Genomic DNA, 57,671 nt, shown 5'->3' with positions numbered 1-57,671 from the left:
GTGATGTACCTCGCTTAGCTGCAAATATACCTGTAAGTGGTTCCGCTGCTTCTCGTGGAGTATTGCACTCTCTTGCTGAAATACAGCGAGTGGTGAACGCGCCTGTGGCCAATGCTCAGCTCGTTTCTCATGAGTTGTCACATACTGCATCAAAAATTCAGGAAGCTAAAACTGCCATTGTGCAGGAACAAGATAATCGCTTCGCACTGATGGTAGATAAACCACGAAATGAGACTCCGCAAGAGCCTGCTCTATTACCCGGTAACACCTCTGAGAGTGCAAAGCCTCTGGTGCCGCAAACTGTAGCTGGGGAGCCAAACGCTCTCGTAAACAACAATCCGGCGACTGTAACGGAACATACGCCGTTTTTTGCTTCGACGAATCCTGATGCAACGTTGGTTAAGCCCGCAGTAGTACCTGCTGCAGTTGTGAGCTTACCGCAGCCAACGGGTACAACCGAATGGCAGCAATCTCTGGGGCAACAGCTTGCTTGTTTTACTCGTGATGGTATCCATCATGCTGAACTACGCTTGCATCCAGAAGAGTTGGGAGCGGTACAGATAAGCTTACGCATGAGCAATGAGCGTATGCAAATTCACTTCGTGGCTGATAACCCACAGGCGCGTAATGCATTAGAGAACGCTTTGCCGTATCTGCGTAACTCGTTGGCGGAGTCAGGTATCAATCTCGGACAGAGCAGCGTCAGTGCTGATAGCAATTCATCATCTAATTCTTTCTTCGAAAAAGATCGAGCGGGTTCCGGAAGACTGGATCTAGAGAACGGGGAAGAAGCATCTGATGACCCTATTGAGCAGCATATTATCTCGCATCCGATGCAATATAGTAGCGGAATCAACACATTCGTCTGATATTTTTCTCAGGCTCTAAATTGTCAGCACTAATTTTCGTTTTTCAGAGAATTGTTCTGTTGGTAAGTTGTAATAATATACGCACTCATCCGGAGCGTTATTTTTATCGGTTAAATTAATGAAACAGGATTTATTCTTAGTATGTCCAAGAAAAATAAATGGGTTTTACTGCTTGTTACAATTCTTGCAATATCCACTATAGCACTAGGTGGCTATATCTGGTTAGAACAGCAAAAAATGAAAAAACACTTATTAGAAGTGAATGCAGGTGCAAGCAGTGAGCTGGCTGTAGAAATCCCTGCGCCTATTTATTATCAGATGGAAACATTCACTCTTAGCTTAAAACCATCAGAAAAAGAAAGTAGACGCGTATTATATATTGGCCTGACTTTAAAGTTAAAAGATGAAAAATCAAAAGAGAATATTGAAAAGTTCTTACCGGATATTCGTAGTGGTTTGCTAGTTCTTTTTTCTCAGCAAAGTGCGAACGAGCTTTCGACTGACGAAGCCAAACCTCAGTTAGCAGAAAAAATTAAAGAACAGATCAATCAGCCGAAGACAAATCATGAGCATATTCAGGTCACTGATGTCTTATTTAACGCGTTTATACTACGGTAATACTTATGTCTGACAGTATTTTATCTCAGGCCGAAATTGATCTACTACTGAATGGTGGTAATCAGGCAGAGAGTAACAGTTCCACAGACAAATTGAGTCTTGATAGCAATATTACACCCTATGATCCTAATACTCAGCGGCGTGTTATCCGTGAGCGTTTACACTCTCTTGAAATTATCAATGAGCGTTTCGCTCGGCAATTTCGTATCGGATTATTTAATTTATTGCGTCGGAGTCCTGATGTCACCGTTGGCGGTATTAAAATTCAGCCATACCATGAATTTGCCCGAAATTTACCTGTTCCGACTAATTTAAATTTAGTGCATTTGAATCCACTGCGTGGCACCGCACTGTTTGTCTGCTCTCCAAATCTGGTATTTATGGCAGTAGATAATCTTTTTGGTGGTGATGGCAGTTTTCCCACTAAAGTTGATGGACGTGAATTTACGCCAACTGAGCAACGCATAATTAAGCGTATGTTATCTATGGCATTACAAGCTTACGATGAGGCATGGAGCTCGATTTTCCCTCTCAAGGCTGAATATGTTCGTGCAGAAGTACAGGTCAAATTTACCAATATCACTTCCTCACCAAATGATATTGTTGTGACGACACCATTTTATGTAGAGATCGGTTCGCACAGTGGAGAGTTTGATATTTGTATTCCATTTAGCATGATTGAGCCTCTTCGTGAGTTGTTGACTAATCCGCCACTTGAAAACTCAAAACAGGAAAATATGCACTGGCGAAATACGCTGGCGCATGAAGTAAAAAATACCGAGCTTGAATTAGTGGCGAAACTTGCAGAAATACCATCCCGACTTTCTACGGTCTTACAATTGAAAAAAGGGGATGTTATTAATTTTGATAAGCCGGATTCAATTAAAACGCTAGTAGATAATGTGCCAGTTTTGTCAGCTAAATATGGCTGTGTTGACAATCAGTATGCGTTACAAGTTGAAAAACTCATAAATTCAGCTTTGCTATCATTTAAAAAGGAGTACTTAATCAATGAATGAAAATGAAAAATCATCGATAAACAACAGCGACTCAACAGATAGTTTGTGGGGAGATGCTATGAATGAACAAGCTGCGAGTGAGAATATCGCTCCAGCCTCTACTTCAACCTCAAACTCTGAAGATATCACTCCGAATTTTTCTGATGATCTCAATCTCATCCTTGATATTCCAGTTAATATGACAGTTGAGCTTGGTCGAACTAAAATGACAATTAAAGAACTTCTGAATCTTAGTCAGGGTTCAATTGTCTCACTTGAAGGTTTGGCGGGAGAGCCTCTGGATATTTTAATTAACGGCTATCTTATTGCTCAGGGAGAAGTCGTAGTTATTTCAGATAAGTTTGGTGTTCGTATTACGGATATTATTACTCCTTCAGAGCGCATACATCGTCTGAGCCGCTAATGAATACTCAATTACAACTCACTTCTGAAGCTACCGCTCCAGGAGGAGCAGCCCTTTCGTCTACTTCTCTTCTGACTGAAGTTGGAGGAGGTTTGTTGCTGGTATTACTGATTTTTATCGTTGTCATTTTTCTATGTAAGCGGTTTCAACTTTTCTCTGGAAAATTGCAGGGCGACAATATTCTTTCAATTAAACGCAGTTTGTCGCTAGGCCCGCGGGGACGACTCGTCGTGGTTGAATTTAATCAGCAATGGCTACTCTTAGGTGTCAGCTCTGAGAATATCACTTGCCTATCGAATATAGATAAGCCTGCCGATGAAGCATCTTCTCCGATGACCTTTCAGAAGATACTCACTGAAGTAGCAACCAAAAAGATGAAAGGCAGCGATTGAAAGTGAAACTTAAAAATTATTCTCTTTTATTGGTCGTGCTCATTGCCACTCTTATGCCTATGCCTATGGCGTGGGCAGAAAATGGTGATTTGCTACTTGCGCGTGGCAGTCAGACTGAAGGGTGGTCATTGCCTGTCCAGACTCTGGTCTTACTGACTTCCATAACTTTTCTGCCTGCTTGCTTACTGCTGATGACAGGCTTTACGCGCATTATCATTGTATTAGGACTACTTCGAAGCGCTCTTGGTACGCAGTCTACACCACCGAATCAGGTGCTCTTGGGACTGGCGCTTTTTCTGACCTTTTTCGTGATGTCCCCGGTCTTTAATACCGTATATGAGGACGCCTGGCTGCCACTTTCGGAGGATAAAATCACGATGGAGGCGGCATTACCAAAGGCAGCACAGCCGTTTCGGGAGTTCATGTTAGAGCATACCCGTGAAAGTGATTTGGCGCTTTTTACCCGGATAGCGAAGCATAAAGATTATGACACGCCGGAGGATGTGCCATTGCGTATTCTGATGCCTGCGTTTGTCACTAGCGAACTGAAAACTGGGTTTCAAATTGGTTTTACCGTCTTTATTCCTTTCCTGATTATTGACTTAGTGATCGCCAGTGTATTGATGGCGCTGGGTATGATGATGCTGCCTCCAGCCACTATTTCATTGCCGTTCAAGCTGATGCTTTTTGTTCTGGTAGACGGATGGCAATTGGTTATGGGCTCACTTGCACAGAGTTTTTACAGCTGATAAAGGAGAAGCATCATGACACCAGAAAGCATTATGTCGATGGGTTATGAATCAATTAAGATTGGTTTAACGATTGCACTTCCTCTGTTGTTGGCTGCTTTGGTCACTGGGCTTATTGTTAGCATTCTACAGGCAGCGACACAGATAAATGAAATGACACTTTCTTTTATCCCCAAAATTTTGATGATCACACTCGTTGGTATAGTGTTGGGGCCAAGAATGCTGGTGGTATTTCTCGACTATATGCGCACGTTATATATTAATATCCCGAATGTGGTGGGATGACGATGTTCACCCTTACTATTGCCAGCCTCTATCCGTATATTAATCATTACTTTTGGCCTTTTTTACGTATCCTCGCTATTTTAAGTACAGCGCCTATCTACAATGAGAAAGAGATAAGCAGCAAACTTAAAGTTAGTTTTGCGATGATGTTGACATTCTTAATTGCGCCAAATCTCCCGGCTTCAAATGTGATGATATTATCGATTGCTGGACTTTGGGTAGGGATTCAACAAGTTATCATCGGCATAGCCATGGGCTTTATGGTGCAGTTTATTTTTGTTGCTGTTCGCCATGGTGGAGAAATCGTGGGACTACAGATGGGGCTATCTTTCGCCACTTTTTATGACCACTCGGGCGGCCAAAACATGCCCGTAATTGCTCGTATTTTAAATTTACTTGTAACGTTACTTTTCTTATATTTCAATGGACATTTACTGCTGATAGAGGCCCTATCAGCGAGTTTTGATGTTCTACCTATTAAAGAGCGGCCACTAGAGGCCGGCGGCTTTATGGTGCTAGTACAAGCATCAGGTATTATCTTCAAAAGTGGTCTAATGCTAGCGTTACCTGTTGTTGCTCTGCTGCTATGCCTAAATTTGATTATGGGAGTTTTGAATCGTTTGACACCACAACTTTCAATTTTTGTCGTGGGTTTCCCTTTATCCTTAAGTATAGGGATGCTTGCCCTATCGCTTATTATGTATTCACTTGCTCCCTTCTTCGAAACATTAATAAATTCTATTTTTGAAAGTCTTTCGGCTGTACTTATTGGCTTTACTTGAGCTTATTCTTGAACCTCTAATCTTCAAAAGGGAAGGGAGCAAGCACTCTTTAGTTTTTATTCACACACATGACTGTCGGTGAAAAAGATGTACCAAATAACCATGCATTGTTTATCTGGGTTATTTTAATCTTTCGAGATGTCAACGATAAATCCCAAACATTTTTATTAAAAAACTCATCTGAAATTTTATCTGAGGCGCTTCGGGCTGTTTTACTATTATTAATAGTAATGAAACCATCTCCTTCAACAGTATAGTCAAATGTTATTTCACGTAAAATCAAGTCCTTAGTTGATTCTTGATGTTGTCCATTCTGGCTAATTTTACCAGATATATTAAATGAGCCTTTATTATTTTTGCCCAGCCTAATTACTAGTGTTCCATTTATTGAGATATTTTCAGGTAGTGATGGTGCTGAATACGAGGATACACAATATATATTTATTGTGTTGCGTAGTAAATATGATGGAATACCAAAGCATGCTGATATGATTAATATCATACTAATTATGACTATATAAATAGCAAATGCATAGTTAATTATTTTAATATTCATGGGTATATACATCCTGACAGCCAGAAAATGAAGGGTTATGTGATTTTAATAACATGCAGCGGCTAAGAAAAACTCGACCGGAATGACTATGAATATAATTATCGTCAGATTGAAATATATATATATAGTTGTCGATACAGGGAAGGTTTTTATTCGCAAACTCAGTTGCTAACTGTAAATTAGCTGCAGTTAATTCATCTGAATTTTTTTCTAATGTAAATGCAGGGCATTGTCCAATGTTACCAATTGGATATAGTTCTGCTTTAGCTATAATTGTCGTATTTTCTTTCTCAATAAATTGTATAAGTAAGGTAGTGAGCAGGGCAGAAGCCACTAGTAATATTACTAATAGGACATAACTTATAACATGTACCTTACTTTTTTGTATCGGCATAATTTCATTGTCGTGAGAATCCTCCTCAAGGTTATCCTCCTCCTGAGAGGTGGTACTCTCAGCTTCGATAACGATATTTTCACTTATTTTAAACCCTACTTTAGGGACTGTTACAATAATATCTTCAGTGTAACCCAGCTCTTGCAGAGCTTTGCGTAATAAGGAAATATGTTGCGACAGTGAATTGTTAGAGGCCTGAAGACCATACTCGTCCCAGACTTTTTCCAAAATCTCATCACGATTGATTACTCGATATTTATTTTCAAGCAAATAGCTCAATATTCTGGCTGGCGTTATCGACAGCCTAATTGTATTTTCTGGTTCAGTTATGCTAAACAACCTACCATTTTCTTCATGGTAGATTATCTTATTATCTATCTTATAATTCATGTTTTTTCCTCGAGGTATATTTTAAAGGTTGATGTAAATAACAGATTAAAAAGTTTCTAACTAATTTTTTTTGTAACTTTATTTTATCATTTCATAACTTTACTATTTCTTGACACTATTACGACAAATTATCTCCCTATTAAACTATGGGAGATATCTATAAGCCCTTTTGTAGTTCTTTGCGATATTTCGGTTGCTGGTTCGACTTGTCTGGCATTAGATAGTACTCTGAAGATCTTGAATCATATGGAACAAAATAAGCCACCTGTAAAGCTACCAGGCATTACTTGATTGCAGTCACTCCATCAAGCTGAGTATGACTAATTTGTTCATCAAGCCGTATCATATTCCCCTATAAGAGCTGTGGATAATCACTTATATGGCCCAGTATTTTACAACCTCGTTGTCAATACGGCTGGTATTATCTGAATATCCTCAAACTGTGGAGAAAATAATTTCGGTGTGAGCTATCAGTTAGTTAGGTTCAATAACGGTATTCAATATAATCGGCATGATAAGCATTTCCATTATTAATCTATTTTTATTGAAAATATAAATGTTAACAACTTTGCAAAAATAAAACTGAATTCATTAATAAGGGCTATTAACAGATAACAACTAACTCTAAATGGTTATTTTGGCTTACGCTATCTCACTTGAAAACCACTCTTTTGCTTATTGATGGAATTGCAATATTTACAGTGATAGTCGCTGTTAAAATCATTACAGCAGTTAGAAGAATATAGGGTTACAGTATCGATTTTACAACCATAATGAGGCAGATATTTTTGCAGAAGAACTGTAAGCGTCACATCATGAAATACTTCGATACACCTGTTTCTTGAGTAACGCTTTGCTAACTATCAAGAAAATTGAAGTAATGATGATGGCATTGGCCATGAAAAGCACAGTATCTTGAATTCTGCCCTTATAACGACAACTTAGCGTTAGCGCCAGTATTTTAGCCAATGGTGGTGAGCCAGCGAATACGTACCGTCGCGTTCGTACTTTCACATTAGTGAGTGCCATGTACGGTCTCCTGAACTGATGTTGCGAGTATATAGTCATCGAACTGGCTATGATCACATTTGGACTCACGAGAGGAAACTCATGTAGGAAGATTGAGTTCAGTTGATATGTGCTGTGGAATGGTAGCTGTAATAGCAGGATTTTTAACGCAAAAACGGACGTCTTTTGACGTCCATTGATATTAAAGTGGTGCCCGGACTCGGAATCGAACCAAGGACACGGGGATTTTCAATCCCCTGCTCTACCGACTGAGCTATCCGGGCAACGGGGCGCATTAAACCGTATTGGCCGCTGATCGTCAACGAATTTATCGCGTAAAATCCCTAAAACCGTATCGATCGCTCTCTTTTCAGGCAAAAAGGGAAAAAAATGCATAAATTGTTCTGAAATTTGACCTGACGTAGTTTTAACTTAGTGCCCCATTTTTACGACATAGCGCGACTTCCAATACATCTTCTGCCAGGCGCTTGGCCACTTCAACATCCTGTAATTGGCGCTTAACTAATAACTTACTCAGGCAACCTTCCAAAATCAGCTCCATTTGTTGGGCAACCATACCCGCATCGTCAATATCCATCTCGCACAACAGTTCTTGCGTATATTCGAGCGAGGCTTTTTTTTGCTGTTCTGCCAATTGGTGGATAGGGTGTTCGTCATCAGGATAGAAGCTGCACGCTGCAATAAACAGGCAACCGGGATAGCGCATTTTTTGTACTTGTTCACTGAGTGTTTGGTAGCGCGCTAGCAGCTTTTGTTTCAGCAATAAAGTTTCGTCCAGCTGCAACTGACGCCGCCAGGTATCGATCTGCTGACCGTGGTAGCGCAGGCAATCATACAGTAACGCCTCGCGATCAGGCCAAAATCGGGTCAGATCACTGACCTCGGCAGAGACCTCTTCTGCCAGCATCTCCAGCGTAGTATTTGCCAGCCCTTTCTGTTCTAACAGATTGAGCGCGTTGCTTAAAACTTGTTCGCGTTGCACATTGCTCTCCTCTAACTGATTACTGGCAAGCATGGTCTTCCACTGCTTATCGCACAAATAAATGTATTGGCACTTTCTGCCAGTGACCCCTGTACCTTATCACTACTCTTGTTCGACTTTTCTAACTCTTTATTACTTAGTTGCCTACCAAGCTATAACGGCAAGTTGACAGCATAGTTTTTGCTATCCGGCTGTCTGTGAAGCAGGGCGCATTTTCTAGTGCATCAGCTTGCCACCGGGTTACAGGGCTATACTAATAAACATCCCGCTGTCTTGAGTGGTATGGATAGCTTATGAGATTGAATCATTTATGAAAATAGTCATTGCTCCAGACTCTTATAAAGAAAGTTTATCCGCGCTGGAAGTTGCCGTACAAATTGAAGCGGGCTTTCGTACTCAGTTTCCTGATGCTGAATATATCAAGTTGCCGGTTGCCGATGGGGGCGAGGGCACGGTAGAGGCTATGATTGCAGCCACGGCTGGCAGGCTGATTAAGGCTAATGTGACCGGCCCGTTGGGGGACGAGGTTGACGCCTTTTACGGGGTATCCGGTGATGAAATGTGCGCTTTTATTGAAATAGCTGCTGCCAGTGGACTCGAACTTGTTCCACCCCCCTTGCGTAATCCCTTGAAAACCACCTCTTACGGTACTGGCGAATTGATTTGTATGGCGCTTAATCAGGGCGTGAAACATATCATTATTGGCATCGGAGGTAGCGCGACCAATGATGGTGGCGCGGGAATGGTGCAGGCGCTGGGAGTCAAACTGCTGGATAAGCATGGGAAGCAGATTGGTTTTGGCGGCGGGAAGCTAGCTGAGCTGGATATGATTGATATTTCAGAGCTTGATCCACGTATCAAGTCGTGCCGAATCGAGGTGGCTTGTGATGTCACCAACCCTCTCACCGGCAGTGCAGGGGCTTCTGCTGTTTTTGGGCGGCAGAAAGGTGCGACTCCTGCGATGGTTGCCCAACTGGATGAGGGGTTGCGGCATTACGCCGATGTGATTAAGCGCCATCAGGGGATCGATGTTGATCAGGTTGAGGGCGCTGGGGCTGCCGGGGGGTTAGGTGCGGCGTTGTTGGCTTTTTGTGGGGCGACCCTAAGCCCAGGCATTGATATTGTGACGAATGCTCTAGGTTTGGATGCTTTAGTCCGAGATGCGACTTTTGTGATTACGGGTGAAGGGCGGATGGATAGCCAAACCATTCACGGTAAAGTACCTGTTGGTGTAGCCAGAGTGGCCAAGCGTTATAACAAACCGGTGATTGGGATTGCCGGTAGCCTAACCGACGATGTCGATGTGGTGTATGCACACGGGCTGGATGCCGTTTTCAGTGTCATTGACACTATTTGTACTCTGGAGCAGGCGTTGGATAATGCCGCAGACAATGTGTTTAGGGCGGCGCGCAACATTGCTGCCACATTGGCAATAGGTCTGGCGGTGGGGAAAGCTGAAAATACGAGTGGATGAGCCGGACTATATGCTCATCCACCGTCGGAATATCAATCAGTTAACGATTAGCGCGGGAGGTTCTGTAGATGCAGCAGGAATCCACTCGCATTCATAAAACCGGTCACTCTGGCTGCGGGAATTTCATTCCCTTGCGCATCGAAAAACAGGATGGTCGGTAAACCCAGCACATTCAACTCTTTCAATAGCGCGGCATGTTCTGCACTGTTCGCTGTCACATCGGCTTGAAGTAACACAGTATCTGCCAGCTGGCGCTGAACCTGTTCATCACTGAAGGTGTATTTCTCAAACTCTTTACAAGCGACACACCAGTCAGCGTACAAATCCAACATCACCGGCTTACCCTTAGCTTGCGCTAACGCCGCTTGTAACTGGGGTAAATCGGCCACTTGTTTAAATGCTAAATGTTTAATTTCACTCTGTTGTGTGGGGCTGCCGAACGCCCAGTCTTGTAGCGGACGGGCGGCAATTAGTAAAGCTGTCAGTAATAGCAACTGGAAGGCTCGCGCCCAGCCAGAGTGAGCTTTTAGGCTTAATATAAACGCCCAGCCGAAGAAGGCGATGGCCAGCACACTCCATAAGCGTAAGCCCCAAACATCCCCTAAAACTCGTTCCAGTAAAAACACGGGTAGCGCCAGAATGACAAAGCCGAATGCCTCTTTAACGTACTGCATCCACGGGCCACTGCGCGGGAGCAACTTGTTGCCAAACAGCGTCACAATCACCAGTGGGATACCCATCCCTAAGGCATATAAATAAAGTGTTCCACCGCCAGCCAGCATATTACCGCTTTGGGCGATATACAGCAGAATGGCGCTGAGCGGCGCTGTGGTGCATGGCGAACAAATGAGGCCTGCCAGTGCGCCCATAGCAAAAACACCGGCCAATGAACCGCCGCGTTGGCTGCTGCTCCACTGCACCAGTCTGGTTTGCAGTGACGAAGGCAATTGCAACGAATAGAGGCCAAACATGGAGAGCGCCAGCAGCACAAACAGCGCAGATAGCCCAATCAACACATAAGGGTGTTGTAGCGCGGCCTGAAATTGTAAACCCGCCGCCGCAACCACCAGACCGAGTAGGGTGTAAGTCAGGGCCATCCCCTGCACATACACTATCGCCAACAACAATATTCGTCGCTGACTGTGAGGTTTTTCACGCCCGAGAATAATGGCTGAAATCAGCGGATACATCGGTAATACACAAGGAGTAAAGGCGATACCTATGCCAATGAGCAGCGCCCACAGCGGTGAAAAAGGTAATTCAGCCGCAACGGAAGTGGCGTTTGTCGCAGGTGAAATTGTATCAGTCACCGTCGCCGTGGATGAACCGACAGCAATGGCTGAGAGTGGAACGACCCGTGTTTCTGGTGGATAGCAGAAGCCCGCTTCGGCGCAGCCCTGATAAGTCACACTGACACTGGCCTGCTCACCGGCTTGTGTAATAGGGATCTTCAGGGTTAGCTGTTGCTTGAATATCGCCACTTCACCATAGAATTCATCATGATGAGCAATGCCTTCCGGCAAGGTAAATGCCCCGAGAGTGACATTATTCGGCACGATTTTGATTTGCTGGCGATACAAATAATAGTCTGGATGAATCTGCCAACTCAGGGTGAGCTGGTCACCTTGTTGGCGAAAATCAAAGGCAAACGCTTGATCGACCGGAATAAATCGGCTCTGGCTACTTTTTTGGCCAAAAGATGAGTTGTCACCAAATAGCGAAGCCTGTGCACTGTGCGGCGCGAGTAAAATGCTGCACAGCAGCAGAATTAGAGTAATGAAGCGTTGAGCCATGACAGGTAATCTTTATCTCCGTCCCGTACCGGCAGCACCAGTAATTCCGGTGTTTGGTAGGGGTGATGTTGTTTGATATAGCTGAGAAGTGCCTGCTGATGACGGGTATTGCTCTTGAACAGAAGCTGGACTTCATACTCTTGCTGGAGCTTACCTTCCCAGTAGTAAATCGAGGTCGCACCAGGTAACAAGGTAGCGCAAGCAGCCAGTTTTTCACCCAAGACCTTCGCGGCTAAATCCTGCGCGCTGGCTTCATCAGGGGCAGTGCACAATACCACAATTGCATCACAAATATTCTCATCACAATTATTCGTATCATAATCAGACATTTTCACCTCGTAGGTCGCGCGGCTTATATGACGAAGTAGGTACTATAACGCGAGTGGATGTGGGTCAGAAGATGATTTATGTAACCGTGGGGGAGGTTTCGCGTAAACAGCGAGTGAGAGTGGGGCGCAAATGGATTGCGCCCCATAAAGCAGATTACAGTACCAGACCGCCCATCACGAAGCCGAAGCACACGGCCAGTGCAACCCCGATGGTGCCCGGGATAAAGAACGGATGGTTAAACACGAAGCGACCAATACGCGTGGTGCCGGTGTCATCCATTTGAACTGCGGCTACCAGTGTTGGGTAGGTTGGCAGAATGAACAGACCAGAAACCGCTGCGAAAGAAGCAATTGCCGCCAGTGGTGAGACGTTCAGTGCCATTGCCATTGGCATCAATGCCTTGGCAGTTGCAGCTTGAGAGTAAAGCAGTGCTGAACAGAAGAAGAAAATAACGGCCAGCAGCCATGAGTGAGCTTGAATCAAGCTACCCGCAGTTTCTTTAATCCAGTCCAGGTTGTGTTGTACAAAGGTATCGCCCAACCAGGCTACACCGAGAATACAAATACAAGCACTCATACCGGCTTTGAAAGTGCTGGAGTTCAGGATTGCATCAGTATCAACCGAACACACCATTGTCGTGATAGTCGCCACACTCAGCATGATGATCAGGATGGCGTTAGTGGTATTCATCAATGGTGTTGCCACCAGACCGACACTTGGGCTGTTGATGATGGCATACGCCAAACACACAATACACCTGCCAGGAACAGCAGTACGGAGGTTTTAGCGCGTGGTTTAATGACTTTGACGGTGTCACCACGCAGTGTGACTAAACCTTCTTCCAAACGTTTGATGTAAATAGGGTCATCAGACAGTTTGGAGTTAAAGCACCAGGAAACGATCAGAGACATCACAAATACCGCAAGCAGGGTAGATGGGATGACGATCATCAGTAAATGTAAGTAGCTGACGCCATGACCTTCCATGACGGAAGACATGTAGACCACCGCCGCAGAAATAGGCGATGCGGTAATGGCGATTTGCGCGGAGACCACAGCGGTAGACAGTGGGCGGCAAGGTTTGATGCCTTGTTCTTTCGCCACTTCTGCAATCACCGGCAAGGCTGACAGAGAAATGTTACCTGTCCCGGCAAAGATGGTCAGAAAATAGGTGACCAGCGGAGCAAGGATAGTGATGTGTTTTGGATTCTTACGCAGTAATTTTTCAGTTTGCTGCACCAGATAATCCATACCACCCGCCACCTGCATTGCAGAGATGGCGGCAATAACGGCCATAATAATTGAAATAACATCGAATGGAATGCTACCGGGTTTGACACCAATGATCGCCAATACCAGAACCCCAATACCACCCGCAAAACCTATACCGATACCGCCTAACCTGGCCCCTAAAAAAATGGCCAGCAGAACGATGACTAATTCTACGGCTATCATAGTGTTTACTCCTTGATCCAAATGAAAAATTAAAGTTAAAAAGTTGTGTTTGCCCGAAAATAAAAAGGCACGCTGTCCAGAGGAGCATGCGTGCCTTATAGGGCTACCGGATGACTATTTTATTGTTCATTTTCATCGGTATAACGTTTCGCTTTATACGCTGGATGCATCAGGTTCTCAACAGAGAAAATGTCGTCCAGCTCAGCCTCAGTTAGTAAGCCGCGTTCCAGAACCACTTCCCGTACATTTTTACCGGTTTCCGCACAAATCTTGCCCACGATGTCACCATTATGGTGACCAATGAATGGATTCAGATAAGTAACGATACCGATTGAGTTAAAGACGTAACGCTCGCAGACCTCTTTGTTGGCAGTGATGCCATTGATGCATTTTTCCAACAGGTTGTAACACGCATTTGTCAGGATGTGGATGGACTCAAACATCGCCTGCCCAATCACTGGCTCCATAACGTTCAACTGGAGCTGACCTGCTTCGGCCGCCATAGTAATGCAAGTGTCGTTACCAATCACCTTAAAACAAACCTGGTTAACGACTTCAGGTATGACCGGGTTCACTTTGGCTGGCATGATAGAAGAACCGGCCTGCAATTCTGGCAGGTTGATTTCATTCAGACCCGTACGTGGGCCAGAGGAGAGCAAACGCAAGTCATTACAGATTTTTGACATCTTAACGGCCAGACGTTTCAGTGCGCCATGCACCATGACGTAAGCACCACAGTCAGAGGTCGCTTCAATCAAGTCTTCTGCTGGAACACATGGCAGACCACTGATTTCAGACAGTTTTTTTATCGCTAACTGTGAGTAACCTTCAGGTGTATTTAGCGCAGTACCGATAGCCGTTGCACCGAGGTTAACCTCTAGCAGCAACTCTGCGGTACGTTGCAGGTTTTTGGTTTCTTCTTTTAATAACACCGCAAAGGCTTTGAATTCTTGCCCCAGTGTCATAGGTACCGCATCCTGCAACTGGGTACGGCCCATTTTCAGGATTTTCTCGAATTCTTTGGATTTCCTTTCGAAGCCTTCTTTTAACTGATTGATGGCGTCAATAAGCTTCATAATGGAAGCATACACCGCAATGCGGAACCCCGTTGGGTAGGCATCATTGGTGGATTGGCATTTGTTCAGATGGTCATTAGGGTTTAGGTATTGATACTCGCCCTTCTGGTGACCCATCAGTTCCAGACCGATATTGGCCAGAACTTCGTTGGTATTCATGTTTAAGGAGGTACCAGCCCCGCCTTGGAACACGTCAACCGGGAACTGATCCATACATTTCCCTTTATCCAGGACTTCATCACATGCCTGAATAATGACGTCAGCAATTTTGCGAGGGATGGTATGTAGTTCTTTGTTCGCCATTGCTGCTGCTTTCTTTACCATGACCATGCCGCGTACAAACTCTGGCACATCACTGATCTTGCTGTTACTGATATAGAAGTTTTCAATCGCACGCAGGGTATGAACACCGTAGTAAGCCTCTGCGGGGACTTCTCGTGTACCTAACAGGTCTTCTTCAATACGAATGTTATTTGACATGAGAACCTTCTCTAATGTGCTGTCTTGTTTTGTATTTGTTAACTAAATTATGTCGCCGTGGGCAATATGATGCCGCGATGAACCTTAAGTGCGGAAAGATTAACCATTCATCTTATTGCTGACAGGATCATATGCTGCTTAATGATAAAAAGCCTTGAACTAGGATCACTATATGGTCGGAATTAATTGAGATGATCTGATATCTGTGATTTCACTCACAGTTGCGCGAATAAGTAATAAAAGTATCTCTCTAACTTGAAAAGTGATTCAACCACCACCATTTTATGAGGGTCGACCCTCGTTGAAGGAGGTGCTGACGCTGAAATTCGCTAATAAGGGAAAAAAACAGTGTCAACGCCAACCGGGTCAAGGTTTTCATGGTATCTGTCAGGCAGGGTTGCCCTGATGAGAGGTACTGAATGATTGGAATAAGGAGAATGCGGTGCGTTGGTTACCGTTAGCGCTGATATTTTTATTGGCATATATAGAAATATCGATATTTATCAAGGTTGCCGCTGTATTGGGTGTGCTGGTTACCCTCTTGTTGGTGATCTTCAGTTCTTGTGTGGGGATATCTCTGGTGCGTAACCAAGGGATAAAAACCTTTATGCAGATGCAGCAAAAACTGGCTGCCGGTGAAAGTCCTGCGGCTGAAATGGTGAAAAGTGTATCGCTGGTATTGGCCGGCTTCTTACTACTGATCCCTGGCTTCTTTACCGACTTCCTCGGTTTGCTGCTGCTTTTGCCTCCGATTCAAAAATCGTTGACGTTAAAATTGATGCCACATCTGAATATCTATCGTGGCGGTTTTAATCAGAATAATTCTGGCCCTATGGGCGGCGGAAATACCTTTGACGGCGAGTTTCAGCGTAAAACCGATGATCACTTTATCGTAGAGCATCGTCGGGATGAGGATGATAAATCGACAGACAGTCGCTTTAAAGATGATAAGTAAATCGCTTTTTTTTCTAATTGATTGTTTATTAATTATAAATTCATAAAGCAAATCACAATGCTTTCTTGAATGGGGCAACGCAGATGAGTAAAAATGAGCCACCTGCGAGCAAGAAAAAACTGAATTTTTTTTTGCTCTCTCCCTTGAAGGGATGTGAAGTCGCCCCCATTAAGATAGCCACGGTATCGGTTGTGAAGGTAGACCGATATTAATCCTAAATCTGATACGGACCTTCTCAATAGGAGAGCTATCAATGAAAATTCGTCCATTGCATGACCGCGTTATCGTCAAGCGCAAAGAAGTTGAATCCAAATCTGCTGGCGGCATCGTTCTGACTGGCACTGCAGCGGGTAAATCTACCCGTGGTGAAGTTCTGGCTGTCGGCAATGGTCGCATCCTGGATAACGGTGAGATCAAGCCGCTGGATGTGAAAGTTGGCGACATCGTTATTTTCAACGATGGTTACGGCGTGAAGTCAGAGAAGATCGACCATGAAGAAGTGTTGATCATGTCTGAAAGTGACATTCTGGCAATTGTTGAAGCGTAATTCACGCTCTCTAATCTTCTGAACTGAACGAGTTAAGGGAAATCATACCAATGGCAGCTAAAGACGTAAAATTCGGTAACGACGCACGCATCAAAATGCTACGCGGCGTAAACATTCTTGCTGATGCAGTAAAAGTGACCCTGGGCCCGAAAGGCCGTAACGTAGTTCTGGACAAGTCTTTCGGCTCTCCAACTATCACCAAAGATGGTGTTTCGGTTGCGCGTGAGATCGAACTGGAAGACAAGTTTGAGAACATGGGTGCACAGATGGTTAAAGAAGTTGCCTCTAAAGCGAATGATGCTGCGGGTGACGGTACCACTACTGCAACTGTATTAGCTCAATCCATTATCACTGAAGGCCTGAAAGCAGTTGCGGCCGGCATGAACCCAATGGACCTGAAACGCGGTATCGACAAAGCAGTTATCGCTGCTGTTGAAGAGCTGAAAAAACTGTCTGTACCTTGCTCTGATTCTAAAGCAATTGCTCAGGTAGGGACCATCTCTGCAAACTCAGACTCAACTGTCGGTGAGTTGATTGCACAAGCGATGGAAAAAGTTGGTAAAGAAGGCGTTATCACCGTTGAAGAAGGTTCAGGCCTGCAAGACGAGCTAGACGTTGTAGAAGGTATGCAGTTCGACCGTGGCTACCTCTCTCCTTACTTCATTAATAAACCAGAAACTGGTTCTATTGAACTTGAAAGCCCATTCATCCTACTGGCTGACAAGAAAATCTCTAACATCCGTGAAATGTTGCCAGTTCTGGAAGCCGTAGCGAAAGCGGGTAAACCACTGCTGATCATTGCAGAAGATGTTGAAGGCGAAGCTCTGGCAACTCTGGTGGTTAACACCATGCGCGGTATCGTTAAAGTTGCTGCGGTTAAAGCACCTGGTTTCGGCGATCGTCGTAAAGCCATGCTGCAAGATATCGCTACCCTGACTGCGGGTACCGTTATTTCTGAAGAGATCGGTCTGGAACTGGAAAAAACCACTCTGGAAGATCTGGGTCAGGCGAAACGTGTTGTTATCAATAAAGACACCACTATCATCATCGATGGCGTAGGCGATGAAGCTGCAATTCAGGGCCGTGTTGCTCAGATTCGTCAGCAAATTGAAGATGCGACTTCTGACTACGACAAAGAAAAACTGCAAGAGCGTGTCGCTAAACTGGCTGGCGGCGTTGCCGTTATCAAAGTTGGTGCCGCAACTGAAGTTGAAATGAAAGAGAAAAAAGCACGCGTTGAAGATGCACTGCACGCAACTCGTGCTGCGGTAGAAGAAGGCGTGGTTGCTGGTGGTGGTGTTGCACTGATTCGTGCGGCATCTGCTATCACTGCAGCTGGCCTGAAAGGCGACAATGAAGACCAGAACGTCGGTATTAAAGTTGCTCTGCGCGCGATGGAATCTCCACTGCGTCAGATCGTGGTTAACGCCGGTGAAGAAGCTTCTGTTATCGCGAACAACGTTAAAGCGGGTTCAGGTAGCTACGGTTACAACGCTTATAGCGAAGAATACGGCGACATGATCGCGATGGGTATTCTGGATCCAACTAAAGTGACTCGTTCTGCTCTGCAGTACGCAGCCTCTATTGCTGGCCTGATGATCACCACCGAGTGCATGATCACTGACCTGCCACGTGATGACAAAGGTGCTGATATGGGCGCTGGCGGCATGGGCGGTATGGGTGGTATGGGCGGCATGATGTAATGCCCCAAGCCTAAATACCCAAAATAATTCGAGTTGTGGGAAGGTGGCAATTGAGTAAATCCCGATGAGCTTACTCAGGTAAGTGATTCGGGTGAAAGAAAGCAGCCAACGCACATGCGGCTTGAAGTATGACGGGTATAGCTTCATTGATTGCTAATTAAGCTATAAACCTAAAGCGAGTGGGGTAACCTGCTCGCTTTTTTTATGGGAATAAAAACCGGCTACACATCTACTCCTGTCATCACCTTGCCTCGTTCGTGCTTTATACTCAGCTTTTTCTGATTCAAATTTCGTAACTAAACGCGCTAAAAGCGCTTTTATTTCATTCAGTATGATGATTACAGGACTTTTTATTATCTTCGTTGCTGATTTAATGTGTAAACTGTTCACTATTAGCCATCAGTCTCGACATCGGGTACCTGGGTAATTTCGGCAACGGATGCCTAAGCGGCAGCGGTGCTTTCTGGTAATCTTTAGCGTGATTCTCAACTTCGAATGGGGAAAAAAATGCGGATTAAAGTGTTACTTGGTCTCTCAGCAGCGGTGTTGCTGGCAGGTTGTAGCTCCACTAACCAATTGAGTTCGGCGGGTGAGCAAGTGAAGTTCTCCGATACCAAACCGGGTAGTGAATGTCAGTTGGTTGGGCAGGTGACAGGTACTCAGAGCAATTGGATCTCAAGTGGTGAAAGCAGCTCTATGCGTGGTGCAGCAAATGACCTACGTAATAAAGCCGCAGCGATGGGTGGCAATGTTATCTATGGCGCAACCAGCCCGAGCGAAACCTTCTTATCAAGCTTTGCACCGCTAGACAGCAAGATGGTCGGCGAAGTTTACAAGTGCCCTTGATATCAGAAGCTCGCAGATAAATGAATCGGGGGATACCATGGCATCCCCCGATTGTTATATCCGTCATCGTTCAAATTACAGAGGTATTGGCTGTACTTGTTATAGTTCATCCTGCATCAACCGGAGATCCAGCGGCGTTTTGCTAGGTTGCCCCCCGATTTCTCGTGCCAGACGTGGTACCAAATAGCCCGATACGCGGCTGAGTAACCCTTTCATCAACTGCCGGGCTTCATTATCATCGACCATAAAATGAGCCGCACCTTGTACTTTATCCAGCACATGGATGTAGTAGGGTAGGATACCGGAATCAAACAAGGCGTTACTTAATGTCGCCAAGACCTCGTCATCATCATTAACACCACGTAGCAACACGCTTTGGTTCAGTAACGTCACCCCCGCCTGCTTGAGCTGTGCCATACTGTCTCGTAATGACGCGTCAATTTCATTGGCGTGGTTGATATGTGTCACCATCAGCACTTGTAATCGTGAATCACTCAGGCGCTGGCATAACTCTGTGGTTATACGTGCGGGGATAACAACCGGCAAACGAGTGTGAATCCGTAGCCGTTTGATATGGGAAATACTTTCAATTTCATCTAATAGCCAGCTAAGCTCACTATCTTTTGCCATTAACGGATCGCCGCCCGAAAAAATGATTTCGTCCAGTTCAGGATGTTGGCGAACATAGTCCAGCGCCTGACGCCAATTAGCTTTGTTGCCTTGGTTATCCTGATAAGGGAAATGACGGCGGAAACAATAGCGGCAATTAACGGCACAGCCGCCCTTGACCAGCAATAGCGCACGGTTGCGGTACTTGTGCAGTAAGCCGGGGACAACACTACGCTGCTCATCAAGCGGATCGTTGGTAAAACCAGGAGCAGCGATAAACTCTTCCCGCGCGGTGAGTACTTGCAGCAGTAAAGGGTCTGATGGGTTTCCCGGTTGCATACGCGCAACGAATGCTCGGGGCACTCTTAAGGGGAATAAACGACGCGCAGCAGTACCTTGTCGCAGGTTAGGGTGTTCATTTAACAGCAGAATTCTTAGCAATTCGTCCGGATCTGTAATTACATCGGCGAGTTGTTGCAACCAATCTTCTCTAATTGGCATGTTTCGGGTTACAATACTTGCCATTTTTTAGGCTTACTACCAGTTTCTTGAGGACCATCATGGCCAGTTATTATAGCAACGATTTTCGTCCCGGTCTTAAAATCATGTTCGAGGGCGAGCCTTATGCAGTTGAGTCCAGCGAGTTCGTAAAACCAGGCAAAGGCCAAGCTTTTGCTCGTGTTAAGATGCGCCGTCTGCTGACTGGCGGGCGCGTTGAAAAGACTTTCAAATCAACCGATTCTCTGGAAGGCGCTGACGTTAACGATCTGAACCTGACTTACCTGTACAACGACGGTGAGTTCTGGCACTTCATGAATAACGAGACTTACGAACAGCTGCAGGCCGATGCTAAAGCTATTGGCGATAACGCTAAATGGTTGATTGACCAAGCTGAATGTATCGTAACTCTGTGGAATGGTCAGCCTATTTCCGTGACCCCACCAAACTTTATTGAACTCGAAATTGTTGACACTGACCCAGGCCTGAAAGGTGATACTGCCGGTACAGGTGGTAAGCCAGCAACGTTGAGCACCGGTGCAGTGGTCAAAGTGCCACTATTCGTACAGGTTGGCGAAGTCATCAAAGTTGATACTCGCTCTGGCGAATACGTTTCTCGCGTTAAGTAAGTCACCGCCGTAAAGCTGTGCAAAAGTTGCGCTGAGAATGAAAGAAAACCGCTTAATCGGCGGTTTTCTGCTATCTGGAGTTAGGCATCCATTACAGTAATTTAAGTCAGAAAAAGTGCAATACCATTTTTTTGACTATCCTTATAGGGCGTAAAGATAATTTCATACCATAAGGATCTTCTATAATGTTTAAGAAAAGCATCGCTATTATTTTCTCACTGTTAGTTATCTCTTCATTAAGCGCCTGCAATACCACTAAAGGTGTGGGTAAAGATGTTCAAAGCGCGGGTAGTGCTATTGAACGCAGTGCTGAATAAATCCTATACCCGTCATACTTCAAGCTGCATGTGTATTGGCTACGCTCACGTACCCAAGTCACTTACAACACTGTAAGCTCATCGGTATTAATGAGCCTCATCCCTGAGGCTCACCCTGTGGGAACATTTCTGTAACTCGAATTATTTAGGGTATATATGCATTATTATCGGCGGCAATTGTCGCCGGCTTAATTTTTGATTGAGCATAATATTGATGCACACTATTTAGCGTGATAACGTATCAGCCTTACCTATCGGCTGCCTGGACGACCCGGCACGCATCTGTTTTTTTCGGGGACGACCCCGCCTGAGCGAGGTGGTTACCATGGCTTGGATTATTCTGGTTATTGCAGGTTTGTTAGAAGTGATTTGGGCTATCGGCCTGAAATATTCCCATGGTTTTACGCGTCTGACACCCAGTATTGTCACTCTGGTCGCCATGGCAGCCAGTGTATTCTTATTGGCCTATGCCATGAAAACACTCCCAGCAGGCACTGCCTATGCCGTCTGGACCGGTATTGGCGCAGTAGGAACAGCTATTCTAGGCATTGTGCTACTGGGTGAATCGGCCAGTTTGGCGCGCATATTCAGTCTGGGGCTTATTTTAGCCGGAATTATCGGGCTGAAGCTTGCCTCATAAATTATAGGGGAGGACGCTCCCCTTGTTTAACCCATATCAACTCATCCACCGGAAAACCATAATGCTTCGCGACAGACACCAGACGATCGCGAGTTTGGTTATCAATTGTCGGTGTGCGGGATAATATCCACAAATATTCCCGGTTAGGGCCAGCAATCAAAGCATGTTGATATTGATCATCTAAATCAATGACATTATAGCCGCCATAAAATGGGCCAAAGAAAGAAACTTTCAGTGAGGCTTGTTGCGGAGAACCAATAAAATAGGCTTTGCCTATACTCTCCTGCCATTGCTGTTTCTTCGTGTTATAACCCCGATTAATAACTTTTACACCGCCATCATCACGGGGTGAGTAGTTAGCCGTGACATGGTCTAACCCGCGCTCAAAGGAATGGTCAAGCCGGGCAATTTCATACCAGGTGCCGAGATAGCGGGGTAGTTGGAAGTTATCGACGATTTTCACGTCTTTTGGTGGCGTGACACTACAAGCGACAGAAAGCAACGTTGCTGTTATTACGGATAATTTTGACCACAGACGCATCTGTATTCCTTAGTATTTTAACTATTAGCCTGTAATTGAGAATAGCTATCATCTATGAAAGAGGCAAATAGATAAATCTGAGTTATTGGTGGAATAGGGTATTGGCGGGATAAGTTGTTGCTGTTATAGCAAAAAAAACGGCCCGGCATAAGCACGGGCCGCTGATAGGGTATGGGCAATTACAGTGTCAGAACACCGATGATAGCGACCACGCTCAGAATGGCGGCCAGGCCATAGAATACCCATTTCCCGGCTGGGACGTGGATATTCAAATCATGCATGGCGTGGTGGATGCGGTGTAAACCACACCATAGTGGCAGAATAATCATCAGCAGCAGGAATACCCGGCCAATAAAACTCTGACAAAATGCCAGCACGCGCTCAAAGCTTAATGCTTCTCCAGGGAAGGCACCCAGTGGCAGCAAAATGGCAACCAACAGAATAACTGCAGGTGCAATAATGGCACTCCACATGCCACCGGCACCGAACAGACCCCAAAAGATAGGTTCATCGGAGCGCTTAGGGACTTGATTCATCTTATTCTCCTCCGGGTTAGAGTAAGGCAACGGCCAGAATAATCGCGGTAGCCACGATAGTCACAACCCACAGTGCCTTAATAACTGGCTCTGGACCCATTTTTTCGTCTTTAACGATAATATTGGCGGCTTTTGGTGCCAGCTCAAACCAGGTTTTGGTATGCAACACAGCGGCCAATAACGTAATGATATTGATCAGTAGCACCAGCGGATTTTGCAGGAATCCAACAAAGCCTTCCCACCCTGCTGGGCCACTTTTCAGTGCGAACACTCCGTAAATCAACAGAATACTGAACCAGACTGTGGGTACGGAAGTGCCTTCACGCAACATATAAAAGCGATAAAAACCGAGCTGTTGCCACCAGTTCGGGGCCATGGTACGGACGTAAGCTTTACGTTTAGTAGTCATTACTGTTTCCCCTCCTTTATTGTGGTTTCAGCATGGCGATCATGAAGTCTTTCGCACTCTCAACCTTGCCTTGCTGGATAGCAGCCGCAGGGTCAACGTGCTTAGGACAAACTTCTGAACAGTAGCCAACAAAGGTACAACTCCAGACACCATTTTTGCCGTTAAGCTGTGGCATACGCTCTTTCTTACCGTGATCACGGTTATCCAGATTGTAACGGTGAGCCAGAGTGATGGCTGCTGGGCCAATAAACTCAGGATTCAGACCAAACTGCGGGCAGGCGGCATAGCACAGGCCACAGTTAATACAGCCAGAGAACTGGTGGTATTTCGCCATTTGGGCCGGAGTCTGCTTATTCGGACCGTCTTTAGGTTTACGTTCATTGCCAATGATATAAGGTTTGATGGCTTCCAGACTCTCAATAAAGTGAGTCATATCAACCACTAAATCGCGCTCAATTGGGAAGTTACCCAGCGCCTCAACCTTCATCCCACCGGTATATTCGCGCAGGAAAGTCTTACAGGCGAGTTTTGGCACTTTGTTGACCATCATGCCGCACGAGCCACAAATGGCCATCCGGCAAGACCAGCGATAAGACAGATCTGGTGCCAGGTTATCTTTGATATACCCCAACGCATCCAACAGAGAGGTCTGCTCATCGTAAGGCACTTCAAAGGTTTCGAAGTGAGGTTCGCTATCACGTTCCGGGTTATAGCGCATGACTTCCATTTTCAGGAGTTTCATATCAGTCATTCGCCTGCTCCTTATCCTTTAAATCTTTTGCATCTTTTGCATCTTTTGCATCTTTTGCATCTTGGGCGGTAGCTTCACCACCATAAACGCGTTTTGCCGGGGCCAGCTTGGTAATTTTTACGTCGCTGTATTCAAGGCGAGGTGCGCCGCCTGGGGTATGGAAGGCCAGCGTGTGTTTGAGGAAGTTCACATCATCACGTTCGGTACAGCCTTCATCCAGACGCTGGTGCGCCCCGCGGGATTCTCTACGATTCAGTGCAGAGTGGGCCATACATTCGGCCACATCTAAACCATAGCCTAACTCAATGGTATAGAGCAGATCGGTATTGAAAACACTGGAGTTATCGGTGATTTTCACGCGTTTGAAGCGCTCTTTCAGCTCAGCCAGTTTATCCACGGTCTTCTGCATCAGTTCCGGTGTGCGGTAAATGCCACAACCTTCTTCCATTGATAAGCCCATTTCATCGCGGATTTTAGACCAGTTTTCAGTCCCTTCCTGTTTCATCAGGTTGCTCAGGCGAGTCTCCACATCACGGGCCTGTGCATCCAGCGCACTGCCATTGGCAGGAGTACTTTCCATGGCGCGTAGAGCAGCTTGTTCACCAGCAAGACGGCCAAATACCACCAGTTCTGCCAGTGAGTTGGAGCCCAGACGGTTTGCACCGTGCAGACCAACAGAAGAACATTCACCAACAGCGAACAGCCCTTTGATTCGGGTTTCACACTGCTGGTTGGTTTCGATGCCACCCATGGTGTAATGCGCGGTTGGGCGCACAGGGATTGGCTCTTTAACCGGATCAACACCGACATAAGCTTTTGCCAATTCACAGATGAATGGCAGGCGCTCAAGCAGTTTTTTCTCGCCCAAGTGGCGTAAATCTAGATAGACCACATCACCACGTGGTGTGGCGATAGTGCGGCCGGCACGCCATTCATGCCAGAAGGCTTGCGATACTTTATCGCGCGGGCCTAGTTCCATGTATTTGTTCTTTGGCTCGCCGAGCGGGGTTTCTGGCCCCATGCCGTAATCCTGTAAATAACGGTAGCCGTCTTTGTTGACCAGAATACCGCCTTCACCGCGACAACCTTCGGTCATCAAGATACCTGAGCCAGGTAAACCGGTAGGGTGATATTGCACAAATTCCATATCACGCAGTGGCACACCGTGGTGGAAGGCCATCCCCATACCATCACCGGTAACAATACCGCCGTTGGTATTATAACGATAAACCCGACCTGCGCCGCCAGTGGCCATGACCACAGCATTGGCACGGATTTGTACCCGAGTACCTTCCATCATATTCATGGCAACAACACCACGAGCCTGACCATCATCCACCAGAATATCCAGCACAAAATGCTCATCAAATCGTTGAATTTGTGGGTATTTTAAAGAAGTCTGGAATAGGGTATGTAGCATGTGGAAGCCGGTTTTATCTGCTGCAAACCAGGTCCGTTCAATTTTCATTCCGCCGAAACGACGGACGTTAACAGAACCATCTGGTTTACGGCTCCATGGGCAGCCCCAAATTTCCAACTGTGCCATTTCTTCCGGGCAGCTATGGACAAAGTGGTCCACAACATCTTGTTCGCATAACCAGTCGCCACCGGCTACGGTATCGTGGAAATGATAGTCAAAGGTATCGTGGTCCTGTGTGACAGCAGCTGATCCCCCTTCGGCAGCCACAGTATGGCTACGCATCGGGTATACTTTCGAGATCAGAGCAATCTTCAGCTGAGGGTTGGCTTCCGCTGCGGCTATTGCTGCACGTAAACCAGCTCCCCCAGCCCCGATAATGGCAAGATCGGCGTTAAAGGTTTGCACTGCGCTTCTCCATTGTTCAAGTGAAATACCGTCATACTCCAAGCTGCATGTGTGTTGGCTGCTTTCGTTCACCCGAATCATTGGCTACCTGTTGACCTTAAAATAGATAGGCGCATCGGGACTCACTCCATTACCACTTTCCTGCAACTCGAATTACTTTTGGTATATATAATTAAAATCTATATATATTTTTTAAATTATTATCACGCTAACTTATTAGTCAGCGACCAGAATGATGATATTAAAAATAACTATTTCTTACTTTTTACATGGGAATAATTATACCCAATGTTAAGAGCTAGAAATTTGATGTGATCGATTGTTTTGTTTTATTTGAACTACCTTAAGGACATTACTAGCAAAAACGTGATCCCAGACAGGATATGCTGGGCAAAAGTCTTTTTCACAGAGTGAAATGCTGAATTCGAAGGGAAAATCTGGCAGATGAGTGACAGATTTGTCTGAGTGAGTAGATGCGAGTAGACTGCACCCCCTGTTTGATTTCGGAGTTAACCACCATGAGCGAAACGGCAAGCTGGCAGCCGAGTGCACCCATCGCCAATTTGTTGAAGCGCGCAGCAATAATGGCAGAGATCCGGCGTTTTTTTGCCGATCGGGGCGTATTAGAAGTTGAAACGCCGACCATGAGCCAAGCGACAGTGACGGACATTCATTTAGTTCCATTCCAAACCCGGTTTGTTGGCCCGGGCGCTGCCGATGGTTTGACGCTGTACATGATGACCAGTCCGGAATATCACATGAAACGTCTGTTGGCGGCGGGTAGCGGCTCTATCTACCAATTGGGGCGCAGTTTCCGCAATGAAGAAGCTGGCCGTCATCACAATCCTGAATTCACTATGCTGGAATGGTATCGCCCGCATTATGATATGTATCGTCTGATGGATGAGGTGGATGATCTGTTGCAACAAATTCTGGAGTGCGATAGCTCAGAAAGGCTTTCTTATCAGCAGGCATTCTTGCGTCATTTGGATATTGACCCTCTATCGGCGGATAAAGCGCAATTACGCGAAGCCGCAGCCAAACTGGATTTAAGCAATATTGCCGATACAGAAGAAGATCGCGATACGCTGCTGCAATTGCTGTTCACCGTTGGGGTTGAACCCCACATTGGCCGTGATAAACCGGCTTTTGTGTATCACTTCCCGGCATCTCAAGCTTCTCTTGCCGTGATCAGCACAGAAGATCACCGCATGGCAGAACGTTTTGAGGTTTACTTTAAAGGTATTGAGTTGGCGAATGGCTTCCATGAACTGACTGACGGTGATGAGCAACTGAAACGTTTTGAGCAAGATAATCGCAGCCGTGAAAAACGGGGTTTGCCACAACATCCTATCGACATGAATCTGATTGATGCCCTGAAGCACGGTTTGCCGGATTGTTCTGGCGTGGCATTAGGGGTTGATCGTCTGGTGATGTTGGCGTTAGGGGCGGAAAAGCTGAGTGATGTTATTGCCTTCCCGGTCAATATCGCCTAATTCCCCTTCGTTCCTGGCGCTACAGCGGTGTTAGCTGCATTCGCTCACCCGAATCACTTACTCCAGTAAGCTCATCGGGGGGCGCTTACTTGCTGCCTTGCTGCGACACCAATAACTTTGGGGAATGTCTGGTGTTCTTGGCACCACAGCGGTGTTAAAAGAAATGCCCTGATCCTTCACAGGTCAGGGCATTTTTGTTTCTTACTCACTCAGTTATTTCACAAACTACCCGGTGTACGAGTTCGATTTGACGAAACCACATTCCCACGCCCCAGTGTTTCCAGACGAGCCTGGAAAGGTGGGAATGGAAGAGTAATACCGTGCTCGCGGTAACCAGCTAGAATCAGCTGGTGGATCTCATGGCGCAGTGGCATGCGATGGCCCATTTCTGCGGCATAGATACGCAGCTCGAAAATCTGTATCCCTTGCTGGAGATCAACCAAATAGACCTCCGGTGGCGGGTTATCCAATACCAACGTACAGCGGCGCGCAGCGGTGAGTAATACCTCCGTCACTTCCACACTGCTGGTTTCGGCTGGAGCCGGTACCGTCAGCACCACACGGGTGATGGAATCCGACAGTGACCAGTTAATGAATTGCTCAGTAATAAAGGCCTTATTCGGCACGATAATTTCTTTACGGTCCCAGTCTGAGATAGTCGTCGCACGGGTATTGATTTTGGTTACGCTACCGGTGAGATCACGAATGGTCACGGTATCGCCGATACGGATCGGTTTCTCAAACAAGATGATCAAGCCAGAGACAAAGTTGGCGAAAATCTCCTGTAAACCAAAGCCTAAACCCAAACCCAGTGCGGCAACCAGCCATTGGAATTTCGCCCATTCAATCCCTAACATTGAGAAGCCGAGTAAGCCACCGAACAGGATCAATAGATACTTGGTGATAGTCGAAATGGCATAGCCTGTTCCCGGCGTGAGATCCAAATGTTGTAACAGTGCCAGTTCCAGCAGCGCAGGGAGGTTCCGCACCAGTTGTGTGGTCACAATCATCACCAAAATGGCGATCAATAATGATCCCATCGTGATCGCCTGTACCGACTCAATACCGTTGATCGTCGATGAAACATCCCACAGCCGAATGTTTTCCAGGAAGCCGAAAGCCGAGTGAATCTCAGACCACAGTACGATCACTGAAACCAATGCGATCATGGTCAGAATGGATCGCACCAGCCGCAGAGACTGAGCGCTGATCACATCCAGATCAATTACCGGCTCTTCTACATCAATGGAACCTTCGGTGCTGTTATTGTGCGGCGTATCATCCTCACCACGGGCGCGTTGCGCCAGGATATCGGCGCGTCGCTGCTTGGCACGATCAAAGGCAATACGGCGACGCTGAATCAGCATCCAGCGGCGAATAATATGGTAAACCACCAACAAGAAGAACCATATAGCAACCGAGGTCTCCAGACGTGCCAACAGTGCCTGTGATGTAGTGAGATAACCCAGCGCAGATGCTAATGCGGCAATCAATGGTGCAGACAGCAGTAGCCCCCACAGCGCCACATTTACGATATTCTCGCCAGAACCTTTCTTATCCAGATAGAGAGGAATCCCGGCCCGCTTCAAGCTGTTGGTCACCAAACTCAAGGCGATACACAGCAAAATAAAGCATAACCGGCCCAGCGTGCCGGCGAATTCACGGTCGTTATAATTTTCGAAGGTAATCAGTGCCATCATCAGCGGGATAATCAACCACACTGACATACGATAGAACCGCATTGCCCTACCGACTTGGGTCGGTGACCAGCGGAAATGGGTAATAAACAGGCCATGTGGGTGGGCAAATGAAGCACTTATCATAAATACCCACAGCACTGGCACGGTCGCGGTGACGGCATTCCCAATGGCAATTGCCATCGGATATGACCAGGCATTTTGCAATCCATAACCGACCGCTGCCCATAAAACCGGTAGCGGGAGTGCCATCAAAATCGACCAGAACACGGTACGTAGCGTCAGGGAAAAATGGTCTTGGGTCACTTTGCCTACACGGCTGCTGGCACGTTCAAGGAAGGCATGATAGTGGCGGCGAGAGCTGATACTGAAACCAACAAACAGTAGCGCACCAATAATTGGTAGCAATGTTTCCTGGCTAGTCATCATCATCACGAAAGCCCCACTCAACTGCGCTAACGTATCCAGCGACAATAAGCGGGTAAGATCATGAGCAACATTCACTGGATAGGAGAGTGATATCGGACTGACATCAGCGACCCAAAACAGGTAACGGTGGGTAGCCTCACGCACTTCACTTAAGGCATCCACTAGCTGGCTGTTAGCCACTTTCAGCTTGGTCAATTCAAGAATCTGGGTGTCATAGCCAGAGAGCAGAGAGTTCAATAATTCACGTTGAGTACGCCACTGGGCGTCCAGAATCCGCTGCTGTTCGGTAGTGAGCGGCGTGCCATCATCTTGAGTTAATTTGACATTTTGCTGCTGTAACTTCTCGAGCATGTCCTCATATTGTAGGCGCTGAACCCGTAACTGGGCCATATCACGGTCTAATTGCTGATTTTTTGGTACATCCGGCAACCTGGCAACCTGTGCGCGCAGTGCTTCACCTAATGCGGTTGAAACCCCTAGCCATTGGGCCTGCTCACGAATGGTGCTGAGTGCCTGCCGGACTTGCTGGGTTTGTGAGACAGCCTGACGTTGCTGCGAGGAAATAAGATCGATGCGCTGCGCTTGCTGATTCAGTGCTTGAGACAACTCACGGTTTATCTGTAATTGCTGAGTAATCGACGCCGGTAAATCGCCACCTTGCTCGGCCAGTAGCTCTGTTCGCTCAAGTGCTTGTTCTGCAGCCTGTTGGCGTTGATTATTCAGGGTATTACGCAATGCCTGAAGCTGGGCATCGACCCGCTCCTGACGCTTTTTGTAGAGTTCGGCACGTAGCCGTGATAATTCTTGGCGATTATTGGCGGAAAGCTGAGAAAGCTCCAGCTCATTGGCTTTTGCTTTGCGCGCTACGGCCTCAGCTTGTAATAGCGCCAGCTGAGCTTGTGCGGCTGGCGTAGTTGGGCCACTTTGCGCCTGCAAACGTGAGCTGATTTCTGTCAGAATTCGTCGGGCTTCTGATTGCTGTTGTGGCAGTTGATTGAGTGACTCACTGATTTCGCGGGCGCGATCTTGTTCTTGCTGTGACAGGCGGCTCAGCTCTAACAACTGACTGCTGATTTGCAGTACCTGCTGCTCCAACTCGGACGTGGACATATTGTTAGGCACCGGCAGGGGTTTATCCCCTTCTTGTGCTAACTGTTGGCGTAGTTCGCGGGTCAGCTTGGGGAAGTCATCAATGGCTTTTTGATACTGCTGAGCGCGGATATCAGACTCTTTCGCATCCGCCAGCCAACTAAGAGCCCCTTGCAGCGCCTGAACAATTTCTGCCTGATTTGCCATCCCTTTATTGGCTTCAGCCTGTTTCAACTCTTGCCTGAGCTGTTCTTCATTTGGCTGAGTTGCCGCATGCAGCGGCAGGGATAACAACATGACAAACGACAGTAGCAGGCCAAAAGGCAGTAATTTGCTCAAAGGCCAAGAAATCATTGGGCGCAAGTAAGGGCTCCTTAACATCAATTATGTCTTAAGCCGAAGGCTAGCACGGCGGAGTAACAGGGACGGCTTCGGCGAGAACTTCACCCATACGGGTCACCGAACCGCTGTTTAACTGTGGCGCTAAATACACTTTGCCTTCAGCAAACAGGTTAATCACCGTAGAGCCTAATTTAAAGCGGCCCATTTCTTGCCCTTTCTCCAATGCTATCGCACCTTCAGCCCCTGCTTGTGGGTAGGTCCAGCGGCGAATAACACCTTCGCGTGGTGGAGTAATAGTGCCAGCCCAGACGGTTTCGATGCTACCAACGATAGTAGCACCTACTAAAATTTGGGCCATCGGGCCAAAGGCGGTATCAAAGATACAAATGACGCGTTCATTACGGGCAAACAGGTTGGGAACATTCGCTGCGGTCAATGGATTGACCGAAAATAAATCACCCGGCACATAAATCATTTCACGCAACACACCATCACATGGCATGTGCACCCGGTGATAGTCGCGAGGTGCCAGATAGGTAGTGACAAACTGACCATTCTGGAACTCGGCAGCAAGCATATAGTTACCTGCCAGCAAAGCTTCCACACTGTAGTCGTGGCCTTTTGCCTGTAAAATTTGCCCATCATGAATAGTGCCTAACTGACTGATAGCACCATCAGCAGGTTGAGCGAATAGATTTTCCTCTGCGACAACTGGGCGCACACCTGCACGTAGCGGGCGCACAAAGAATTCATTAAATGTGCGATAAGCAGAGAATTCAGGATCTTGTGCTTCTTTCATATCGACTTTGTAGTAGCGGGCAAACGCCTTGATAACCAGTTGTGTCAACCATCCAGCTTGCTTATCCGCACCCCAGCCAGCCAAACGGGTCAGGCCTTGTTTTGGGAGTAAATATTGTAATCTGATCTTGATACTGTCCAGCACGTAGACCTCTTGGGTTTGCTATTAGCTATAAAAACTATGAGCTATAAAAATTAGGGGCGCATTTTATCTATGCGCCACGATATAAGTCATTAAGTATAGAATTTGAAAATCGCTATAAAGACATCACTTTTCGTCGCTATCTGATGTCTTGCGGGGTTTTGCCTGTTCCATACTTTCCAGAATCCGATGGTAATTATCAAAGCGTTCTTCGGCAATTTTGCCTTGCTCTACCGCCTCGCGCAGCGCACAACCGGGATCGTTGGTGTGGCTACAATCGCGGAATTTGCAATGGCCAAGATAATCACGAAATTCGACAAATCCTTGGGTGATTTGTTCCGGAGCCAGATGCCAGAGGCCGAATTCACGAACACCCGGTGAATCAATCACATCACCACCATGCTGGAAATGATACAAACGAGCGGCGGTGGTGGTGTGTTGGCCCAAACCTGAGTTATCCGAAACGGTATTCACTAGAATTTCGTTATCCGTTGGCGGTAACAGCGCATTGAGTAGGCTGGATTTACCGACACCAGACTGACCGGCAAAGATACTGATCCGCCCAGCCAACGCCTGTTCAAAGGCTTCCATCCCTTCACGGGTCTGGCTGGAAACTTCCAAGACGTTGTAGCCAATACGGCGATAGATATCCATCATGCCATCAACGAATTTACGGCCATCGGCATCCAGTAAATCGATTTTATTCAGTACGATTAACGGCTCGACATCCAATGTTTCACAGGCCACCAGATAGCGGTCGATAATATTGAGAGAAAGCTCGGGTAAGATCGCCGAAACGATAACGATCTGATCAATATTCGCCGCGATCGGTTTCACGCCGTCATAGAGATCTGGGCGCGTCAGAACTGATGTTCGCTCATGAACGGCTTCGACGATACCTTTAACCCGAACGCCTTCCTGCGCTTGCAGGCCGGGACGCCAGACCACGCGGTCACCGGTAACCAGTGATTTGATGGTGCGACGGATATTACAACGATGCTGAACACCATCGGTGGCTTCGACATCAGCATGCTGACCGAAACGACTGATTACGATACCTTCTTGCGCATCGCCAAGCTGAGAGTCATCTAACTCAGGTTTTCTATCAGTGCGTAGCCGGCGCTGATGGTTGGCCTGCACACGGCGTTGTTGACCTTTGGACAGTTTATTCTTGCTCACTGCGCCTCACTTGAATCTGCATTTATACTCTTCATACTTGAAGTCTCAGTATTGTTAGCTGCGACCCCACTTACGTTGGGTATGTCGCTGGTTGCGACCAAAAAGGCTATGATACACATTATTTTATCAATAAACCGTTTGTTCGGTAGTCTCCCCAGCTAACAGGCAGGAAATATCATGGCAGAAAATCAAAATAATCTGATCTGGATCGATCTGGAAATGACCGGTCTTGATCCTGAAAGGGATCGGATCATCGAGATAGCCACTCTGGTCACCGATGCTAATTTGAATATCCTGGCAGAAGGCCCGGTGTTGGCTGTCCATCAGTCTGATGAGCAGCTTGGGCTAATGGATGAGTGGAATGTGCGTACTCATACTGGCAGTGGTTTGGTCGAGCGGGTCAAAGCCAGCCCGTTTAATGATCATGATGCTGAATTGCAAACCATTGAGTTTCTAAAGCAGTGGGTTCCGGCAGGCACTTCGCCTATCTGTGGTAACAGTGTGGGCCAAGATCGCCGCTTCTTATTCCGTTATATGCCACTGTTGGAAGCATACTTCCATTACCGCTATCTGGATGTTAGCACCTTGAAAGAGCTAGCGCGCCGCTGGAAACCCGAGATTTTGGCCGGTTTTAAAAAGCAAAATACTCATCAGGCACTGGATGATATTCGCGAGTCCGTGGCCGAATTGGCCTACTACCGCGAACATTTTATTCAATCTTAATCCCCTTCGTCCTTGAAACAGCAGGAGTGTTCGCTGCACTCGCTTACCCGATCACTTACTTATGTAAGCTCATCGGGGTACGCTGGCTGACTACCTGCTGCGCCAATGACTTTGGGTATATACTTGTCAGACGCTGGTAAAAACAGCATATTGTTGTTTTAATCGGCACTTAAACCAAAAAATGATTTTTTTGGTTTAAGTGGCTTGCGGCAAAACGGATTTCTCGTATAATGCGCACCCCGTACCGATGAAGAATTTGCAAACAAGCGCAAACGGATTCAGTACCGGAAATTATGGCCCAGAGCGGGAATAGCTCAGTTGGTAGAGCACGACCTTGCCAAGGTCGGGGTCGCGAGTTCGAGTCTCGTTTCCCGCTCCAATTTCTTGAGTAATAAAGAGATTGGTCACAGTAATAGAAATGAATAATATAAAAGTGATGTGTTTTTTTTAATAACGCATGACGGCGACGCGGGAATAGCTCAGTTGGTAGAGCACGACCTTGCCAAGGTCGGGGTCGCGAGTTCGAGTCTCGTTTCCCGCTCCAAAATTATTTATTGCAAATAGCTGATTTCAGATAGTCAAATGTTGCCTAAACGGCATCTCAATGCGGGAATAGCTCAGTTGGTAGAGCACGACCTTGCCAAGGTCGGGGTCGCGAGTTCGAGTCTCGTTTCCCGCTCCAAATTTTTCCATTCAATTCTGTTTTAATTATCCACAGCCCAATCACGTGCTCCATACCGTGTAACATACATTGTATTAACTTCTTCAACAGAGTTATCCACAGATTCTGCTGTTTTTTTATTCAGTTCATAATTTAACCGCTTTAATTTCCTGTTTTTTAATTACCTGATTTAATTGCATATATTTTTATATAAAAACGTTATGCCGATCACTTGTGCTTTTTTTTGCACTTGATTGCCAAGGTGTTTTTATTTTTATACACAGGAAAACTCTGAGTGTATTCATTATAGAAATAGTTAAAAAACTCTGCTTAATGTCATTCGACATTAGGCAAAAGCAGTATCAGGCATCGCGTGGCAGGCCTTTCTCAATCGCTCTCACCAGCCGTTTTTTCTGCGGCGATTGAACATCCCCAATCAGTGTAGACCGTCTTTTCAATTGTTGTGAGATGGCCCATTCAATATGTTCATCTAACATGGGATCAATGCCGCGACGTGCTTCCAATGCCAAGACAATATTATCGAGATAGGGCGCGTTGCCTAATGCGACTGAGATATTGCGCAACCAGCGCAGATGACCAATTCGGCGGATGGCAGAGCCTTCCGTGTTCCGTAAAAACTTCTCTTCATTCCAGGCGAATAAATCCAATAGCTGTGGTGTATGCAATACAGCTCGTGGGCTGAAATCTTCTTCATCGGTTAATTGTGAAAAGCGGTTCCACGGGCAGATTAGTTGGCAATCATCACAACCATAAATACGATTACCCATCAGCGGGCGAAATTCTTCTGGTATTGCGCCTTCCAACTCGATCGTTAGATAGGAAATACAGCGGCGCGCATCAACAGTATAGGGAGCGACGATAGCCCCTGTCGGACAGGTGGTAATACACGCAACACAGCGACCACATTGTTCTTCTTGCGGTTTATCGACTGGCAGCGGCAGATCAATGAGTAGCTCGCCAAGAAAGAACCAGGAGCCAGCATCACGATTCAAAATAAGTGAGTGTTTACCAACCCAGCCGATACCCGCTTTAGCCGCCAGGGATCGCTCCATTATTGGCGCAGAGTCGACGAACGGGCGGAAATTGACATCGCCGGCCGCCTGCTCAAGACAATAATGCTGAATCATATCACCCAATTTTTTCAGGCGTTGGCGTAACAATTTATGATAATCACGACCTAAGGCATAACGGCTGACATAACCGAGTTCTGAATTCTTTAATGTGCTGGCAAATGCGGCCTTGGCAGGCAGATAATTCATTCGCACGCTGATCACCCGCAAAGTGCCGGGTAATAATTCATGGGCGCGCGCGCGCAGCATACCGTGGCGGGCCATCCAGGCCATTTCGCCATGATATTGTTTATCAAGCCAGGCCTGTAATCGCGGTTCCTCTGCTGACAAGTCTGTATCGCAGATACCGACTTGCTGGAAACCTAGCGATTGCCCCCATTGCTTGATATGTTGGGCTAACTGATTCAGATCGAGGGGGTGTGCCATGACGGACCATAGTAAGAAACAAATCGGAGCCAGTTTACCACACTCTGTTTTTTCTGCGGACTGGGTGCGCCAGAATGAGGCGATTGCTGCCGCACACTTCTCTCTGAGCTTATTTGACCTGATGGTGAGAGCCGGAAATGCCGCATTTGAACTGGCGCGAAAGCAATATCCTGCCGCGCGTCACTGGCTGGTTCTGTGTGGCCATGGTAATAACGGTGGCGATGGCTACATCGTTGCCAGCCGGGCATTGGCCGCGGGTTTGAATGTTACCGTTATTGCTTGCCCTGGTAATCGGCCTCTACCTGCTGAAGCCCATCAGGCGCAATCTCAGTGGCTGGCCGCTGGCGGTGTAATTAACCAACCTGACATATCCTGGCCACAACATATCGATTTAATTATTGATGGTTTGTTGGGTATTGGTCTTCGAGCCGCACCACAAGGGGTATATGCTACGCTAATTGACACAGCAAACCGCCATCGGGCTGCAAAAATTGCTCTGGATATTCCGTCAGGGCTGAGTGCTGATAGCGGAGCGGCTCCAGGCTCAGTTATTTGCGCTGATCACACCCTGACTTTTGTCACACTGAAACCCGGTTTACTCACCGGGCAAGCCCGTGATTGGGTGGGGCATTTGCACTGCAATGATCTGGGGTTAACACTATGGCTAAGCACTCAGCCGGTGCAAATTGAGCGCATTACGGCGGATCACTTGCCGCAATGGCTGAAACCACGCCGCCCCTGTGCCCATAAAGGCGAGCACGGCCGCTTATTGCTGGTAGGGGGCGATAAAGGATTCGGCGGCGCGATTCGCATGGCAGGAGAAGCCGCTTTGCGCAGCGGTGCAGGGCTGGTGCGAGTACTTACTCACATTGAGCATGTTGCGCCGATTCTGGCTGCGCGCCCTGAGTTGATGGTGCAGGAATTAACTGATGAAACCCTCGAAAAAAGTCTTAATTGGGCTGATGTATTGGTGATCGGGCCGGGGTTAGGGCAGTCTGATTGGGGCAGGAATGCTCTGAATTTATTGCAACAAAGTGATAAACCAGCATTATGGGACGCAGATGCACTCAACTTGCTGGCATTAAATCCGCTGAAGCGTCAGAATCGGGTGTTGACCCCCCATCCTGGCGAAGCGGCACGTCTGCTCGGTTGCCGCGTCGCTGATATTGAGAGTGACCGCTTACTTTCTGCCCGTAACATCGTTAAACAATATGGTGGTGTGGTGGTTTTGAAAGGGGCTGGTACTCTTATTGCCAGTGAACAAGGCGAGATGGCGATTGCTGATGTCGGTAATGCGGGTATGGCCTCCGGTGGTATGGGGGATATTCTGTCCGGCATTATTGGGAGTTTGATAGCGCAAAAGCTGGTGCTGTATGATGCTGCCTGTGCAGGTTGTGTTGTGCATGGCGTTGCCGCAGATACACTGGCTGAAGTTCAAGGCACCCGGGGTTTACTGGCCACAGATTTGCTGTCAGTTATTCCGAAGTACGTTAATCCTGAGTTAGCAAAATAGATATCACAGAATGAAAGAACTCGTTTTACCTCTGCCCGATGAGGCAGCGACCGTTGCGTTAGGGGGCGATTTGGCTCATGCCTTCGAGGGTGCCAGCGTTATTTATCTATTCGGTGACTTAGGTGCCGGAAAAACCACTTTTAGCCGCGGCTTCCTCCAGGCCCTTGGCCATTCAGGGCATGTTAAAAGCCCCACTTATACCTTGGTTGAACCTTACGCCTTGACTCCAAGGCCGGTTTATCATTTTGACCTGTATCGTTTGGCTGACCCCGAAGAACTGGAGTTTATGGGCATTCGTGATTACTTCGATAAGCAGGCAATTTGTCTGGTGGAGTGGCCTCAGCAAGGCGCTGGGTTCTTGCCTCAGGCTGATGTCGAGCTACATTTAGCTTATCAGGCCGAAGGGCGAGAGGCCCGTCTGGTAGCTATTTCTGATGTGGGTGCTGATGTGCTGCGCCGTTTAGCTGCTGTGCAAGGATAATTTGATAATGACGCATAGCTTGACGCTACTAAATTGTTTAACGCAAATAAATGGTTTAACGCAAAAAACGCGCTGGAAACGTTCATTTACCGCTGTCATGTTGGTTATTGTGGGGCTGTTTACCCTACCTTCTGTATTTGCCGCGAAGCTAACTGATATTAAAGTGAATAACGGCCCGACGGAAAGCCGGGTAACGCTCAGTTTTGATGGGCAGCCAGTTTATGCATTTTTCTCTTTAAACTCGCCTGAGCGGGTGGTGTTTGATGTGCGTCAAAGTGGCAATCTTTCCGGATTACCGCTGGAGTTCAGTGGCCAGAATCTGCTGAAAAGAATCCGCTCCAGTACTCCGAAAGATGCGCAAAGCACCCGTCTGGTACTGGAACTGACACAAAAAGCCAAAACGCGCGCTGTGACTCAGCAGTCAGGTAACAATTACACCGTCGTGATGACTATGTCTGCGGCAGCCAGCGCCCCTGTTCGGCAAACGCAACCGACTTTAAGCCAAAATCAAAATAATGTAAGCCAGAACAATGCGCCACTGAATCAAACTAATACGCCCAGCCCGAATGCTGGACGTTTAACCTCACAGGCGGCACCTCGGGTCACTAGCGCCAATACAAATTCAGTGGCTAAAAACCCCTTTAACAACAAACCAACCGTGGTGGTGAGCAGCGAAAGCGTCACGACGAATACTTCGCGTCCGATTAAAACCTCCAGTGCGGCGAACAGCTCCCGTGTGGTGGTCGCTATTGATGCCGGTCACGGTGGTCAGGATCCCGGAGCTATTGGGCAAAATGGCCTGAAAGAGAAGAATGTCACTATTGCTATTGCCCGTCGGCTAGAAGCTCTGCTTAACAGTGACCCAATGTTTAAACCCGTGTTGACCCGTAATGGCGACTATTTCATCTCGGTCATGGGCCGTTCCGATGTGGCGCGTAAGCAGGGTGCTAACGTGTTGGTCTCTGTCCATGCTGATGCGGCACCTAACCGTAGCGCAACCGGGGCGTCGGTTTGGGTCTTGTCGAACCGCCGCGCCAACAGTGAAATGGGTAACTGGCTGGAGCAGCATGAGAAGCAATCTGAACTACTTGGCGGTGCTGGTGATGTATTGGCCAATACCGCTTCTGACCCTTATTTGAGTCAGGCTGTTCTTGATCTGCAATTTGGTCACTCACAGCGGGTGGGCTATGACGTAGCCACCAAAGTTCTCAATGAGCTGCAAAGAGTGGGTGACATTCATAAACGTCGACCGGAACATGCCAGTCTTGGAGTGTTGCGTTCACCGGATATTCCGTCATTGTTAGTGGAAACCGGCTTTATCAGTAACAGTACGGAGGAGCGGCTGCTTGGCAGTAGCGCGTATCAGGAGAAAATTGCTCAAGCCATTTATAAAGGTTTGCGCAGTTATTTCCTCGCGCATCCGCTACAAGCCGACCCAAAGGTCGAAAACCGCCCGCTCATTGAAACGGCGGCGGTTGATTCTTCTTCACAACGTTCAGGTGTTAGTCAGCCAGAGCCGGTTGTCAGTAGTGCGCAAAGTGGCAGAGCATCTGCTGCCAAGCCGGCAGCGGTAGATGTCGTTACGAAAAATAGAAGCCAGATTCATAAAGTGCAACGCGGGGAAACTTTATCCGGTATTGCCAGTCAGTACGGCGTCAGCATGGCAGTATTGCGGCAAAATAACACACTGAAAAATGATGTGGTCTGGGTGGGGCAGCGTTTGAAAGTCCCTGCGTCGGGTGCAACAGTCGCGGCCACCATGCCAAAAACCGTGGCTAAAGCAAAATCGAGCAAAAGCCAGCCGGTTAAGCATCAGGTAAAACGCGGTGATACGCTGTCGGCTATTGCAGCCAGATATGGTGTGTCGATGAGTGAGATTGAGCGGGCGAATAAGATAAAGTCAGGTAATGTCCAACTTGGGCAAACACTGACTATTCCACAGTCGTAAGCGAAAGGAACTGCTATGCCAATTCAGATTCTGCCACCACAGCTTGCTAACCAAATTGCCGCCGGTGAAGTGGTAGAGCGGCCTGCGTCGGTGGTGAAAGAGTTGGTGGAAAATAGTCTGGATGCAGGTGCCAGCAGGATTGATATTGATATCGAACGTGGTGGCGCGAAACTGATTCGTATCCGTGATAATGGCTGTGGTATTGGTAAAGACGATTTGGCATTAGCACTGGCGCGCCATGCGACCAGTAAAATTAGTTCGCTGGAAGATTTGGAAGCTATCCTCAGTATGGGGTTTCGCGGCGAGGCATTAGCCAGTATCAGTTCAGTCTCGCGTCTGATTTTGACATCACGCACGGCTGAACAAAATGAAGCCTGGCAGGCTTATGCCGAAGGGCGCGATATGGCCGTGACCATCAAACCTGCGGCTCATCCGGTCGGTAGTACTCTGGAAGTGTTGGATCTATTTTATAACACGCCCGCCCGCCGTAAATTTATGCGGACTGAGAAAACTGAGTTTGGTCATATTGATGAAGTGGTGCGGCGCATTGCACTGGCGCGCTTTGATGTAGCCATCAATCTCAGCCATAACGGTAAGTTGATGCGTCAATATCGCGCAGCCCCTGATCCTTCCCAACATGAACGCCGGTTGGCGAGTATCTGTGGCCCGGCATTTTTGCAGCATGCGCTGGCGATTTCCTGGCAGCATGGCGATTTGACGATTCGCGGTTGGGTCGCTGATCCTGCCGCCAGCCGCACACTGAGTGAAATGCAATATTGCTACGTCAATAGCCGTATGATGCGCGACCGGCTGATCAATCATGCAATCCGCCAGGCTTATCAAGATTTACTCAAAGACGACCAGCAGCCTGCCTATGTATTGTATCTGGATATTGACCCACATCAGGTCGATGTGAATGTGCATCCGGCTAAGCATGAAGTGCGTTTCCATCAGGCGCGGCTGGTGCATGACTTTATTTATCAAGCGGTCACCACGGTATTACAGCAAACAGCGACTCCGGTGCTGAACATTAATGAAGATGGCGAAGAGATTGAGGCTCCGCGCTGGCAGCCAGAAAATCGCGTGGCGGCAGGGGTTAATAAATATGCACAACCGGAGCCGGCGACAAGCGCGCCAGTTGTACGAACGTTGTCTCCTGAGCGAACCGCTACCACTGAGCGCTCAATAGCCCGCGAACGAACTCCCACTTATCACACGGGCGAACCTTACCAAAAACAGCAAGGTGAGTTATATCGTCAACTGGTACAGCCAGCCATAGTGAATAAACCGGCGGCAGTCAGTCAACCTTCGGCCGCGACAGCTCCAGTAGCGCGTCAGATATCGACTGATGAGCCACTGCATGGCGATAATTACAGTTTTGGCCGGGTGTTCACCGTATTTCCACCTTGCTATGCTCTTATTGAATATAAGCAGGGCATAGCATTACTTGAACTGACAGTGGCCGAGCGTTGGTTAAAACAAGCTCAATTGAATCCGCCTGCCGAGGGGCTACGTCCTCAGCCATTACTTATTCCATTAAAACTGACATTAGATAAAAATGAGGCGACCGCCTGCCAGCGTCATCAGAAGTTGTTAGCGACCATGGGGATAGAATTGGCCGTTGAGCACACAAGAGCGACTTTACGTGCAGTATCTTTACCATTACGCCAACAAAATTTACAAAAACTGATACCGGAACTGTTAGGCTATCTGTCGCAACATGAAGAGATATCGCCAGATGCTCTCGCCACATGGATTTCTCGCCATCTAGGTAGCGAACATGAGGTATGGAATGTGTCTCAAGCGATACAGTTATTGACGGATGTTGAACGTCTTTGCCCGCAGTTGGTGAAATCACCGCCAGCGGGGCTATTACAACCTATTGATATAAAGGCCGCATTGGCAACCTTGAAACATGAATGATATTGAAAATCTAGACCAGCCACCGGCAATCTTTATTATGGGACCAACTGCCTCGGGTAAAACAGCGCTCTCCATTGCACTGAGACAGCGGCTACCTGTCGAGCTTGTTAGCGTCGACTCAGCCCTGATTTATCGCGGTATGGATATCGGCACGGCGAAACCCAGTGCCGCGGAACTGGCATTAGCACCACATCGGTTAATTGATATTCGCGATCCAGCAGAATCATACTCTGCCGCCGATTTCCGTAAAGATGCATTAAAAGAGATGGCCGACATTACCGCCGCTGGGCGTATTCCGCTGCTGGTGGGGGGGACTATGTTGTACTTTAAAGCGCTGTTGGATGGATTATCTCCATTGCCGTCAGCAGACCCGGAAGTGCGCCAGCGTATTGAACAGCAGGCAGCGGAACTGGGTTGGGAAGTTTTACATCAGCAACTGGCTGAGATCGATCCCGTTGCTGCGGCGCGAATTCATCCTAATGATCCCCAACGGCTCTCCAGAGCACTGGAAGTTTTTTTTATTTCAGGTAAAACTCTAACAGAACTGACTAAAATTTCAGGTGAAACCTTACCGTATCGGGTTCACCAATTTGCGATTGCGCCTGTTAGCCGGGAACTGTTGCACCAGCGGATTGAGTTACGTTTTCATCAGATGCTGGATGCAGGGTTTGAAACAGAGGCTAGGGCGCTTTTTGACCGTGGTGATTTGCATACGGATATGCCAGCCATTCGTTGTGTGGGATATCGGCAGATGTGGTCTTATCTGTCTGGTGAGATTGATTACGACGAAATGGTTTACCGCGGAATCTGTGCGACACGTCAACTGGCAAAGCGCCAAATGACCTGGTTGCGGGGCTGGGGTTCAGTCCAGTGGCTCGACAGTGATAAGCCGGGAGAGGCTTTAGACTCTGTAATACAGGTTGTTAGTGCATAGGTTGAATGATTGTGTACAATTGATTAGTACTCAACGCGCGGATTTTTTTACGCAGTTTATTTTCGAGCCGATAGGTTCTTAGTTAATAACAACAAGCAAATAAGGAAAATATAGAATGGCTAAGGGGCAATCTTTGCAAGATCCGTTCCTGAACGCATTGCGTCGTGAACGGGTTCCGGTTTCTATTTATTTAGTGAATGGCATTAAACTGCAGGGCCAAGTTGAGTCTTTTGATCAGTTTGTCATTCTGTTAAAAAACACAGTCAGCCAGATGGTTTATAAGCACGCCATCTCTACTGTAGTGCCTTCTCGCCCGGTTTCGCATCACAGCAATAATCCGAGTGGTAGCACTAATAATTATCATGGTAGTAATCCATCTGCGCCGCAACAGCCGCAGCAGGATAGCGATGACGCTGAATAAAGCGCATTGCTGGTCAACCATGACGGGGAACATAAGCAACGGATTCGGGCTTATGTTCTCCGCACTAGCGGTTTTGATCCGTTTGAGAGGTTGCTCGTTTGTTTGACCGTTATGAAGGCGGTGAGCAGGCCGTACTGGTTCATATCTATTTCTCGCAAGACAAAAACTCAGAGGATCTGCGTGAGTTCGAAGCGCTGGTATCTTCTGCGGGCGTAGAAGCTTTGCAAATTGTGACGGGTAGTCGCAAAGCACCGCATCCTAAGTTTTTTGTGGGCGAGGGAAAGGCAGTAGAAATTGCTGACGCAGTGAAAGCCAGTGGTGCGTCTGTTGTCCTGTTTGATCATGCCCTTTCCGCAGCGCAAGAGCGAAATCTTGAACGTTTGTGTGAGTGCCGGGTTATTGATCGGACTGGCCTGATTTTAGATATTTTTGCCCAACGGGCCCGTACCCATGAAGGTAAATTACAGGTCGAATTAGCGCAATTGTGCCATATTGCGACTCGTTTGGTACGCGGCTGGACGCACCTTGAGCGTCAGAAAGGGGGGATTGGCCTAAGAGGGCCAGGTGAAACCCAGTTGGAGACCGACCGTCGTTTGCTGCGTGACCGTATCAGCTTGATTTTAAGCCGTTTGGAGCGCGTGGCAAAGCAGCGTGAGCAAGGGCGGCGCGCACGTACTCGCGCAGATATCCCGACAGTTTCTTTGGTGGGATATACCAACGCCGGTAAATCTAGCCTGTTTAATAAAATTACGGCAGCTGATGTCTATGCGGCTGACCAACTATTTGCCACGCTGGATCCCACTTTACGCCGCATTAATGTAGCTGATGTGGGCGATACAGTGTTGGCGGATACGGTAGGCTTTATCCGGCATTTTCCGCACGATCTGGTTGCTGCTTTTAAAGCAACATTACAAGAAACGCGGCAAGCCTCATTACTGCTACACATTATTGATGCAGCTGATCCTCGGGTAGCCGAGAATATGGCCGCAGTCGATTCTGTATTGGCAGAAATAGAAGCGGATGAAATTCCTACATTATTAGTAATGAATAAAATTGATTTGTTGGATGATTTCGTCCCGCGAATTGATCGCAACGAAGAAAATCTGCCAGTCAGAGTTTGGCTATCAGCCCAAACCGGCGCAGGTATCCCGTTGCTCTTTCAAGCGTTAACGGAGCGTCTTTCAGGTGAGAACGCACACTTTGAACTGCGTTTGCCGCCTCAGGCAGGCCGTTTACGTAGCCGTTTTTACCAGCTTCAGGCAATTGAAAAAGAGTGGATAGACGAGGACGGGAACGTCGGTATGGTGGTGAGAATGCCTATCGTTGATTGGCGTCGTCTCTGTAAACAAGAGCAGGAGTTGGTCAGTTATATTATTAGTGAACCAAGCTCGGTTAATTAATGAGTGACTTGACCTTTCTTGTGAGATTAAGAGCCAGCTTCTTTGGCATGTGCTCTTGGCCTGAAGAAAACCAATCATAGAAGAATGGAGCTAAAACATGGCGTGGAATCAGCCCGGTAATAACGGACAGGACCGCGATCCGTGGGGGAGCAGCAATAATAATGGCGGCAACTCTGGCGGAAATAACAATAATAAAGGTGGTCGTGACCAAGGGCCGCCGGATCTGGATGATATCTTCCGGAAACTGAGCAAAAAACTGAGTAGCCTCACGGGTAAAGGTGGCGGCAACGGTAATGGCGGCAATGATAACAATGGTGCGTCAAAAGGCCCTGGTTTCAGTGGCCGTATCGTTGGTATCGCTGTAGTTGCGGTTGTGGTTATCTGGGCGGCAAGTGGTTTCTATACAATTAAAGAAGCTGAGCGCGGTGTTGTGACTCGCTTGGGTAAATTAAGCCACATTGTACAGCCTGGTTTGAACTGGAAACCGACCTTTATCGATGAAGTCACCCCGGTTAACGTCGAATCTGTGCGTGAATTGGCGGCATCTGGTGTCATGTTGACTTCTGATGAAAACGTCGTTCGCATCGAAATGAACGTGCAGTACCGTGTGACTGACCCGGCCGCTTACCTGTTTAGCGTGACTAATCCGGATGACAGTCTGCGTCAGGCTACTGATAGCGCAGTACGTGGTGTTATTGGTAAATACACCATGGACAAAATCCTCACTGAAGGCCGTACCATCGTTCGTAGCGATACTCAGCGTGTACTGGAAGAAACTATTCGTCCATACAACATGGGTATCACTCTGCTGGACGTTAACTTCCAGGCAGCACGTCCGCCGGAAGAAGTTAAAGCGGCATTTGATGATGCGATTGCTGCTCGTGAAAACGAACAACAGTATATTCGTGAAGCAGAAGCTTACACCAACGAAGTACAGCCTCGTGCTAATGGTCAGGCACAGCGTCTGTTAGAAGATGCTCGTGCTTATGCCGCGCGTAAAGTGTTGGAAGCGCAGGGTGAAGTTGCTGGTTTTGCGAAGTTGTTGCCTGAGTATAAGGCTGCACCGGAAATTACCCGTGAACGTCTGTACATCGAAACCATGGAGAAAGTCCTCGGTCATACCCGCAAAGTGCTGGCTAATGACAAAGGTAACAGTCTGATGGTGCTGCCACTGGATCAACTGATGCGTGGCCAAGGTGCAGATAAAGCAGATGGCAGTAAAGACACAAGTCTGATTCGTTTGAATCCGCCTTCCTCTGCTAATAGCAGCCAAGAGTCTGGTGCCAGTAACACAAGTACCAGCTCAAACAGTGGCTCTATCATGGATCAGCGCCGGGCGAATGCTCAGCGTGATACTTCCACTCGCGTAGGGAGAGAATAACCAATGCGTAAGTCTTTTTTACTTATCGTCGTTGTGGTGTTAGTCGCACTCTACGCTTCGCTGTTTGTGGTACAAGAAGGCCAACGCGGGATCGTACTGCGCTTTGGCAAGGTATTACGTGATAGTGATAACAAGCCTCTGGTGTATGCACCAGGCCTGCACTTCAAGATACCGTTTATCGAAACAGTGAAGACGTTGGATGCCCGTATTCAAACCATGGATAACCAGGCCGACCGTTTCGTGACCAACGAGAAGAAAGACCTGATTGTTGACTCATATTTGAAATGGCGTATCAGCGATTTTAGCCGTTACTATCTGGCCACAGGTGGTGGTGATGTTTCTCAGGCTGAAGTGCTGTTGAAACGTAAATTTAGTGACCGTTTGCGTTCTGAGATTGGTCGCCTGAATGTGCGCGACATCGTTACTGACTCACGTGGTCGTCTGACGTCTGATGTTCGTGATGCACTGAACACCGGTAGCGTGGGTGATGAGGCTGTTACCACCGAAGCTGATGATGCTATTGCCTCTGCGGCAGCGCGTGTTGAACAGGAAACCCGTGGCAAACAGCCAGCGGTTAACCCGAACAGCATGGCAGCGCTGGGGATTGAGGTTGTTGATGTGCGAATCAAGCAAATCAACTTACCGGCTGAAGTCTCTGACGCTATCTTCCAACGTATGCGTGCTGAACGTGAAGCGGTAGCCCGTCGTCACCGTTCACAAGGTCAGGAAGAAGCAGAAAAGTTGCGTGCAACAGCTGACTATGAAGTGACTCGTACCCTGGCAGAAGCAGAGCGTCAGGCGCGTATTACTCGTGGTGGCGGTGATGCCGAAGCGGCTCGTTTGTTTGCTGATGCATTCAGTAAAGACCCTGACTTCTATGCATTCATTCGTAGCTTGCGCGCGTATGAAAACAGCTTCAGCAGCGGTAACGATGTGATGGTTCTGAGCCCGGATAGCGATTTCTTCCGCTATATGAAATCGCCGGATAACTCTAGCAAACGTCCATAACGACTGCTGTGACAGACCGTTTTTGACCGTAACAGTAAGGCCCGTTCACGCGGGCCTTTTCTATTTGGGGCAATCCTTTTCATTTGATTGAGACAGAAAATGAATTCAACCATTTTATTAGCATTGGGTTTGGTTTTTGTGCTGGAAGGGCTTGGCCCGATGCTTTATCCCAAAGCCTGGCGCAAAATGATTCTGGCAATGACCCAATTACCGGATGCCACTTTACGTCGTTTTGGTGGAGGATTAGTGGTTGCTGGTGTCGTTATCTACTACATGTTGCGTAGCCGCATGGGTGGCTAAATGTAAGCACAAAAATTGTTCAGTTATGTGTTAAAAAGTACTGAAAGCAGCCGAGTGAGATGTTAGAATCCTTTTTTAAGCAACCTGGTGATTTTTGAGATGGGTAAGAACGTCGTCGTACTGGGCACCCAATGGGGTGACGAAGGTAAGGGCAAGGTCGTTGACCTGCTGACTGAACGGGCTAAATATGTTGTGCGCTATCAAGGTGGTCACAACGCTGGCCACACTTTGGTTATCAACGGTGAGAAAACCGTTCTTCATTTAATTCCCTCAGGTATTCTGCGTGAAAACGTAACCAGCATCATCGGCAACGGTGTTGTACTGGCACCTGACGCCTTAATGAAAGAGATGACAGACCTTGAAGCGCGCGGTGTGCCTGTACGTGAGCGACTGTTACTCTCCGAAGCATGCCCATTAATCCTGCCATATCATGTGGCTCTGGATAATGCGCGTGAAAAAGCACGTGGTGCAAAAGCAATTGGTACTACCGGTCGAGGTATCGGCCCTGCCTATGAAGATAAAGTTGCCCGCCGCGGTCTGCGCGTAGGTGATTTGTTCAACAAAGAAACCTTCGCCATCAAACTGAAAGAAATTGTGGATTACCACAACTTCCAGTTGGTGCACTACTACAAAGAAGAAGCGGTTGACTATCAAAAAGTGCTGGATGAAGTATTGGCTATCGCCGATATTCTGACCGCAATGGTAGTTGATGTTTCCGAATTGCTCGACAGTGCGCGTAAGCGTGGTGATTTCATGATGTTTGAAGGCGCTCAAGGCACCTTGCTCGACATCGACCACGGTACTTATCCCTACGTGACTTCGTCTAACACCACCGCGGGTGGCGTTGCTACAGGCTCTGGCCTTGGCCCACGTTATGTTGATTACGTTCTGGGTATTGTGAAAGCCTATTCCACTCGTGTTGGTGCAGGTCCATTCCCGACTGAACTGAACGATGAAACAGGTGAGTTCCTGCGTAAGCAAGGTAACGAATATGGCGCAACCACTGGCCGTAGCCGTCGTACCGGTTGGTTGGATATCGTTGCAGTACGTCGTGCTGTGCAGATCAACTCCTTGTCTGGCTTCTGCATGACCAAACTGGACGTGCTGGATGGTCTGAAAGAAGTGAAACTGTGTGTTGGCTACCGCATGCCAGATGGGCGCGAAGTTGATACCACTCCACTGGCTGCTGAAGGCTGGGAAGGTATTGAGCCAATCTACGAAACCATGCCAGGTTGGTCAGAAGTGACCTTTGGCGTAAAAGAACACAGTAAGTTGCCACAAGCAGCGCTCAACTACATCAAGCGCGTAGAAGAGCTGACAGGCGTTCCGGTTGATATCATCTCTACCGGCCCTGATCGTGAAGAAACCATGATCCTGCGCGACCCATTTGATGCATGATTCATTAGCAAATAGCTAAATAATCAGAATTCAGACGCTAATAAACCGGGCTTATGTCCGGTTTATTATTTAGGATATATACCCCGCGAACTTGGCGTTGCTGTCTGCAGAAGTGACCTCTGATAAGCCATTTTTATATCAAAAAACCCGCCCTTTATCTAAATGATTAGTCGCAAGCTTTGTGGCTGGTTTATCATTCAATCTATAAGTTTCTAAATAGCACTTAGAATCGCACTTATTAACCTATCCAAAATGTGTCATCTTAGATGGGTTTAAGCCGGGTAAACTGATGCTCAGGGGTATACGTGCAGTTAACAAGTTTTACTGATTATGGTCTGCGGGCGCTGACTTATATGGCCTCGCTGCCTGAAGGCCAAATGACCAGCATTTCTCAGGTGACTGAGGTCTATGGCGTGTCTCGCAATCATATGGTTAAAATAATCAATCAGTTGAGTCGTGTCGGGTTTGTAACCGCTGTACGGGGGAAGAATGGCGGCATACGGTTAGGTAAACCGGCTGACCAAATTCGAATTGGTGACGTTGTGCGCCAGTTAGAACCACTTTCTCTGGTCAATTGCAGTAGTGATTTTTGCCATATAACCCCCGCTTGCCGCTTGAAACAAGTGCTTAATCAGGCGGTACAAAGTTTTCTTAACGAGCTGGATAACTATACTTTAGCCGATATGGTTCAAGATAATACCCCGCTCTACAAGCTATTACTTGTTGAGTAGATTTTTGCTTAATCAAAGATATATATACCCAAAGTAATTGGAGTTGCTGGTAGGCAGCCAGTAAACGAATCCCGATGAGCTTACACTGGTAAGTGATTCGGGTGAGCGCGCGCAGCTAACACCCCTGCGGCTTCAAGTACGTAGGGTATAAGGCTGCTGCTGACAACGGAGGAACCGCAATGTCACAAGATCCATTCTTGGAGCGAGAAGCAGAAAAATATGAGTCACCCATCCCTAGTCGGGAATTCATTTTGGCTCATCTCGCGAAACGCGAAACACCTGCCAGCCGTGAAGAACTGGCAAATGAACTTAATTTATCGGGTGAAGAACAGCTAGAGGCGCTGCGTCGCCGCCTGCGCGCGATGGAGCGTGATGGGCAATTGGTCTTTACCCGTCGTCAGTGCTACGCCTTGCCGGAGCGCCTGGACTTATTGCGCGGGACTGTTATTGGTCATCGTGATGGCTTTGGTTTCTTACGAGTGGAAGGCAGTAAAGACGACCTGTACCTCTCAGCAGAGCAAATGAAAACCGCGATTCATGGCGATGTGGTATTGGCCCAACCTGTTGGCGCTGACCGCAAAGGTCGTCGTGAAGCACGTATCGTGCGCGTATTAGTACCGAAAACCAGCCAGATTGTCGGGCGCTACTTTACTGATGCGGGTACGGGTTTTGTGGTGCCGGATGATGGCCGTTTGAGTTTTGATATTCTGATCCCACCAGATGCCATTAATGGCGCGCGGATGGGGTATATGGTGGTGGTCGAGTTGACCCAGCGCCCGACCCGCCGTACTAAAGCTGTGGGTAAGATTGTTGAAGTACTCGGTGAGAACATGGGGACCAGCATGGCGGTAGATATCGCACTGCGCACTCATGAGATCCCACATACCTGGCCGCCACAAGTTGAAAAACAAGTTGCTGACCTGAAAGAGCAGGTGCCGGAAGAAGCGAAAAAAGGCCGAGTGGATTTACGCAATTTGCCCTTGGTGACTATTGATGGTGAAGATGCCCGCGACTTCGATGATGCTGTTTACTGCGAGAAAAAACGCGGTGGCGGCTGGCGCTTGTGGGTGGCGATTGCTGATGTCAGTTATTATGTGCGCCCGCGCACTGCACTGGATGATGAAGCGCGTAGCCGTGGTAACTCGGTTTACTTCCCGTCACAAGTTGTTCCGATGCTGCCGGAAGTGCTATCAAACGGCCTTTGCTCCCTGAATCCGCAGGTAGACCGCCTGTGCATGGTGTGTGAGATGACCATCTCCGCGCAGGGTAAGCTGTCGTCGTATAAGTTCTACGAAGCGGTGATGAGCTCCCATGCGCGTCTGACCTACACCAAAGTATGGCGAATCATTGACGGCGAAGAATCACTGCGTGAGCAATATAAGCCGTTGGTGCCGCATCTGTTAGAACTGCACACCATGTACAAGGCGTTGGATCAGGCTCGCGCTGAGCGTGGCGGTATTGCGTTCGAAACCGAAGAAGCCAAGTTTATCTTTAACGCCGAACGGCGCATCGAGCGTATTGAGTCGACGGTGCGTAATGACGCGCATAAGTTGATTGAAGAGTGCATGATTCTGGCGAATATCGCCGCCGCGCGGTTTGTGGAAAAACATAACGAACCGGCACTGTTCCGAGTGCATGACCGCCCAAGTGATGACCATATTTCAGCGCTGCGTAGTGTACTCAGTGAGCTGGGTCTGACACTGGGTGGTGGTTTGAAACCAGAGCCAAAAGATTATGCGGTGCTGATGGATGAAGTTGCGGATCGTCCGGATCATGAAATGCTGCAAACCATGTTGCTGCGTTCGATGAAACAGGCGATTTACGATCCGGAAAACCGTGGTCACTTTGGTTTGGCGTTGGCGTCTTATGGTCACTTTACCTCACCCATTCGCCGTTACCCCGATTTGGCTATGCACCGGGCTATCAAGTATCAGCTTGCCAAAGAACACGGTAATGTGAAAGAGCGCTGGACACCAACCGGCGGCTGGCACAGTGAGTACGAAGATATGCTGCAATTGGGCGAACATTGCTCAATGACTGAACGCCGCGCTGATGAAGCGACTCGTAATGTTGCAGATTGGCTGAAGTGTGATTTTATGCAGGATCAGGTGGGGAAAGTCTTCACCGGGATTATTGCCAGCGTCACCGGCTTTGGTTTCTTCGTCCGTCTGGATGATTTGTTTATTGATGGTTTAGTGCATGTTTCCAGTTTGGATAATGACTACTACCGTTACGACAACATTGGCCAGCGTTTGATTGGCGAGTCCTCAGGTCAGGTTTACCGGTTGGGTGATACCGTGGAAATCCGGGTTGAGGCGGTACACATGGATGAGCGCAAAATTGATTTTGCTCTGGTTTCCAGTACCCGTAAACCGCGCGGTGAAGGTAAAACAGCGCGTGATAAAGCCAAGAAAGCCGATGGTCAGCGCACGATGCGCGATACCTCCACTGGTCGTGGCGGTCGTGGTAGCTCATCGAGCTCATCACGTCGTGATGGCGCGCCAGCAGGAAGTGGGCAGAAACACCCTCGTCGTGCTAAAAAACCGGCAAACTTTGAGCCAGATAGCGCTTTCCGCCCGGCAGATGCTGCCGCTAAGTTAGATGACAAAGCATTGGCCGAGAAAAAGGCCAAAGCTAAAGCGAAAAGAGCATCCACCAAGACCAAGAAAATTGCCGCTGCCACCAAGGCCAAGCGCGCAAAGAAAAAAACCAGCAGTGACCAATAATGGCCTGTTGATTGTCGGGCGGCCCTGGTCGCCCGCATTCATTTATATTTAATCATTTATAAAAGAGCATCATGAGCGAAATTATTTACGGCATTCACTCCGTCAAAGCTTTGTTAGACAATGATCCACAACGTTTTCTGGAAGTGTTTATTCTGAAAGGTCGTGACGATCGTCGCCTACAGCCTTTGATTGCCGAACTGGAAGCTGCCGGTTTAGTGATTCAGGTTGCCAGCCGCCAGTGGCTGGATTCACAGGTTGAAGGTGGTGTCCATCAGGGTATTGTGGCGCGAGTCCGTGAAGGGCGTCAGTATCAGGAAAATGACTTGCCAGCGTTACTGGAAAGTGTAGAAACCCCTTTCCTGTTAGTGCTCGATGGCGTTACTGATCCTCATAATCTGGGAGCGTGCTTGCGCAGTGCAGATGCTGCGGGTGTCCATGCGGTTATCGTGCCACGGGATCGCTCAGCGCAGCTGAATGCCATCGCCAAGAAGGTCGCCAGTGGTGCTGCTGAAAACGTACCATTGATTAAAGTCACTAATCTGGCGCGTACGCTGCGAGTGTTACAAGAGCACAATGTCTGGATTGTCGGGACTGCCGGTGAAGCAGATCATACATTGTATCAAAGCAAAATGACCGGTCCGATGGCATTAGTGATGGGAGCTGAGGGCGAAGGTATGCGCCGTTTGACCCGCGAACACTGTGATGAACTGATCAGCATTCCGATGGCAGGGAGTGTTTCTTCACTCAATGTGTCGGTTGCTACCGGTGTGTGTTTGTTTGAAGCAGTGCGTCAGCGAGCGCTTAAAGCCTAATCTACCCGTCGCCCTTCAAGATGCAGGGTGTTGGCTGCCTTCACTCACCCCAGTCACTTACTTGTGTAAGTTCCTGGGGACTCGCTCACTTGCCGCCTACCTGCATCCCGAAGTACTTGGGTATATGCATTTCATACCGGCATTTCAATCAAGCCAACATTTCCGGATGTTGGCTTTTTGTTTTTTATTTTTCACACAGAGAATTTCGCATCACTATCAGCGATATAGAGTGGATTAATCGCTGTTTGTGATATGTCTGTCAGCAAAAAAAACCGCCTGCACCATACTTAAACCTGATTTATGAATGCCGATTTCACAATAAGTACCGAAATGGAGGAAGGTATGGAGTGGCAGACTCATTTGGTTTTCAACCAGCCAGAGCCTTTATCTAACAGTAATTTATATCTGTCTGATAGGGCCTTGCGGGAAGCAGTGATGCGGGAACATGCTGGCTGGGATGAAGAGGATCTTTCTCGGATTGGACTTCAACTTGGCTCACAGGAGTTGCTTGAATTAGGGCGGCTGGCAAACGCCAATCCGCCAGAATTATTGCGCTATGATGCAGCTGGCCAGAGATTGGATCAGGTGCGATTCCATCCTGCCTGGTATGTGTTAATGCAAGAGTTGGTTAATCACCGGGTGCATAATTTGCCTTGGCAGGAAGATGCGCGGATAGGTTCTTTCGTCGCCAGAGCGGCGCGTTTTATCCTGCATGCTCAGGTAGAGGCGGGGACATTATGCCCAATAACTATGACATTTGGTGCCATTCCGCTGCTGCAACAAACACTTTCGCCGTTATTCCAAAGCTGGATACCAGCACTGCTTTCAGATCGCTATGACTCGCATCAAATCGTCGGTAGCCAGAAGCGTGGTTTATTAATTGGCATGGGTATGACTGAGAAACAGGGCGGATCCGATGTGTTAAGTAACTCCACCAGAGCAGTGCCGCTAGAGGTACGCGGTAATGGTGAAGCTTATCGTCTGGTCGGACACAAATGGTTTTTCTCGGTACCTCAAAGTGACGCGCATCTGATATTGGCTCAAGCCGAAGGGGGGCTATCTTGTTTTTTCCTGCCTAAAGTATTGCCGGACGGCACCTATAATGCCATTCGCTTAGAGCGCCTGAAAGAGAAGCTCGGCAATCGTTCCAATGCCAGCAGTGAAGTTGAATTTGATAATGCTACCGCGTGGTTATTAGGCGATGAGGGCGACGGCATTCGCCAAATTCTAAAAATGGGTGGATATACTCGTTTTGATTGTGCGCTCGGTAGTCATGGCCTGATGAGAAGAGCCTTCTCCGTCGCGCTGTATCATGCGTGGCAGCGGCAGGCCTTTGGTAAAGCATTAGTTGACCAGCCTTTGATGCGGCAAGTCTTAAGTCGTATGGCATTGCGTTTAGAAGGCCATACCGCGTTATTGATGCGTCTGGCCAGTGCATGGGAGAACACCGGCGAGGTTCATGAGCAGGTATTCAGTCGGCTGCTGACGCCAGCGGCAAAATATCGTGTCTGCGGGCTGGGCAGCGGGTTTGTCGCCGAGGCGATGGAAGTTCTCGGCGGGATTGGCTATTGCGAACAAAGCGAGCTGCCGCGGATTTATCGTGAAATGCCGGTCAACAGCATTTGGGAAGGCTCTGGCAATATTATGTGTCTTGATGTGCTGCGAACCTTCCGCAAACTCCCTTCTACAATAGAAATGCTTCAGCAAGAGTTTTATTCAGTGCGAGGGCAAAATCGGTTGTTTGACCGGGCATGGCGACAATTGCAGCAGCGGCTGAAAAATCCCAAGGAAGAACAGGGGCGGGCGATAACTCAGCAACTTTTTGACTTATGTTGTGCATCTCAATTGCTGCGGTTTGCCTCGCCGCCATTGGCCGACGCCTGGTGTCGCATGACGCTAGATCACCGAGATCAATACATGGTGCCTGAAGCGGTTTGCGCGCTGCTGCTCAGTCGCGGTAGCGGCATAAAATAAGCACGAAATCATTTATACAGCTAATTATTTATACAACAGAGCATTAGCATACCAAATGCCTGGATAAATACTGTCAGACATCATGATAATCAAATAGTAGGGCGCACCACTGGCATTGGCTCTACGTTTAATTTCAGCTTCAATATCCATTGGGCTGCCAAATACTTGAGCTGAAACGGTGCCCACTTTTTGTAAATTAAGGCTCTGTGCGCGGGTGATTTCCTGGGCATAGGGCTGAGCAACAGGTGGCGGAACCGGAGTAATGTGAAAAGCACTGCAAGCCGAGAGTCCCAAAGTGACCAGTAAGACTACCATTACACGTTTTAAATTCATTTTTGCCCCTTTGTCAGCTGCGATATCACTGCTAAGCCCATTATTTCTCAAGTGTAACGCTGCAACCTCAAGTATGAGGGAATATCTTGGAAGAAATTGATTTAAGACTTTATATCTTCATTTTGGCACACTGCATCTATCTGTTATAAGCCTGTTCGCTGCCTGATAAATCAAGGATTTTCACCATGATTGAGATGTCGCTGGAAAACATTAATGGGATTGAGGTCATCCATGCAGCCCCTGTGGGCCAGCGTCAGCAGCCGTTACCCACCATTTTCTTTTATCATGGCTACACCTCGTCAAAAGAAGTCTATTCCTATTTTGCCTATGCTTTCGCCCAAGCCGGCTTTCGCACTATAGCGCCAGATGCAGATATGCATGGTGCGCGTTTTGACGGCAATGAAACTCAGCGACTGTCTCATTTCTGGGAAATCCTCAAATCAAATATTGATGAACTACCTGGGCTTAAACAGCATTATCAACAGGCTGGATTGATTGACGGTGATCGAATGGGTGTTGCGGGTGCATCAATGGGGGGGATGACCGCATTAGGCGCGTTTGCTCGCTACCCTTGGCTCAGTGTTGCGGCCAATTTTATGGGGTCAGGCTATTTTACTTCGTTGGCGCATTCGCTGTTTCCACCTTTGAACGCAGGACAGGAGCTCAGCCCGGCGGAGTTTGAACGTCGTCTTGCACCCCTGTCAGATTATGATCTTTCCCATCAGTTGGAAAAAATTGCTGAGCGGCCTTTATTGGTTTGGCATGGCGAAGCGGATGATGTGGTGCCAGCGGCGGAGAGTGGGCGCTTGGTTCAGGCACTGAGAGTCAGCGGGCGTGATAACCACCTGACCTATCTTACAGAGGCAGGCGTTGGTCATAAAATTACCCCTACTGCCTTAACTGCAGGGACGCATTTCTTTAATCAACATCTATAAAAAACCCCCGACAAGCGGGGGAATGGGGATGAGTATTGTCTTTTTTATCGATGTTTCTCTGGTGTTGTATTTATCTATTGAATTTTAGCGATAGAGAACGGCATTAACGTGCATGGAACTGTTGTCGCCTTCCTACATATTGAAATCTATTGGGGATGTGCGGTGGATGTAAATAATTCTAGTCGTTTTTGTTAATTTAAAAATACGTAGTAATTGATTCATTCTGTCAAAAAAAGTGAATGATATTTATGTCGAGATAATGATTTGATTGAAATATTTAGTAGACGAGTGGATCTACATCCATTGGTTGTTTAATGAACAAAAAGTGCGATTTTTGTTGAGTAAGGGTTAGAACAAGAATAAATCCCCCGCAGTCCTTGAGTTTCAAGCCGCCCGCAAGTATAGTTACGCGTCATTTTTCAGCCGCACACAAACACGTTCCTTGCCTCCATGGGCCGCGGTTGACCCTATCAGGAGGCTGAATAATCCGTAAGGAGCAATAATCGATGCGTCATTACGAAATCGTTTTTATGGTCCATCCTGACCAAAGCGAACAGGTTCCGGGCATGATCGAGCGCTATAGTGCAACTATCACTAATGCTGCTGGTACGATCCACCGTCTGGAAGACTGGGGCCGCCGTCAACTGGCTTATCCGATCAACAAACTGCATAAAGCTCACTACGTTCTGCTGAACGTTGAAGCGCCGCAGGAAGCGATCGATGAGCTGGAAACAAACTTCCGCTTCAACGACGCCGTTATCCGTAGCATGGTTATGCGCGTTAAGCACGCGGTAACTGAAGCATCACCAATGGTTAAAGCGAAAGACGAACGCCGTGAGCGTCACGACTTTGCGTCAGAAGCCAATGATGATTCTGAAGCTGGGGATTCTGAAGAGTAATTGCCGTGGTGACCACTAATCGTCTGGTACTCTCTGGCACTGTGTGCAAGACACCGGTTCGAAAAGTAAGTCCTTCTGGAATTCCGCATTGTCAATTTGTGCTTGAGCACCGATCAACACAGCAGGAAGCCGGATTTAGCCGACAAACATGGTGCAGAATGCCCATCATCGTCAGCGGGCAAAAGTCACAAGCATTAACTCACAGTATAACGGTCGGCAGTCAGTTAACCGTTGAAGGCTTCATTAGTTGCCATCAAGGCCGCAATGGGCTAAACAAATTGGTTCTGCATGCCGAGCAGATTGAATTTATAGATTCTGGAGACTAGCCAAATGGCACGTTATTTCCGTCGTCGCAAGTTCTGCCGTTTTACCGCGGAAGGCGTTGTAGAGATTGATTATAAAGATATCGCTACGCTGAAAAACTATATCACTGAAAGTGGTAAAATTGTCCCGAGCCGTATTACCGGTACTCGCGCAAAATACCAGCGTCAGCTCGCCCGTTGTATCAAGCGCGCACGCTACCTGTCTTTGTTGCCGTACACTGATCGTCATCAGTAATCGGCCACTGTCCATTAACGACTTTGAGAGGATAAGGTAATG

Annotated in this window: 55 protein-coding genes, 4 tRNA genes and 1 pseudogene (2 of these 60 running past the window's edge); 41 read left to right on the top strand and 19 right to left on the bottom strand. The window is 47.6% G+C overall.

Going from position 1 to position 57,671, the window contains the following annotated elements:
- The 8 genes from ACF3VQ_RS19075 to fliR all read left to right on the top strand — a co-directional run.
- Positions 1-869, top strand: the 3' portion of a protein-coding gene (locus ACF3VQ_RS19075) for a flagellar hook-length control protein FliK (protein ID WP_392432546.1). Its footprint begins 235 nt before the window's first position; only the last 869 of its 1,104 coding nucleotides appear in the window; the start codon falls outside the window, past its left edge; the stop codon is at positions 867-869.
- A 141-nt stretch (positions 870-1,010) separates the two neighbouring features.
- On the top strand, positions 1,011-1,487 hold the full coding sequence (fliL, locus tag ACF3VQ_RS19070) for a flagellar basal body-associated protein FliL (RefSeq protein ID WP_392432545.1): 477 nt from the start codon (positions 1,011-1,013) through the stop codon (positions 1,485-1,487).
- A 5-nt stretch (positions 1,488-1,492) separates the two neighbouring features.
- On the top strand, positions 1,493-2,506 hold the full coding sequence (fliM, locus tag ACF3VQ_RS19065; RefSeq protein ID WP_392432544.1) for a flagellar motor switch protein FliM: 1,014 nt from the start codon (positions 1,493-1,495) through the stop codon (positions 2,504-2,506).
- Positions 2,499-2,909, top strand: coding sequence for a flagellar motor switch protein FliN (gene fliN / locus ACF3VQ_RS19060; RefSeq protein ID WP_392432543.1), 411 nt, complete (start codon positions 2,499-2,501; stop codon positions 2,907-2,909). Before fliM ends, fliN begins: the two co-directional genes overlap by 8 nt.
- The gene (gene fliO, locus ACF3VQ_RS19055; RefSeq protein ID WP_392432542.1) at positions 2,909-3,301 is read left to right on the top strand and encodes a flagellar biosynthetic protein FliO; all 393 of its coding nucleotides are present in this window, start codon (positions 2,909-2,911) and stop codon (positions 3,299-3,301) included. The genes fliN and fliO overlap by 1 nt, the downstream gene beginning before the upstream one ends.
- Before the next feature lie 59 nt (positions 3,302-3,360).
- Positions 3,361-4,050 (top strand): flagellar type III secretion system pore protein FliP, encoded by a 690-nt coding sequence (gene fliP, locus ACF3VQ_RS19050; protein ID WP_392435709.1) that lies wholly within the window; start codon positions 3,361-3,363, stop codon positions 4,048-4,050.
- A 15-nt stretch (positions 4,051-4,065) separates the two neighbouring features.
- On the top strand, positions 4,066-4,335 hold the full coding sequence (fliQ, locus tag ACF3VQ_RS19045) for a flagellar biosynthesis protein FliQ (protein ID WP_392432541.1): 270 nt from the start codon (positions 4,066-4,068) through the stop codon (positions 4,333-4,335).
- 2 nt (positions 4,336-4,337) lie between these two features.
- Positions 4,338-5,117 (top strand): flagellar biosynthetic protein FliR, encoded by a 780-nt coding sequence (gene fliR, locus ACF3VQ_RS19040; RefSeq protein ID WP_392432540.1) that lies wholly within the window; start codon positions 4,338-4,340, stop codon positions 5,115-5,117.
- 49 nt (positions 5,118-5,166) lie between these two features.
- Here fliR and ACF3VQ_RS19035 read toward each other — a convergent pair whose 3' ends face one another.
- The 4 genes from ACF3VQ_RS19035 to ACF3VQ_RS19020 all read right to left on the bottom strand — a co-directional run bounded on the left by ACF3VQ_RS19035 (position 5,167) and on the right by ACF3VQ_RS19020 (position 8,468).
- Entirely contained in the window at positions 5,167-5,673 is a 507-nt protein-coding gene (locus ACF3VQ_RS19035) for a hypothetical protein (protein ID WP_392432539.1), read from the bottom strand.
- On the bottom strand, positions 5,663-6,457 hold the full coding sequence (locus tag ACF3VQ_RS19030; RefSeq protein ID WP_392432538.1) for a transcriptional regulator: 795 nt from the start codon (positions 6,455-6,457) through the stop codon (positions 5,663-5,665). The genes ACF3VQ_RS19035 and ACF3VQ_RS19030 overlap by 11 nt, the downstream gene beginning before the upstream one ends.
- A gap of 1,216 nt (positions 6,458-7,673) precedes the next feature.
- A tRNA-Phe gene (locus ACF3VQ_RS19025) sits at positions 7,674-7,749 on the bottom strand.
- Between the two features lie 143 nt (positions 7,750-7,892).
- Positions 7,893-8,468, bottom strand: a complete 576-nt coding sequence (locus tag ACF3VQ_RS19020) for a transcriptional regulator (RefSeq protein ID WP_392435707.1) — start codon at positions 8,466-8,468, stop codon at positions 7,893-7,895.
- Positions 8,469-8,778: 310 nt separating this feature from the next.
- Between ACF3VQ_RS19020 and ACF3VQ_RS19015 the strand changes: the two genes are divergently transcribed.
- Positions 8,779-9,942, top strand: a complete 1,164-nt coding sequence (locus tag ACF3VQ_RS19015; protein ID WP_392432537.1) for a glycerate kinase — start codon at positions 8,779-8,781, stop codon at positions 9,940-9,942.
- A gap of 47 nt (positions 9,943-9,989) precedes the next feature.
- Here ACF3VQ_RS19015 and ACF3VQ_RS19010 read toward each other — a convergent pair whose 3' ends face one another.
- The 4 genes and pseudogenes from ACF3VQ_RS19010 to aspA all read right to left on the bottom strand — a co-directional run bounded on the left by ACF3VQ_RS19010 (position 9,990) and on the right by aspA (position 15,075).
- Positions 9,990-11,735 (bottom strand): protein-disulfide reductase DsbD, encoded by a 1,746-nt coding sequence (locus ACF3VQ_RS19010; protein WP_392432536.1) that lies wholly within the window; start codon positions 11,733-11,735, stop codon positions 9,990-9,992.
- Complete coding sequence (cutA, locus tag ACF3VQ_RS19005) at positions 11,711-12,064, bottom strand: divalent cation tolerance protein CutA (RefSeq protein WP_392432535.1); 354 nt, start codon at positions 12,062-12,064, stop codon at positions 11,711-11,713. Before cutA ends, ACF3VQ_RS19010 begins: the two co-directional genes overlap by 25 nt.
- A 154-nt stretch (positions 12,065-12,218) precedes the next feature.
- Positions 12,219-13,519: pseudogene (locus ACF3VQ_RS19000) on the bottom strand (anaerobic C4-dicarboxylate transporter).
- Between the two features lie 119 nt (positions 13,520-13,638).
- Positions 13,639-15,075, bottom strand: a complete 1,437-nt coding sequence (gene aspA, locus ACF3VQ_RS18995) for an aspartate ammonia-lyase (protein ID WP_392432534.1) — start codon at positions 15,073-15,075, stop codon at positions 13,639-13,641.
- A 442-nt stretch (positions 15,076-15,517) separates the two neighbouring features.
- On the opposite strand from aspA, the gene ACF3VQ_RS18990 reads away from it, so the two are divergent.
- The 4 genes from ACF3VQ_RS18990 to ACF3VQ_RS18975 all read left to right on the top strand — a co-directional run bounded on the left by ACF3VQ_RS18990 (position 15,518) and on the right by ACF3VQ_RS18975 (position 19,126).
- Positions 15,518-16,030 carry an FxsA family protein gene (locus ACF3VQ_RS18990; protein WP_392432533.1) on the top strand — a complete coding sequence of 171 codons (513 nt, stop codon included), beginning with the start codon at positions 15,518-15,520 and terminating at the stop codon, positions 16,028-16,030.
- A gap of 253 nt (positions 16,031-16,283) precedes the next feature.
- A complete protein-coding gene (locus tag ACF3VQ_RS18985; RefSeq protein WP_004391824.1) occupies positions 16,284-16,577 on the top strand; it encodes a co-chaperone GroES in 294 nt (97 codons plus the stop codon).
- A gap of 50 nt (positions 16,578-16,627) precedes the next feature.
- Complete coding sequence (gene groL / locus ACF3VQ_RS18980; protein WP_005175567.1) at positions 16,628-18,280, top strand: chaperonin GroEL; 1,653 nt, start codon at positions 16,628-16,630, stop codon at positions 18,278-18,280.
- 507 nt (positions 18,281-18,787) lie between these two features.
- Complete coding sequence (locus ACF3VQ_RS18975; protein ID WP_050115010.1) at positions 18,788-19,126, top strand: DUF4156 domain-containing protein; 339 nt, start codon at positions 18,788-18,790, stop codon at positions 19,124-19,126.
- A gap of 99 nt (positions 19,127-19,225) precedes the next feature.
- Here ACF3VQ_RS18975 and epmB read toward each other — a convergent pair whose 3' ends face one another.
- Positions 19,226-20,260 carry an EF-P beta-lysylation protein EpmB gene (epmB, locus tag ACF3VQ_RS18970; protein WP_392432532.1) on the bottom strand — a complete coding sequence of 345 codons (1,035 nt, stop codon included), beginning with the start codon at positions 20,258-20,260 and terminating at the stop codon, positions 19,226-19,228.
- Between the two features lie 35 nt (positions 20,261-20,295).
- On the opposite strand from epmB, the gene efp reads away from it, so the two are divergent.
- The 3 genes from efp to sugE all read left to right on the top strand — a co-directional run bounded on the left by efp (position 20,296) and on the right by sugE (position 21,819).
- Positions 20,296-20,862 (top strand): elongation factor P, encoded by a 567-nt coding sequence (gene efp / locus ACF3VQ_RS18965; protein WP_005156473.1) that lies wholly within the window; start codon positions 20,296-20,298, stop codon positions 20,860-20,862.
- Positions 20,863-21,047: 185 nt separating this feature from the next.
- Positions 21,048-21,179 (top strand): entericidin A/B family lipoprotein, encoded by a 132-nt coding sequence (locus ACF3VQ_RS18960; RefSeq protein ID WP_392432531.1) that lies wholly within the window; start codon positions 21,048-21,050, stop codon positions 21,177-21,179.
- A 325-nt stretch (positions 21,180-21,504) separates the two neighbouring features.
- Positions 21,505-21,819 carry a quaternary ammonium compound efflux SMR transporter SugE gene (sugE, locus tag ACF3VQ_RS18955; protein WP_046051722.1) on the top strand — a complete coding sequence of 105 codons (315 nt, stop codon included), beginning with the start codon at positions 21,505-21,507 and terminating at the stop codon, positions 21,817-21,819.
- 1 nt (position 21,820) lies between these two features.
- Here sugE and ACF3VQ_RS18950 read toward each other — a convergent pair whose 3' ends face one another.
- The 5 genes from ACF3VQ_RS18950 to frdA form a co-directional block, all read right to left on the bottom strand.
- On the bottom strand, positions 21,821-22,360 hold the full coding sequence (locus ACF3VQ_RS18950) for a lipocalin family protein (protein WP_392432530.1): 540 nt from the start codon (positions 22,358-22,360) through the stop codon (positions 21,821-21,823).
- 179 nt (positions 22,361-22,539) lie between these two features.
- A complete protein-coding gene (frdD, locus tag ACF3VQ_RS18945; RefSeq protein ID WP_392432529.1) occupies positions 22,540-22,896 on the bottom strand; it encodes a fumarate reductase subunit FrdD in 357 nt (118 codons plus the stop codon).
- Positions 22,897-22,912: 16 nt separating this feature from the next.
- Positions 22,913-23,305, bottom strand: a complete 393-nt coding sequence (frdC, locus tag ACF3VQ_RS18940) for a fumarate reductase subunit FrdC (protein WP_005175556.1) — start codon at positions 23,303-23,305, stop codon at positions 22,913-22,915.
- Positions 23,306-23,321: 16 nt separating this feature from the next.
- A complete protein-coding gene (locus ACF3VQ_RS18935; protein ID WP_005156463.1) occupies positions 23,322-24,056 on the bottom strand; it encodes a succinate dehydrogenase/fumarate reductase iron-sulfur subunit in 735 nt (244 codons plus the stop codon).
- Positions 24,049-25,881 carry a fumarate reductase (quinol) flavoprotein subunit gene (frdA, locus tag ACF3VQ_RS18930; protein ID WP_392432528.1) on the bottom strand — a complete coding sequence of 611 codons (1,833 nt, stop codon included), beginning with the start codon at positions 25,879-25,881 and terminating at the stop codon, positions 24,049-24,051. Before frdA ends, ACF3VQ_RS18935 begins: the two co-directional genes overlap by 8 nt.
- A 518-nt stretch (positions 25,882-26,399) precedes the next feature.
- Here frdA and epmA point away from each other — a divergent pair.
- Positions 26,400-27,377, top strand: a complete 978-nt coding sequence (gene epmA / locus ACF3VQ_RS18925) for an elongation factor P--(R)-beta-lysine ligase (RefSeq protein WP_392432527.1) — start codon at positions 26,400-26,402, stop codon at positions 27,375-27,377.
- A gap of 218 nt (positions 27,378-27,595) precedes the next feature.
- Here epmA and mscM read toward each other — a convergent pair whose 3' ends face one another.
- The 3 genes from mscM to rsgA form a co-directional block, all read right to left on the bottom strand.
- Entirely contained in the window at positions 27,596-30,955 is a 3,360-nt protein-coding gene (gene mscM, locus ACF3VQ_RS18920; RefSeq protein WP_392432526.1) for a miniconductance mechanosensitive channel MscM, read from the bottom strand.
- A 40-nt stretch (positions 30,956-30,995) separates the two neighbouring features.
- Entirely contained in the window at positions 30,996-31,877 is an 882-nt protein-coding gene (asd, locus tag ACF3VQ_RS18915; protein WP_392432525.1) for an archaetidylserine decarboxylase, read from the bottom strand.
- A gap of 123 nt (positions 31,878-32,000) precedes the next feature.
- Positions 32,001-33,053, bottom strand: a complete 1,053-nt coding sequence (rsgA, locus tag ACF3VQ_RS18910) for a small ribosomal subunit biogenesis GTPase RsgA (protein WP_032910415.1) — start codon at positions 33,051-33,053, stop codon at positions 32,001-32,003.
- Positions 33,054-33,230: 177 nt separating this feature from the next.
- Between rsgA and orn the strand changes: the two genes are divergently transcribed.
- The 4 genes from orn (at position 33,231) to ACF3VQ_RS18890 (ending at position 34,458) form a co-directional block, all read left to right on the top strand.
- Positions 33,231-33,776 (top strand): oligoribonuclease, encoded by a 546-nt coding sequence (gene orn, locus ACF3VQ_RS18905; protein ID WP_392432524.1) that lies wholly within the window; start codon positions 33,231-33,233, stop codon positions 33,774-33,776.
- A 303-nt stretch (positions 33,777-34,079) separates the two neighbouring features.
- Positions 34,080-34,155, top strand: a tRNA-Gly gene (locus ACF3VQ_RS18900).
- Between the two features lie 89 nt (positions 34,156-34,244).
- Positions 34,245-34,320: transfer RNA gene (locus tag ACF3VQ_RS18895), tRNA-Gly, on the top strand.
- Positions 34,321-34,382: 62 nt separating this feature from the next.
- Positions 34,383-34,458 (top strand) — tRNA-Gly (locus tag ACF3VQ_RS18890).
- 341 nt (positions 34,459-34,799) lie between these two features.
- Here the strand turns inward: ACF3VQ_RS18890 and queG are convergent.
- Positions 34,800-35,954, bottom strand: a complete 1,155-nt coding sequence (queG, locus tag ACF3VQ_RS18885) for a tRNA epoxyqueuosine(34) reductase QueG (protein ID WP_392432523.1) — start codon at positions 35,952-35,954, stop codon at positions 34,800-34,802.
- Here queG and nnr point away from each other — a divergent pair.
- The 15 genes from nnr (at position 35,953) to ACF3VQ_RS18810 (ending at position 54,904) form a co-directional block, all read left to right on the top strand.
- Positions 35,953-37,467 carry a bifunctional ADP-dependent NAD(P)H-hydrate dehydratase/NAD(P)H-hydrate epimerase gene (gene nnr, locus ACF3VQ_RS18880; RefSeq protein ID WP_392432522.1) on the top strand — a complete coding sequence of 505 codons (1,515 nt, stop codon included), beginning with the start codon at positions 35,953-35,955 and terminating at the stop codon, positions 37,465-37,467. The two genes, queG and nnr, sit on opposite strands and share 2 nt — an antisense overlap.
- A 10-nt stretch (positions 37,468-37,477) precedes the next feature.
- On the top strand, positions 37,478-37,948 hold the full coding sequence (tsaE, locus tag ACF3VQ_RS18875; RefSeq protein ID WP_392432521.1) for a tRNA (adenosine(37)-N6)-threonylcarbamoyltransferase complex ATPase subunit type 1 TsaE: 471 nt from the start codon (positions 37,478-37,480) through the stop codon (positions 37,946-37,948).
- 97 nt (positions 37,949-38,045) lie between these two features.
- Positions 38,046-39,896: an N-acetylmuramoyl-L-alanine amidase AmiB gene (gene amiB, locus ACF3VQ_RS18870; RefSeq protein ID WP_392435705.1), complete on the top strand. Its 1,851-nt coding sequence runs from the start codon at positions 38,046-38,048 to the stop codon at positions 39,894-39,896.
- Positions 39,897-39,911: 15 nt separating this feature from the next.
- The gene (gene mutL / locus ACF3VQ_RS18865; RefSeq protein ID WP_392432520.1) at positions 39,912-41,819 is read left to right on the top strand and encodes a DNA mismatch repair endonuclease MutL; all 1,908 of its coding nucleotides are present in this window, start codon (positions 39,912-39,914) and stop codon (positions 41,817-41,819) included.
- Complete coding sequence (gene miaA / locus ACF3VQ_RS18860) at positions 41,812-42,753, top strand: tRNA (adenosine(37)-N6)-dimethylallyltransferase MiaA (protein WP_392432519.1); 942 nt, start codon at positions 41,812-41,814, stop codon at positions 42,751-42,753. Before mutL ends, miaA begins: the two co-directional genes overlap by 8 nt.
- A gap of 115 nt (positions 42,754-42,868) precedes the next feature.
- On the top strand, positions 42,869-43,174 hold the full coding sequence (gene hfq, locus ACF3VQ_RS18855) for an RNA chaperone Hfq (RefSeq protein ID WP_004392473.1): 306 nt from the start codon (positions 42,869-42,871) through the stop codon (positions 43,172-43,174).
- A 98-nt stretch (positions 43,175-43,272) separates the two neighbouring features.
- Complete coding sequence (hflX, locus tag ACF3VQ_RS18850; RefSeq protein WP_392432518.1) at positions 43,273-44,574, top strand: ribosome rescue GTPase HflX; 1,302 nt, start codon at positions 43,273-43,275, stop codon at positions 44,572-44,574.
- Positions 44,575-44,671: 97 nt separating this feature from the next.
- On the top strand, positions 44,672-45,955 hold the full coding sequence (gene hflK, locus ACF3VQ_RS18845) for an FtsH protease activity modulator HflK (protein ID WP_392432517.1): 1,284 nt from the start codon (positions 44,672-44,674) through the stop codon (positions 45,953-45,955).
- Between the two features lie 3 nt (positions 45,956-45,958).
- Positions 45,959-46,963 (top strand): protease modulator HflC, encoded by a 1,005-nt coding sequence (hflC, locus tag ACF3VQ_RS18840; RefSeq protein ID WP_005156425.1) that lies wholly within the window; start codon positions 45,959-45,961, stop codon positions 46,961-46,963.
- Positions 46,964-47,062: 99 nt separating this feature from the next.
- Positions 47,063-47,263: a DUF2065 domain-containing protein gene (locus tag ACF3VQ_RS18835; RefSeq protein WP_392432516.1), complete on the top strand. Its 201-nt coding sequence runs from the start codon at positions 47,063-47,065 to the stop codon at positions 47,261-47,263.
- A gap of 99 nt (positions 47,264-47,362) precedes the next feature.
- Complete coding sequence (locus ACF3VQ_RS18830) at positions 47,363-48,661, top strand: adenylosuccinate synthase (protein ID WP_005175500.1); 1,299 nt, start codon at positions 47,363-47,365, stop codon at positions 48,659-48,661.
- A gap of 305 nt (positions 48,662-48,966) precedes the next feature.
- Positions 48,967-49,392: a nitric oxide-sensing transcriptional repressor NsrR gene (nsrR, locus tag ACF3VQ_RS18825; protein WP_392432515.1), complete on the top strand. Its 426-nt coding sequence runs from the start codon at positions 48,967-48,969 to the stop codon at positions 49,390-49,392.
- Between the two features lie 179 nt (positions 49,393-49,571).
- Positions 49,572-52,118, top strand: a complete 2,547-nt coding sequence (gene rnr / locus ACF3VQ_RS18820) for a ribonuclease R (protein ID WP_392432514.1) — start codon at positions 49,572-49,574, stop codon at positions 52,116-52,118.
- A gap of 71 nt (positions 52,119-52,189) precedes the next feature.
- Positions 52,190-52,930 carry a 23S rRNA (guanosine(2251)-2'-O)-methyltransferase RlmB gene (gene rlmB, locus ACF3VQ_RS18815; protein WP_011815427.1) on the top strand — a complete coding sequence of 247 codons (741 nt, stop codon included), beginning with the start codon at positions 52,190-52,192 and terminating at the stop codon, positions 52,928-52,930.
- A 330-nt stretch (positions 52,931-53,260) separates the two neighbouring features.
- Positions 53,261-54,904, top strand: a complete 1,644-nt coding sequence (locus ACF3VQ_RS18810) for an isovaleryl-CoA dehydrogenase (RefSeq protein ID WP_392432513.1) — start codon at positions 53,261-53,263, stop codon at positions 54,902-54,904.
- A gap of 24 nt (positions 54,905-54,928) precedes the next feature.
- Here the strand turns inward: ACF3VQ_RS18810 and bsmA are convergent, their stop codons facing one another.
- The gene (gene bsmA / locus ACF3VQ_RS18805) at positions 54,929-55,237 is read right to left on the bottom strand and encodes a biofilm peroxide resistance protein BsmA (protein WP_392432512.1); all 309 of its coding nucleotides are present in this window, start codon (positions 55,235-55,237) and stop codon (positions 54,929-54,931) included.
- Between the two features lie 185 nt (positions 55,238-55,422).
- On the opposite strand from bsmA, the gene yjfP reads away from it, so the two are divergent.
- The 5 genes from yjfP to rplI all read left to right on the top strand — a co-directional run.
- Positions 55,423-56,172 (top strand): esterase, encoded by a 750-nt coding sequence (gene yjfP / locus ACF3VQ_RS18800; protein WP_392432511.1) that lies wholly within the window; start codon positions 55,423-55,425, stop codon positions 56,170-56,172.
- Between the two features lie 506 nt (positions 56,173-56,678).
- The gene (gene rpsF, locus ACF3VQ_RS18795) at positions 56,679-57,071 is read left to right on the top strand and encodes a 30S ribosomal protein S6 (RefSeq protein WP_002210153.1); all 393 of its coding nucleotides are present in this window, start codon (positions 56,679-56,681) and stop codon (positions 57,069-57,071) included.
- 5 nt (positions 57,072-57,076) lie between these two features.
- Positions 57,077-57,397, top strand: a complete 321-nt coding sequence (priB, locus tag ACF3VQ_RS18790) for a primosomal replication protein N (protein ID WP_020282467.1) — start codon at positions 57,077-57,079, stop codon at positions 57,395-57,397.
- Positions 57,398-57,401: 4 nt separating this feature from the next.
- On the top strand, positions 57,402-57,629 hold the full coding sequence (gene rpsR / locus ACF3VQ_RS18785; RefSeq protein ID WP_002210155.1) for a 30S ribosomal protein S18: 228 nt from the start codon (positions 57,402-57,404) through the stop codon (positions 57,627-57,629).
- Positions 57,630-57,668: 39 nt separating this feature from the next.
- Positions 57,669-57,671: the 5' portion of a 50S ribosomal protein L9 gene (gene rplI / locus ACF3VQ_RS18780; RefSeq protein ID WP_025379720.1), read on the top strand. Its footprint extends 450 nt past the window's final position; the window shows 3 of its 453 coding nt (coding positions 1-3); its start codon is at positions 57,669-57,671; the stop codon falls past the right edge of the window.

It is taken from the genome of Yersinia fenwicki, assembly GCF_043099325.1.
Classification (GTDB): domain Bacteria; phylum Pseudomonadota; class Gammaproteobacteria; order Enterobacterales; family Enterobacteriaceae; genus Yersinia.
Note: the sequence above shows the minus strand (reverse complement) of the source record. Positions and strands in the feature narration are given on the sequence as shown.

What these genes read in the sequence shown, in the direction of transcription:
- aspA (WP_392432534.1), bottom strand. Translation starts at nt 15,075, where the DNA reads ATGTCAAATAACATTCGTATTGAAGAAGACCTGTTAGGTACACGAGAA.
- orn (WP_392432524.1), top strand. Translation starts at nt 33,231, where the DNA reads ATGGCAGAAAATCAAAATAATCTGATCTGGATCGATCTGGAAATGACC.
- ACF3VQ_RS18830 (WP_005175500.1), top strand. Translation starts at nt 47,363, where the DNA reads ATGGGTAAGAACGTCGTCGTACTGGGCACCCAATGGGGTGACGAAGGT.
- fliM (WP_392432544.1), top strand. Translation starts at nt 1,493, where the DNA reads ATGTCTGACAGTATTTTATCTCAGGCCGAAATTGATCTACTACTGAAT.
- nnr (WP_392432522.1), top strand. Translation starts at nt 35,953, where the DNA reads ATGACGGACCATAGTAAGAAACAAATCGGAGCCAGTTTACCACACTCT.
- tsaE (WP_392432521.1), top strand. Translation starts at nt 37,478, where the DNA reads ATGAAAGAACTCGTTTTACCTCTGCCCGATGAGGCAGCGACCGTTGCG.
- mutL (WP_392432520.1), top strand. Translation starts at nt 39,912, where the DNA reads ATGCCAATTCAGATTCTGCCACCACAGCTTGCTAACCAAATTGCCGCC.
- epmA (WP_392432527.1), top strand. Translation starts at nt 26,400, where the DNA reads ATGAGCGAAACGGCAAGCTGGCAGCCGAGTGCACCCATCGCCAATTTG.
- ACF3VQ_RS19035 (WP_392432539.1), bottom strand. Translation starts at nt 5,673, where the DNA reads ATGAATATTAAAATAATTAACTATGCATTTGCTATTTATATAGTCATA.
- miaA (WP_392432519.1), top strand. Translation starts at nt 41,812, where the DNA reads ATGAATGATATTGAAAATCTAGACCAGCCACCGGCAATCTTTATTATG.
- sugE (WP_046051722.1), top strand. Translation starts at nt 21,505, where the DNA reads ATGGCTTGGATTATTCTGGTTATTGCAGGTTTGTTAGAAGTGATTTGG.
- cutA (WP_392432535.1), bottom strand. Translation starts at nt 12,064, where the DNA reads ATGTCTGATTATGATACGAATAATTGTGATGAGAATATTTGTGATGCA.
- hfq (WP_004392473.1), top strand. Translation starts at nt 42,869, where the DNA reads ATGGCTAAGGGGCAATCTTTGCAAGATCCGTTCCTGAACGCATTGCGT.
- frdC (WP_005175556.1), bottom strand. Translation starts at nt 23,305, where the DNA reads ATGACTACTAAACGTAAAGCTTACGTCCGTACCATGGCCCCGAACTGG.
- ACF3VQ_RS19015 (WP_392432537.1), top strand. Translation starts at nt 8,779, where the DNA reads ATGAAAATAGTCATTGCTCCAGACTCTTATAAAGAAAGTTTATCCGCG.
- hflK (WP_392432517.1), top strand. Translation starts at nt 44,672, where the DNA reads ATGGCGTGGAATCAGCCCGGTAATAACGGACAGGACCGCGATCCGTGG.
- yjfP (WP_392432511.1), top strand. Translation starts at nt 55,423, where the DNA reads ATGATTGAGATGTCGCTGGAAAACATTAATGGGATTGAGGTCATCCAT.
- ACF3VQ_RS18985 (WP_004391824.1), top strand. Translation starts at nt 16,284, where the DNA reads ATGAAAATTCGTCCATTGCATGACCGCGTTATCGTCAAGCGCAAAGAA.
- fliQ (WP_392432541.1), top strand. Translation starts at nt 4,066, where the DNA reads ATGACACCAGAAAGCATTATGTCGATGGGTTATGAATCAATTAAGATT.
- efp (WP_005156473.1), top strand. Translation starts at nt 20,296, where the DNA reads ATGGCCAGTTATTATAGCAACGATTTTCGTCCCGGTCTTAAAATCATG.
- fliN (WP_392432543.1), top strand. Translation starts at nt 2,499, where the DNA reads ATGAATGAAAATGAAAAATCATCGATAAACAACAGCGACTCAACAGAT.
- fliL (WP_392432545.1), top strand. Translation starts at nt 1,011, where the DNA reads ATGTCCAAGAAAAATAAATGGGTTTTACTGCTTGTTACAATTCTTGCA.
- rpsF (WP_002210153.1), top strand. Translation starts at nt 56,679, where the DNA reads ATGCGTCATTACGAAATCGTTTTTATGGTCCATCCTGACCAAAGCGAA.
- epmB (WP_392432532.1), bottom strand. Translation starts at nt 20,260, where the DNA reads ATGGCAAGTATTGTAACCCGAAACATGCCAATTAGAGAAGATTGGTTG.
- frdD (WP_392432529.1), bottom strand. Translation starts at nt 22,896, where the DNA reads ATGAATCAAGTCCCTAAGCGCTCCGATGAACCTATCTTTTGGGGTCTG.
- ACF3VQ_RS18935 (WP_005156463.1), bottom strand. Translation starts at nt 24,056, where the DNA reads ATGACTGATATGAAACTCCTGAAAATGGAAGTCATGCGCTATAACCCG.
- rlmB (WP_011815427.1), top strand. Translation starts at nt 52,190, where the DNA reads ATGAGCGAAATTATTTACGGCATTCACTCCGTCAAAGCTTTGTTAGAC.
- ACF3VQ_RS18975 (WP_050115010.1), top strand. Translation starts at nt 18,788, where the DNA reads ATGCGGATTAAAGTGTTACTTGGTCTCTCAGCAGCGGTGTTGCTGGCA.
- ACF3VQ_RS19030 (WP_392432538.1), bottom strand. Translation starts at nt 6,457, where the DNA reads ATGAATTATAAGATAGATAATAAGATAATCTACCATGAAGAAAATGGT.
- fliP (WP_392435709.1), top strand. Translation starts at nt 3,361, where the DNA reads ATGCCTATGGCGTGGGCAGAAAATGGTGATTTGCTACTTGCGCGTGGC.
- amiB (WP_392435705.1), top strand. Translation starts at nt 38,046, where the DNA reads ATGTTGGTTATTGTGGGGCTGTTTACCCTACCTTCTGTATTTGCCGCG.
- ACF3VQ_RS18950 (WP_392432530.1), bottom strand. Translation starts at nt 22,360, where the DNA reads ATGCGTCTGTGGTCAAAATTATCCGTAATAACAGCAACGTTGCTTTCT.
- fliO (WP_392432542.1), top strand. Translation starts at nt 2,909, where the DNA reads ATGAATACTCAATTACAACTCACTTCTGAAGCTACCGCTCCAGGAGGA.
- hflC (WP_005156425.1), top strand. Translation starts at nt 45,959, where the DNA reads ATGCGTAAGTCTTTTTTACTTATCGTCGTTGTGGTGTTAGTCGCACTC.
- bsmA (WP_392432512.1), bottom strand. Translation starts at nt 55,237, where the DNA reads ATGAATTTAAAACGTGTAATGGTAGTCTTACTGGTCACTTTGGGACTC.
- fliR (WP_392432540.1), top strand. Translation starts at nt 4,338, where the DNA reads ATGTTCACCCTTACTATTGCCAGCCTCTATCCGTATATTAATCATTAC.
- ACF3VQ_RS19010 (WP_392432536.1), bottom strand. Translation starts at nt 11,735, where the DNA reads ATGGCTCAACGCTTCATTACTCTAATTCTGCTGCTGTGCAGCATTTTA.
- groL (WP_005175567.1), top strand. Translation starts at nt 16,628, where the DNA reads ATGGCAGCTAAAGACGTAAAATTCGGTAACGACGCACGCATCAAAATG.
- queG (WP_392432523.1), bottom strand. Translation starts at nt 35,954, where the DNA reads ATGGCACACCCCCTCGATCTGAATCAGTTAGCCCAACATATCAAGCAA.
- ACF3VQ_RS18960 (WP_392432531.1), top strand. Translation starts at nt 21,048, where the DNA reads ATGTTTAAGAAAAGCATCGCTATTATTTTCTCACTGTTAGTTATCTCT.
- ACF3VQ_RS18835 (WP_392432516.1), top strand. Translation starts at nt 47,063, where the DNA reads ATGAATTCAACCATTTTATTAGCATTGGGTTTGGTTTTTGTGCTGGAA.
- rpsR (WP_002210155.1), top strand. Translation starts at nt 57,402, where the DNA reads ATGGCACGTTATTTCCGTCGTCGCAAGTTCTGCCGTTTTACCGCGGAA.
- ACF3VQ_RS18810 (WP_392432513.1), top strand. Translation starts at nt 53,261, where the DNA reads ATGGAGGAAGGTATGGAGTGGCAGACTCATTTGGTTTTCAACCAGCCA.
- rnr (WP_392432514.1), top strand. Translation starts at nt 49,572, where the DNA reads ATGTCACAAGATCCATTCTTGGAGCGAGAAGCAGAAAAATATGAGTCA.